We start from the raw sequence: 57,671 nt of genomic DNA on the forward strand, positions 1-57,671 counted from the left end.
CTTTTAGTAGTTATCAAAACTACGCCGTAAGCTGCACGCGACCCGTAAATTGCAGTTGCCGATGCATCCTTTAAAATTTCCATCGATTCGATATCTGCAGGATTAATGAAGTTTAATGGATTACCATCTGGTGCAGTTCCTATACCGGCACTGGTAGATGGCCTTGCTGAACGGCCATCCAACGCAACCCCGTCTACAACATAAAGCGGCTGCCCTGTTCCTGTAATGGCAGAGTTACCTCTAATCCTTACCGTAGAAGCGCCGCCCGGCTGACCGCTATTGTTAATCATTTGTACGCCGGCAACCTTGCCCTGTATTAACTGGTCGGGTGCGTTTAACGGACCTTTGTTAAAGTCTTTAGCGGAAACCGTGGTTGCTGCACCTGTCAAATCGCTTTTTCTAACTGAGGCGTAACCAACTACCACCACAGCATCCAGGTTATTTAAAGAACTCATTGTTACGTTAATCATCGTTTGGTTATTAACGTTAACCGTTTGAGTTTCAAATCCAACAAAGCTTATTGTTAATCTTGATGTTGGAGATGGCACCGTAATTTGATATTTGCCCTCTGCATCACTTTGTGTTTTCGTATTTGTGCCGGCAACTTGTATCGTTGCGCCAGCTAAAGGCAACTTATCATTGTCGAAAATTATACCTTTAACCACAGTTTGTGCAAAAGCCGCCGTGCTTAAAAAAACCATAAGGAAGCTCAAAGCCGTAAGCTTCTTCAATGCATACAATTTCTGTTTCGTACGCAAAACAGACAAGTTGCCTGGTAAAGTCATGTTCATATTAGATTGATTTAATTGGTTAGAAAAATTTTATTTTTTTTGGGATTGGCACTAACGTTTAAGGTGGTCGATGTTTCATAATTTCGTTTGGTTAATTAGATTAATAGGTTATTGATCTTTGTATAAAGGAAATGGTTTTTCAATTTTTACTTTGGCTATTTCCAAGCCTTTAGTGATGCATTCATCAACGGGAATATTATTTATGAACGCTGATAAAAAGCCAGACCAAAAAGCATCTCCGGCACCGGTTACGCCAACAACGGATGTTACGGAAAGCGCAGGTTTGTGTTTCCATTGCTCATTTTTTGCTTTAAACCAAACGCCATCTTTTCCGCAGGTGAGGCAAATTACCTGGGCGGTTAATTTACCCAGCCATTCCAGCGCTCTTTCGATTGTTAAGCTTTCTCCGGTAAAGCGTTCCAAATCATCTACACTTATTTTAAGCAGAGGATTCATTTTCATCAGCTTTTTGAAAACATCTTTACCATCATCCTCCTGCCAAATGGCTGGGGCAAAATTCCAGTCTACCGAGATGTATTTACTTAAGGCACAAGCTTTTGAAAAGGCACAAAGGATGTTACTGCGTGCAGGTTCCTTGCTTAAGGCAAACGCAGTTGTATGTATTATTCCTGATGAATTTATAGCACTATCTTCTATTCTTTTGATAGCAAGATCGGCACTGCGGTAAGGGATAAAATCGGGCGTTAATTCGCTTTTGGCTACTAAAATTACGCTTGTTTGCCTATCGGCAGAACGGTTTATATAAGTATCTGATAAACCAGCTGTTTTTAGTTCATTGATAAGAAAAGCGCCTAAATTATCGTTGCCAACAGTGGCAATTAATTCTGTATCTATTCCAAGCCATTTTAGGTTGGCGCATAAGTTTGCAGAACTTCCACCCTGATTGGTCGAAAAATTTGATGAAAATGCAAGTGATTCTATATTTTGTTCCGAAATAAGATCGACAAGCAACTCGCCCACTACCAGCACCTTTTTAGCTGAAATATCATTAGCCAATTTCATAATTCAAATTCGTTAAAAGTAAAAAGTTGCTTAAAATCGTCGTTAACCAAGGCTTGTTCGGCAATTACAGCACCGGCTGCGCTCCATGTACAATTTGGCACACCGCAGGGCTGTTGCGAAAAACCTTGCAAACACTCGTTAAAGAAATCTGCGCTTGCATTTGAGTTGTGCACGGCAGATAAAATAGCTTTTGCAAAGTCATGTTCGCCAGTAAAACTTAAAGCCGCAGACAGAAATCCATTCCAAACCGGCCATAAGCCTCCGTTGTGAAAATAACCAGGCTTATTTCTAAACGAATAAGCATAGTTATTTCTAAGCTCATTCATATCTGCACTATCTTCTGCTATCGTTGGATAAAATGAGGGCAACATCGATTGCTTACCATCATTAAATTTTTTCAAAAATTCAATCACGCTACGACTGTTTTCTTCATTACCGATGCCTAATGAAAGACAGAATACATTTGCCTGTAAATCAAAATACTTATAAACCCTGGCCGGGTTAAAACCCATTAACCAGAACGCTGCTGATGAGCCCTTAAGCTGATGGCTGAGATTTGGTGCATAAGCGTCCGCCTTTCCATCAACATTCCAGAAATTTGTTTCTATCGCTTTGGTAATTTGCCTTGCTTTCTCATTCCGGTATTGATTTGGTGATAGCTTTGCGCATAATCTCAGCGCCCAAAGGCGAAGCAACTGGTCGAATAAAATATAGCCGTGCTGGATGTACTCATCTGCCCAATCGCCGCTTTGCGGAACATAGATTAGATGTTTTCCATTAAATTCCCATGCTTCCAAAACTTCGAAGCATTTCTCTACCTCCCTTTGGTATTTATTCCAAAGCGTTTTGTCTGCAGTTACCAGCGAGTAAGCGCACAAACCGATAACCGCCCACGATGGATTATCTGCCCGGCCCGATGTTCCACCATAACTTACTGAACCATCTGCTGAAACATTCGATGGCATAAAGCCATTTTTGTGCTGGTTGCTAAAAAGCGTCTCAATGGTAGTTTTTGCAGTTTGAATAAGGTTGCTTTCGCCGCTAAGTAAGGCAGCTATGCATGTAACCATGCCATCTCTGGTCCACACACGTTTATAGTTATCAAATTCTTGCACGGCAGCAACAAACCCTTTAGGAGTTGATGCCTGTTGCAACAGGTCTAATGCTTTTCTATATGCTTTTGAGTCGACCATTTATACTACTGCTAAGTTGTCTGTTCTTTTAATCAGCAAAACCATAACTCCGGCAATCATTATTAATGTGCCGGCAAAAACTATTGCATTTTCGGGATTATGACCTAGAAAATATTTGTAAACGTATTTAAATGTGATTGTTTCCAGCAACATGGGCAATACGATAAACATGTTCAGAATACCCATAAAAATCCCGGTTTTGTCTTTCGGAATACTTCCGGCCAGCATGGCATACGGTGTACCCATCATGCTCGCCCAGGCCACGCCTAAGCCAACAACTGGAATGAATAACAAAGCCGGATTGTGGAGCATGGGTAAACAAATGAGCGATGTGCCTCCAACCACTAAACTAATCAGGTGTACTTTTTGCGCTGTTATTTTTCTTGCAAAAAAAGCCAGCGGAAATGCAACAAGAAAGGTAACTACGTTATAACCCCCGTTAACGGTTCCGGTAAGCAACTGTGCGGATGCAAAACCATCGGAAGCAGCATCGCTAGTTTTGTAAATGGTTTTAGCCAGGCATAGCGTAATAAACTGCCAGTAAACAAACATGGCGTACCAGTTAAATAAGTAAACAATGCCCAATCGCTTCATGGTAGATGGCATTACTTTGAAAGCACCGATAATGTCTTTAAAAATTACGCCAACACCGCCTTTTTCGGCCCTGATTTTTGCGATTTCGGTGGCAGACAATGGGACCTCTTTTGTTTTAAGGCAGCTGAACATGATTGAACCAATGGAAACAATTCCACCAATAAAAAAGGCTGCATATGTGGTATAAGGAATGTTGTTTCCACTTCTTGAATGAATACTTATCAATCCAGCAGCGATTAAGATACCGGGCGTTAAGTTGGCTAGTGTAATCCCTAACCCTGTAAAAAAGCTCTGCGTTAAAAAGCCGAGCGCATGTTGTTCGGAAGGTAATTTATCACTCACAAAAGCCCGATATGGCTCCATTGTAATGTTGTTTCCGGCGTCTAAGATCCACAAAATCCCAGCGGCCATCCAAATAGAACTGCTATACGGCATTGCGAACAGACAGATGCTACATATTATCGCTCCGATTAAAAAATAAGGTCTTCTTCTACCAAACCTGCTGGTTGTTTTATCGCTCATTGCGCCGATAATTGGTTGTATGATTAGACCAGTCATTGGTCCTGCCAAATTTAACAGCGGAATCTGATCGGCATTTGCACCCAGATATGAATAGATGGGTGTCATATTGGTTTGTTGCAATCCAAAACTATATTGTATACCAAAAAAACCAAGGTTCATAGTGATAATCGAAGCAAAATTCAATTTCACTGCTGAGGAAAAATTATGAGTTTTTTCTGCTTGAGCAATTATCATACTAAGGCTTGATTGGTTTTACAAACAACTGGTTGCCAACCAGTGCCATTCAAAATAGAGGCGTAAAAGCTTAAATTTCTCATAAATTCTGATTCAATAGGGACTATAGCCAAAGAATGACTGTAGATTTTCTAGGTTTTATATTTGGTTAAACTGATTAAAACTACTCACAAATCTCTAAGTGATGAGTTTCAGTCAATTGGGTTATATGAAGATAAGGTTATAATCAAACGAAAACCATCAAATAACATAAATTTTAACCGCAAACGTTTGCGAAAACATTTGCGGAAATGTTTGTTGTGGAAAACTTATATTTGAGTAACCAAATAATAAGCCATGAACCAAAATCCAACTTTGAAGAAGATTGCTGAAAGGTTAAATGTGAGTATATCAACTGTTTCGAGGGCGTTAAAAGACCATCCCGACATTTCGCTGGAAACGAAAAAGAAAATCAATGAGCTTGCAGACTTGTTAGAATACGACCCAAACCCTTATGCGGTAAATCTGCGTACGCATAGCAGTAAGGAGTTTGCCGTTGTTGTGCCAAGCCTATCTAATTTCTTCTACCATTCTTTTATTAGTGCAATTGAAGAAGAGGCGAGAATATTTGGTTATTCAGTAATTATTTACCGCTCATCTAACGATGCCAAAATTGAACAGGAGATTTTAAAAAGCTGCCGGCACAAACGGGTGTCCGGAATTTTCATTGCAATTACCTCAGAAACCACAGATATCGCACCTTTCTTGAAGTTAGATGTACATGGAATACCTGTTATATTTTTCGATAAAGTTCCGCAATATGAATCCTGCAACAAAATTTGTGTTGGCGATGAACATGCTGCTGGCATTGCTGCTGAAGAAATAATGAACAAGGGCATAAAGAATGTGCTGGCAATTTTTGGAGATAAAAACATGTCGATTACCAAGGCCCGACTTGAAAAGTTCAGTTCTGTAATTGGGCAAGGGGAAGACGTGAACCTGCAAATACTTTATGCAACAAGTACAGATGAAGCCGAACAGGTTACACTCGCTGCCCTACCGGGATATGTGGGGAGGAAATTTGCAGTATTTTGCATGAGCGACGAAATTTTAGCTGGTTCTATGAAGGCTATTCAGCGAAAGGGTTTGCAAGCGCCGAAAGATTTAGGGGTTATTGCAATTAGTGATGGCATGATTCCCCTGCTCTTTTACCCGGAAATCACCTTTGCAGAGACAAGTGGCTATAATTTGGGTAAATTATCTTTTAGCAGAATGATGCGTTGCATTGCAGGAAGTTCTTTCGCACAAACAATTGTTGATGAATCCAGACTGGTTGTAGGCGGTTCTATGTAGAAGTAATGCCTAAACGACATCGGCACGTACTGTAGCGTTACTCTTTATTGAAAATAAACAGCACATTTAAAAGGAGTTGAAAAGTGTTCGTAATATTTTTAAAAAAAACATTGGCATGGATAAAATTAATTTCTATATTTGCACCTCCTTAAACAAAAGGAACGATTCCGTAGCTCAGCTGGTAGAGCATTACACTTTTAATGTAGTGGTCCTGGGTTCGAATCCCAGCGGGATCACAAAATCAATGTCAAAAACGCTAAAAACCTGCAAATCAAACATTTGCAGGTTTTTGTTTTTTACGGAAATTCCATTTTATGCATCGTTTAAGCGTGTTTTGGAATAGTCTGGTGAGTTGAGCTAAATTTTAAATTTACTCACCAGAACGGCTTAAAGAATTGAATTACAAGCCGTTCACCTCCCGCACATCTTGTAAAGGTCTTGCTGCAATGCTAATTTTGTTTCACTCTTAATGTTATCATTATGAAAACCAACTTTAGTGTTCTTTTCTATCTGAAAAGACAAAAAAACTATGAAGGCGATGTAGCACCGATTTACATCCGACTCACACTCAACGGTAAACGGGCAGAGATTTCTACTGCACGTTCCTGTCATCCTAGTCTGTGGAACTCGTTTTCCGGTAGATCCAGTGGTAAAAAAGAAGAATCAACGACTCTGAATTTTCAGTTAGACCAGCTGCAACGAAAGGTCTACGATGCATACAAGTCGCTGTTAAATGCAAATGAAGAAATTTCAATTGCGTCAATCAAAGCAAAATTCCAGGGCAAGGAGATTAATATGTTGTCCATCCTTGACGTTATCGATGAACACAATGATGAAATGAGGTCTCTGGTTGGAAAAGATTATGCGCCGGGTACGCTCAAACGTTTTCTTGTCCTTAGAAAACATGTTCAAGAATTCATTCAAAGAAAATACAAACTGGAAGATCTTGATCTGAAGAAGGTAGATCAGAAATTTATAAGTGATTTTGATTTTTACATCCGATCGGTAAAAAAGTGCTCGAACAATTATACTGTTAAAGTCTTAAAAAGCGTCGGTAAGATCATAGACATTAGTCACCACAATAAACTAATTGAAAATAATCCTTTCATTGGATATAAAGGCAAAACAAAGAAAACGGATAGATTCTTCATGGACGAGGACGAACTTCAGAAAATTACTGAAAAGGAATTCTCCTCTGAAAGACTTGGCACAGTTCGCGATGTATTTTTATTTTGCTGTTATACTGGTTTGGCGTATACAGACGTCAAAAATTTGAGGAAAAATCACATCAATAAAGGTATCGATGGTGAGCAGTGGATAGTCAAGGTAAGGCAAAAAACCAATACCCGTTCTGCAATACCGATTCTCCCACAAGCGCAAATTCTGTTAGACAAATATGCTGATCATCCTATGTGCGATGGGAATATGCTACTGCCGGTTCATAGCAACCAGAAGATGAATGAGTATCTGCACGAAATATCGGCCATATGCGGGATAAATAAGAAACTAACCACACATATTGCCCGCCATACCTTCGCAACAACAGTAACGCTTTTAAACGGGGTCCCAATTGAAAGCGTGTCCCAGATGCTGGGCCATACCAATATCAGAACTACCCAACAGTATGCTAAAGTTGTGGACATCAAGGTTGGTGCTGATATGGCCAGGCTAAGAGAAAAATTATCACAAAAATTAAATAACAAAAAATCAGATGGATAATCTTATCATCACTGATGAATTGGTGCTCAACCAGATTTATCTTATTAGAGGTCAGAAAGTAATGATTGATTCAGATCTTGCTAAGCTTTATGGCGTAGAAAATAAACAGCTCAAAAGACAGGTAAGAAGAAATATCGAGCGTTTTCCCGAAGACTTTATGTTCGAAATCACCGCTGAAGAGTATTACAATGCAAGGTGCCAATCCGGCACCTTGGAATCTGGGACTAATCTGAAATACCTTCCTATGGCTTTTACAGAGCTAGGTGTCTCTATGCTTTCCAGCGTATTATCAAGTCCAAGAGCAGTTCAAATGAATATTCAGATCATCCGAATTTTCACCAGAGTCAGAAACATATTACATGATAACATTGAAATTAAACTGGAAGTCGAAAAGATTAAAAAGAAGTTGGATAATCAGGATAAGAATATGGAGATCGTATTTAAATATCTTGATGAGTTACTGGATAAACCAGAAACTGAGAAGCCTGCGAGAAAGCGAATAGGCTTCAAACCAGATGATTTGTAAAATTCCAATAATTTTCGAAGACCGAAAGTTTGTGCTTGAAAAGTGCAAAAGAGCTTATCACAAATCGTGATAAGCTCTTCTAGTTACATTAAGTATATTTCTCCAAATAAAAATTTAAGACCTTTTCAAAAGTTCGTTCTTTTCACGTTCACTCGCTAGCAATCTTTCATACAACTCAACAATTTTTTCTATTGGATTAAAATTATTTTGAATTGAATTGTCATGAAAGTTATTTATATTATTAAAAATAGTTTCTTCTGTAAAATGCTTAATCCCCTCGGCTGTCACTCCTAGAGCCTTTGCAACCTTATCTAAGGTTGAATCTTCAATATCTTCACTCTGTTCAAGTTTACTTATAGCTTGTTGACTAATCCCCAATTCATTGGCAAGCGCTTCCTGTTTCATACCACGTAGTTCACGTATACGAGAAATTTTACGTCCTAAATGCATTCGAGTGTTTCTTTCAGAAGTTTCCATACCCAAATATATCGATTTTTTTTGAGCGTTAAAAACAACTAAGTTTTTGTATTTAACAACCCGCTTGTGGTTCGGTACGATCGAATAGATATGGAGATTTGGAATAAATTCAAAATCATGTAGTTATGAAAACAAATCAAGTATTACAAACGGTTAGGACAGATTGCATCATTGAGCTCTGTAGATCGCTTATAGAGAAATTCAAGCCAATTTATATTTACAGCTTTTGCAAGCTGACTCAAACAGCAACAAAATCGGGATGTTTTGGTTCCACTTATTCTTCAACTGAGCACCACTACTTTTTGTTAATGGTCATGGAGAATAAAACAAGAAACGAGCATGAGGCACAGGATTTTTGCAATACCAGATTTTTCTCCGGTAAAATAACTATGCTTTCCCACAGCATGGAAACCATTCAATGCTGCATTGAAAAGAACAATCGCTTTTTCATTTCCATATTAAATGCGGCTCAACACCTTTACAGTTCAAATGGAATCTTAAATGAAACTCCAAGTATCGCTTTTGATTCCTCACAGAATTTCGAGAAAGCAAGCAAACATTATGCGCACAGAATTAAACTCGCTGCCGGTTTTTTGGAAGGTGCAGCAGATTGCTACAGTAATGAGCATTATGCGGTATGTCTGTTTATGACCCACCAGGTTATAGAACAATGCACGATAGCACTAATTCGCGTACACCTTGCCTATCGATCTGACATTCATCATTTAGGTCGGCAGCTTGATTTGTGTAGCAGCTTTTCACCATTACCTTACGAAATGCTTAAGGCCACGGAGGAAGATCGCAGATTATTTGAAATCTTGTTAAAGAGCTACTCGCAGGCCAGGTATAATGACAAATTTGGCGTCCAGCAGGACGATGCAGATAAATTATTATCCAAAGCCTATGCTTTTGAAAAGCTAACCAGAAAATTGTGTGAAAACAAAATATCAGAATTTGAAAAGGCAGAAAATTTGGCAATGGAAAATAAAATATGTTTTGAATAATTCAATTTAAGGATGTAGAAGACATATACAGGGTCAACTTGTCATCTATATTCAACTTTCACCCGTTTACCCACCACCAAGTATTCAGCCTGGCAAAAGTTTTATAATTGAGCTTATCTAACTACTTATCAACTAATTAAATTCAAAATAAAAATAATTCTCATGAGAACTAATTTAAGCAGACAAAAGAAAAATAGGATTATACTTCTTGATGATGAGGAGATAGTAATGCCGATCAAACCGATAACAGCATTCTTCGATGCGGCATGGTTACCTGACCAACTTAAGATGTTGAAAAAATGGCGCAATGACGTTTCATTTGAGGCTAATCATCCGCTTAGAAGCAGCCCTTCCGACAGACTTTATGATTATGAACTTACCATGAAAGTCATTGAAGCTGCCTGGTTAGTTCGAAAAAAAACAATTGGAAAACTTGAGATTGATAGTGGTGAGATTGATATCATTGTAAAATGGTGCATAAAACAAGAAAAGAAAGGAATGAGGGACTATCCAACTCACCTCGCTGCAGATGAAATAATAAATCCCGTGAAAGTGTTAAGGAGAGTTTTTAAAACCTTTAAACTCCGCCATTACCATGCTATTTTGAAAAACTGGCTTTATGATTCATTAAGTCAAAAATATATGGAAGATAGTTTATCGAAAGAAGAGATCATTGCTGTCTATGAAAACTTGGTTCGGTTGTTTGAAGCAATGTGGTTAATAAAGGAAAGGAATAAAGCAGGTGCCTGAACCTGTCAATTATCTAGGAGCAGTCAATCCGGTAAAGGGTATTCGTATGCCACCAATCATTATCGGATATCTATCTACCTTTTAAAGGCTTTAAAAAGTAAATAATGACTTTTATTAAAAAATAAGATAATAAAAGGCAGGCAAAAATAAAAAGAAGAGAATAATTTTCGGGTGTACCTAAAAAAGGCTAAACTTAAAGTTGTTTTCCAGTCTCCCAGCGATTTGAATTTTGGGACACTTCAATATTGTGTGTGATACGTGAGTGAGTAGTTGAAACTTAACTGCGGTTATTAAACCAAAACACCTTCCAGCTGTGGACTATATAAAATCCTGTTAATTTCTGCAATGATATAGTCTTTTTCTAAACCATAAATTTCACAAACCCGGAATACAGTTTGCCTGTATTTCGCAACGTTTTTATGACCATATGGATAAGTATCCAATAGTTTCTCACATTCAACAAATTGCAGAATGGCAAATTTTTGGTTTGAAATCCGGATGGCAGCTTCTGCGGCTTCGAGGTGGGTGTCAAATACAATGTCCTTATCCAACAAATTGGTTAGATCGAGAAAGCTTTGCTGGTTTAAAAGCACTAAGTAGAGTTCGAAAACCTGACGGTAATTTTTCTCCTCGCCACTGATTCTAACCAGGTATTTCACTATTTCAGGTAAAAACGTCCAGTTTTTTTGTGTCCCGTAAAAATTAGTTCGGGCATTGGAACTGCTCCCGGCAAAGCGGGATTGAAATCTAAAACAATCACAGTATAAGGCAATAATTTTGAATGCGTGCAAGGTTGTAGTTTGCATTCGGGTATCCAGGCTGTAGAAATATTTTCCGAATGTAATTTTAGCCTCCCAATAATGCAGTTGATCTTCTGGTTTAGCCACCTGATTAATAATGATCTCGGCAAATTCATAGCGGGTAAGGGCTGTCGCTTTATTTTCCAAAAACGCATCAAATTTTGCGAGCTGATCAATCGTTTCAATAAATAGTCCCCGCATGTATCTGCTGTAGGGTGCACCTTTTATCATCAGGTTCATTGCGTCAATTAAGTAAATCCGCGCCATAAGGCGCTGATCAAGTGTTTGGCAAACCTGTGTGAGCAGCAGATGGAAGGTTAACAGCGATCGTCTTGCAGATTCAGTTCCATCATTTGCAAAATGTAGCTTGTCGGTACAGGTCAACAATATTGACAAAGCGGCGTCAGGCCTTCTGTTATCTGAAAGGAACCCTGCATAATGTGTAACAAAATCTATATAGACTTTGCTATATAACTTGAAATCTTGGTCCAGCAGTTTGGTTACAATTTCATAGCCACGTTCTAAATGTTCCGATGCTTCGTTTAGTCTTTTTTCGGATGAGAATGCATGTGCGAGTAAGCAAAACAAATCTATAAGCGAGAAGGCAAATTTTTCGTCCTCAAGCTCTTTATTGCTTGCCGCTAACAAATCCAGCGCCTCAGTACCATATCTGATAATTTCAGCCGAAACACCATCCATTGCCAACTGTCCTTTTGAATGCAGGTAAACCAGCAAAGCGCGTAGCCATAGTTTATGCGTTGCTTTTTCAACGAGGTTTCTGAAGGCATCAAATACCGCTGATGCGTAAACTTGGATGTGACCAAAATCAGGAAATTTTTCTAAGGCAAATTCGGCCGCACAAAGGTAAGCCTCTAACGCGTTAGGCGCAGTATTATGAATTGATCGTATAAGTTTGTCCGCCTCGTCAAATTTACCGCTGACGAGTGCACACTTATAAAGATTCAAACACAATTCAGCATATAAGGGTAAAAATGCGCTTTCACTGATTTCTTTCAGGTTAATGTAATTGTAAACCGGATAAAGGTGTTCTTCTGCGTAAGTATATGATTCCAATTTTACCAGTTCAAACCCGGCCTGTAATTTTAAGAGCGCAAAGTGTCCGGCGATTGTAGCTTCTGGAGTAAAATGATCAAGAAGGGAATTTAACATCAGTAACCTATTCATCGAAACTGGATTCCTTTCTTGAATTAAATACGCGCTCGGCAATCGAATTGATGTCCTTCAGTGAAGGTTTCAATAAGAGTTTTGTGATGGTGCGGACGATAGCTGGCATTGAGAAATAATTATTGTCAAATTGCAAAAAACCTTGCTCGACCAGCTCGACTAACTGGAGGTGGAAAGATTGATAACCATCATCATTTATATCCAGGTACGCTGATATATCTTCCTGGGTAAATCGCTTATCTTTTAAAAAGTATATGTTCAGCAGGATATTCTGGCAGGGGATTGAAAGTTTGCTTAACCCAAATGCCTGGTTAATGTGCCACAGTATCTTGGCATTGTGGTCCAGGAATTCGATTGCATGCACATAACGGGATTCTTCGATTCCTTCATTATCGATAAGTTCATTAAAACTAGAAATACTCAACCGTCCGAAAGATTTTGAAATTGTCTTTGCCGCCAGTTCAATTAACAGCGGATGGTATTGCAGGTTTTCAAGTAGCAAGAACAAGGCTTGGAGTTGATTTTCTTCCGGTTTGTGCCAGTACGAAAAAATTTCAACCGCATCATCTTTCTCTAACCGTTGGACAGCTAGCCATTTATCAGTCGAGAATACAGCCCTTGAAACAATAATGGTATCCCAATGGGGAATAATATCCAACCGGTTCAGCTCCTGTTTAAATGCCCTAGAGAGGTTGTCAACAATGTATAGGTTTTTGCCCTTTATATTTCGTAATTCCTGCACGATAAGTTTGAATTTGATTTCCGGGGAATGGTTCTTGAAACCTTTTAGCTTAAGACCATTTAAAATGAGGTTTTGATCGGAAATCAGAAGCTGTTTGAAGGATTCAAAAATACCTTTGGCACCTTCATTTTCAAACCCGGGCCCGCTTATCCAGAGGATATGATCGTAACTTGAGGCCACACTTTTCAGATAAGCTTCCAGGACCATCGTTTTTCCGACACCTGATGACCCGGACATCATTGTGGGCGAAGGCTTAGCAACCAATTGGTGTAAGGAACTAAGTTCAGCCTTGCGTCCCATGAACTTCAGACCGCTGAATGGGATATCGTTCAAATAATGCGGGTAACTTTTACCTTTGTTTGAAGAAACCGTGTGTCGTGTCAGGGTATCGATATGTTTAGAAATCACTTTGATCTCAGAATGCAAAGCAACCAGACTTCGCTGCATGGCACTGACACTTTTTAAAATTGATGCCAGCCATAATTCAAATTTTTCAAGTGTTTTCGAGATGTTTTTGAATTCGTTGCCCATGTAATCCAGCTGAGCCTGTAAGGCACCCCTCAACAAGTCGGTGTCAATTTTGATATCTGAGAGCAAGCGGTTTTGAAAAGCAATCCTGGCTTTTTGGTGAGCGGGTTCCTTTAGGATGTCAGCAAATTTGAGAACAAATACTTCCGTCCATTCATGTTGTGATCCATAAACGCTAAACCCTTTCCACAACATATCTTCTAAACCGTCGGGCAAGATTTCCCGGTTGAACCGCTTGTGGAGTTTTGTTAAAAGCTCTCCTTTCAACATCGAAGACATTTCCGTTCTGAATTTTAAGGTCTCATCTTTACTGCCCCCAAAGGCTGCGAGAAGAACATGGATTTGCGCGTAAGCAACTCGTCCATCCAGTTCAGGGTGATCCTGGGAGAGTACATGGTTTTCGTGGAAAATGAAATCTGCAAATATTGCTGTCACGCCCTTTAAATCTATCCCGAAATAGTCGAAATCCGTATGGGTTCTGGCGTTGATATCTTCTCGACGAAGCTTATAAGCATAAAAAAGAAATTGGGTGGCAAAATTTCGCGCTTCAATCACTGCTTTACCAAGGTCTTCATTTACTGGGAGCATATTTTCCTCTTTGGAAAACCCAAGTACATTATTGACCATAGGTTTTAAATGGTCATCGTACAAAAGCGTTAGTTGTGCTTTGGCTTTGTCTTCGAAAGGTGCCTTGAGCATGGAAAGTGCCCAGGCTGAGACAGCAGTTAAGGCAGAGACTTCTTCTATCCCCATTTAAATTACGTTTAATTTTAGATGGTTAAATGTAATTATTTTTTAACTAAGCATAACTATCTTTTCAGCTGTAGTCAGAATCCCCTCAGTCTGTTCAACAAAATCGCGAGCTGCTCATTTTCTTTAATAAATTCCTGAAGGTAATCCGAATCGATATGAAATTGTACCCCGGCCCTATTTTTTGTGGCGAGGATTCGTTCAACACCTGAAGTGATTTGAAAACTGTGGACGATCCGGTTTCTTTTGTTAACCAGATGTGCAAATAAGGTTGAAATTTCCTGACCGGATTTCTTCGTGATGGTTTGCTCGACCGGGTCTAACAATAACCCTGAGGTTAGGTCGAAGAGTTTTGACCAGTCATAATTTGAATGATTCAGTCTCAGAATGTTTTCGATTATGAAAGCGTTATTGGCATTAAATACACAGATTGCTGCACCTAAAAGCGTGAGGTATTGTTCGCAGGGTAAGGCTTGCCGGGTGTTAGGTATCATAATTGTTTAGTTTAATGGCGGATCCGTAGGTTCTGGTAACCCCGCCCTGAAAACATCCAATACTTCCTGAATGTCCTGATGGCTTGCTTTCCTTGCCACCATCTGTCGTATCAGAAACAGGATGTCATTATTAAAGTAACGTCCGTCATTGTCAGACCATTCTTTATCCCTTTCCGTGAGATAAGCGGCCATGGCCTCATCTGAATCCTCTGTAATCATGATCAGACCATTTTTCTTTCCCTTTACGTTTTGCCTGCCGGCACGGCCGAAGATGACGATTTTATCGAAAATTTTAGCAGCACATACGGTCTCTAGTGTGGTATGAACCTCCCTATATTTTTGATCATGTACGGTCTTGTCTACCAGACGGCCGAAGCCTTCTTTCACTTTCATGTCTTCGTATCAAATCCTTGTGCCAAGAAAACTCAGCTGCTCATTTACGGAGAGTACCAGCAAATAAACCTGATATCCTTTGGCCTTAATCTGCTTAATGGTGTCATTCATTCGCTGCCCGGAAGAGAAGGTAGTTTCAAGAATGAAATTTAATTTGTGGCCCTCACAATAGGCCCTCAATTCGTTATTCCAAGGTTGCGAGTAGTCGACGGTCAGCTCCGGGTAGAACTCTTCATGATTTTCCTTAATTTCTTCTGCTTTTGGGTGGTAATCCCGGTACTCATCAGCATTGCAGATAACGGCATTGCCTTTTAGCATTTTCAAAGCGGCAGTAGTCAATTCTGACTTTCCTGAACCGGGCTGACCTCCCAATATGATCGCTACCGGCTTTTCTTCGGCTTTAATGTTTTTTGTAAAGTCCCCGATGATAATCTCAGAAAGAATAGCCTTCTCCCTATCGCTCAGCCGGAATTTTTCCCGAAGTTCCTCCAGTTGATCCATGATTAGATCACTTCTAACCCATCGAACTACTCAAGTATCTGATGCATGTTGTCTTTCGAATCAAAAACTTTAGGATCACGGCTCAACTCTACAAAGATGCTGCTAAGTGTCTTAAGTGAATCAATGCGGTTCTGATCGGGATGGTCCTTCATCCGCTCTTCGAGTTGCTTACGCGCGCTCTCTGTGATGAGGATATTTAACGTATGCCTGGTGCTTTCTGTGAGTTTATACCAATTCAAAGAAGAAAAATTTGTAGATGTCCTTTGAACCTTAACTGCCCTTTTTCTGGTAAGTCCATTTGGTATAGTGATATGTTTCAGTATTTTTCCCATTTCTTTGATTTCAAATTTACGAAGAAATGACACAATAAACAAAAGCGGCGAACATTTAGTTTCTCTAAATATATTTTCGTTCGGTAACAAAAAGACTTGCTATAACTTATGAAAGAATGAACGCATCAGGGTTTAATCCAATAGCCGAACAGTTTGTAAAGCCCCGGGAGGCCGTCTTTGGGTTAGATGATAAATCAGTCGAAGCGAATGAATTTGATGATCTGGTAATCTTTAAGATGTGCTGTGGGATTCCTGTCCGTTTTCCTCGTGTGTTTGCACCTGCATGATTTCGAACAGTGCTTTTAGTCGAAGGAAGCCTTGATGCTCGATCAGTAGGTAAATCCTGAAATGGATTTGGTCTGGTTTTTCACCGGGGATGCTAATCGAACGCAGCAAGCCGGCAGCGATCCAGTTTTCCAGGGTTTTGCCTTTCAGGTTGAAATAGTGGCTGAGATAGGCATCGGTGTAGAATTGTGTTTTATCATAAAAGATTTCTTTTGGGTAAAGGTTTTCATTCAATGCGCGCTCGCAGGACATGCATTTATAACCGTGTTCATCAAACCAAAGGGCTTTGCCGCTTCCTTTGATGCCGCAGAGCTGGCCGGGTTTCCTTTTTTCTGGATGGTAGCCTTCGGGATGCGTTTCGAGGATGAGCTGATCGTCGTAGTCTTCCAGTATCATGTCGGCATAAATGCCGGCTAAGACTTTGAGTAGTTTGCCTTCTTCTTCGCCGATGCCCATTTTCAAGGCGCAGGGTTTCCAGAGAATCTTCAATTTTGAGCGTTTTGCCTCTGCTTTTGCGGGGATTGGGATTTCTTCGGTTTATTCCAGTTATTGGTTTTGCTGCCCGATTTTGTTTTGGGGCAGGTTTATTTTGCGGGAGGTCATTTGATGGGACGGTAAAATGATCCGTTCGGATATCGAAAAAATCACAGATGAATTGCAGGCTTTTGGTGCCGATGCCAGATTTACCGGATTCAATTAGCCTGTATTGTCTTTCGCTGAGGCCGCAAAGCCGGGCGAATTGTTTGATGGAGAGTTTGTGCTACTGGCGGAGGTGATGGAGTTTTTTATGGATCATCTGCTTTGGCTTGTTGACTAAAAGGAGCGCAAAGGTGTTAAAGTAATGTTCTGGCAGGAAGTGAACTGAGTATTTTGGAATACTGGTCTAAAAAGAGATATCGAAACAAAATTATGTTTTACAGGTTCGAGAATTAAGCTAGTACATTGAATAAATCGTAGCCTGTAAGCATACAATTCAATCGCAAGAAGTCAAAAAGTTTGGGCGAAGTTTTTGAATTGGCACCTATTTGATAAGCAGCTTGTCTAAGGTTATCCCGAGCGATATTGATACTTCAATTTTATCCTTTGTCTTTAGCCGAGCTCCTGTGTCAGCGTTGAAGCTCTTGGGCAGCTTGTGGGTTAAATCCGGGGTTTTTAAGCCTATACCCAAAACATTTTTATTTAGTATGTCGCCTTTCTTACTGATTGCCAGATAAAGATTATAATTCATGTCAAGGGCATTTTTATTTTCATACGGTCCGTTAGAAAATATCATATAGGATGGATTTATTCCAAAACCAATCAGCTTCTTTTTCCCAAGATAAATTTGTTCATTGATGGTAAGCACCCAGCCATTATAAGTCTGATCGATACCGTCCTTAAATTTGTAGGCGGTGTATTCCTTTTTAATTGATCTTCTGACATTTAATGAATCGTAGAGGGTTTCCTCCTCGATTTTTTTGGTTGACTCTTCATCAAATCCAATATATTTACTCAGCGTCAGGCCAAATGATACTTTATTGGAAATCATTTTGCCGGAATAAATATAGTTCAGGGCGAGTGTGCCGCTAGGCCGGTAGAGTCGTTTTGTATTCTCGAATACCACAGGGAATTCAGTCGGCTGACTGACCATTTTATAATAACTAAAACCCTCATTACTCAGCCCTATTTTGGTATCAAGGGTGACCAAGTGGAAAGAATGCCAAACAGAATTTTTCTTCTCAAATGCTTTAATCTCTTTTTCGTATAGTTCATTTCTGAAAGATGATGCATTTGAAAATTTTGTGAGGGAATCCTGAAGAAGGAGAAGTTTTTGATATAGCTTTTGTTTTGTACCCTTCCCCGCTACGGTTTTCGCTTCAAGTGCAGAGCGTATCGTTTTTATTTCCTTTTCTATTTCGTTGCTGATTTTTGTACTGGTCAGGATATCAGCTTTTTCTTTTAATGCCCAATAAAAAGGTACCCGCTTATTGTATAAGCTAATTGCTTCTGATGATTGATATTTCATCAGACTGGCTAGCAGAAATGACCCGGAAACATTTAAGCCGACATTGGCCTGAAATTTTGAACTGCTGAAAATTTTGGAAACATTGTCCTTACCGATTGCAAACAATTCCACGTTGTAGATTCCGTTGAAAAGATAACGTTTTTCCCTGATACCGGCGGCCGCATTATAACTCAACCTGGTATCCTTGGTTCCGATTTCCGCAGTGAGGACATTAGCATTTTTGGCAAAAATATTATCCCCAACTACAAACTGGGAAAAAACACCACTGACAGTGTCTTTGAAACCGACTCTGGAAACATATGAATTGAAATCATATCCACCCTTTTTTATGTTTTTTTTCGGCGTTGCATCATTTATACTGTTGTTGAGATAAACATCACCATAATCCGGAGGGGGAAGTATTGTTTGTGCTTGAGCTTTAATGGAAATTAGCAGTATGACACCAAAAAGAAGTGTTTTCATGAGCGTGAGATTTAGATGAGATAAATTTAACAAGAATATCAAGTTTACAAAATACCTAATATTAAGTATATTAAGATTTTAACCCGCGTGGACTTAGTTTTTTCAAATGCAAAGATGTAGCTGACAAGCAGGTGAAAAAAGTAAAGGGCAAGCGGAAAGAGAAAATTAAGAAGTGAATGAATAGTAGCCAACACAGGAACGAGCCAAAAAGTCTATCGATGTAAATTAAGCCCTGAGCCATTTAGCCACTGCTCAGCGCAATATCATCAGCAGTTATTAATTAGCATTTGGTGATATTTATCATAATCAATTTTATCATGAACACCGCTATGTCCGTCTAAAAACAATCCATTTCGGTACATTCCCCTTAACGCGTTGATATTCCAACGTTTATGCACAAAAATAAAGCTTCCCTTCAAATAACGCTCGACATTGACCCCTTCCACACCAGAATCCAGTTCAGCCACGAAATTAAAATCTTCGTTACCAATGTTCCGTTCTCTGGTTCCGTCTTCAATTCCATGGCTAACTGGTTCCGTTGGCTCTAGAATGAGCCTGAAGTACGATATTTCCGGGTTATCTTCGCTTCTGAAGAGAAGTTTTTGAGGGCGGATAAACATATCACCTTTGATGATGAGGGCCAACTCGTCATTGCAGAGCTGAATGGATTTCATCGAATCTCCTCCCCCCGAGGGTAAAAGAAATAATTCAGGTTATCATAAGCTACCAGCCTTTTCAACACCAAGAAAATCTGTGATACCGATATCCACTCACAAGCTGCCGGGCTTCCTTGAGGAAATATGGTTTCAGCACATCTGCCCACTCGTATGGATTTCGTCTGCCAAAATCATCACTGGTTTCCATCCAGAAATTAAGATACTCGTAAAATTCTTCCACTGTGGGCCGTTTCTCCAAGTCGTTGTCGGTTGCCATTTCAAGCAATACATCGACGATAACCGTCGATTGGTAGTACCATTGTCCTGCTATAGTGCCCTTGTTGATGATAACTTCCACGAAGTTTCCGGACGGAGATATTGCTGTTTGGCACATATTGACCTTCAAATCCAAATTTACTACCGGTGATCAATATCCAAAGGGAGTTGGCAAGCGAGTAAATGTCTGACTTTTTAAATTCCGCTGTGGAAGAAGTCCTTTTCATCTCTGGTGCTATTGTCCATTGTGGCCCTATCTTCTCATTATCACCTGATCTAGCACTTTTATCCGGAAAGCTCATCAGACCGAAATCGGACAATACCGGTTCACCTTTAACATACATGAGATTGTCTGGCTTAATGTCTCTGTGTGTATAATCTTTGCTTGCAAAACGGCAACGGCTTTGACGATTTTCAAGAAATCTTTGAAAAGCTGCTCATGGGATTTATCCTTTATATAGCTCAAATAAGGTTCCCCCAAGGGCATGGTGTAGAAAGGGACATCTCCTGCTTTAGGCTCTTTCGGTAAGTGAGCGTCTAGTAGCGTAATGATGTAGTCGATAAATTTGTTTTCAGCTTGCTTCTTGATGTTTCAGGCTGATAAATATTGCCATGGGCACTTTCTTTGCATATTCATCCAGACCTGAGGTGAGTAAAAAGCGCTGTACCTGCCGGTTGGAAATCCCCCCCTCGGGGATAATGCAGCTAAAGGAAACATCGAATTGGTAGTTTCCGATTTCAAAATCCGGATATTTTTTATCCACCTTATCCATTTCTTTTCTAGCCTCCTCGCAGGCTTTTGACAATCTGGACAGGAGTTTTTCCGTAACGGTCTCGATGACAATCTCGCCATCACAAATAACCGCATCATAAATTTCCTGCCAAGCTTTTTTCATGAGTCCAAAACAGTTTTCCCGCAGTAGAACGTGTGGCGAGGCTGCCCGGCAGTTAAAAGGAAAATCAATTTGCTGAATGCCTCCAATCAAGCTTGTCCATTTGGTTGTGCTCAGCTCGGCATGTGGAAATTGCGCGGCAATAAACTCTTCCCATCGCGTAGGGCTCTCGGTTAAGATAATGCCACCTGTAATCTGGGAAATAAACAGCGACATCTCAAAATTGGGTGCCAGTATATTTTTGATGATCTGTCCTCCATTTCCATATAAGTCATCTTGCAATAAGGCCAGTGGATCTTCGAGCCGCCTTTTCTCGAGTTCTTCAATTATCCGGGTAATGAGGTTTTCATTGGCATCCGGGAATTTATCTTTGATATAGTTTTCTTTCTGTAAGGGAGAAAGGCTGTAGATCACCCGGGACTGATCATCATCGAGTAGCTCGCCAAGAACACCCAAATCCTGCTTTTCGATATCCAGTATTATACTTCTGCGTGCTTTGGCCGCATCAATCGCAGCAAACAGCAGATGGTGATTGAATAATCCGGGGTCAGGAACGAGCAGGATTTTGCCAGCTCTAATGTAATCTTCCAGTGCGAAGAAAAGGGCTAAATTAAGTAATGTGTGCTGGCGGAACTGACCCGGGTTTTCGACCGGGCTATGTTCCGCCTTGAGGTTATTGGGGTTGATGAAGGGATGGTGAATGATTATTTCATCGAAATAGAGCATGGAGGTTGTGATGTACATCGTAAAACTACGAACATCGATCACCCCGGAGTAGACCGCGCGTAATTTTCCATCTGATTTTGGCAGCAGACTGAGTATGTCCGTATCCCTTGGCCAGAGGCTGCCGTAAGCTAGATGAATATCCTTAACCTGTTCCACACTAAGTGTCCTTCGGACGTCATCCCAGCTGTTTCCTTTCTTAAGTCCAAGGATTTCGTCGATTTCCGCCTGCAGAATCAGGTTTCTTTCCCTGATGCTAAATACCTCCCAAGTTGGCCTTTTATGTGGTGCCTTGTCCCGACAACAGTTTTTATACTTCCTGCCCTGTCCGCATGGGCAGTTCCAGTTGGCCTGAATTTTAAATTTCGGGACTTCTTTCCTGAGGTAATCACTCGGTGTCGAGGTACGTCCGAAGGCATCCTGATAATGAACCTTACCATCTTTCGTACCCACAAACATTTCCCCTCCGAAATGAAAGAGTTTATCCGCTGGTGGAAGCAGGGTATTTTTGATATTTTGCCATTCGATGTCCGCGTCTTTTTCAGGATACAGCCATTCCTGTTTTTCAGCTGCGATATATCTTCGTGCACGCTGTTTAATGAGATAATTGATTTCCTTTACCTGCTGATCACTGAGCTCGCGGTCTCTTAAAAAAGCCATGGTGTTGACCATGGTGCCACCGAAAACGCGGGAATTGGTCCGTTTCTGTATCGGGTCAGTCTGTTCCGGTTGCTGGGCGAACTCTAAGTTGGTGAGGATCAGGCAATGGTCTTTATCCAGCGGGAATACCGTCTGCGATGCTTTTAAGGCTACCTGAGGATCGTTGGGATAGTTGCATTCTGCCGCATCAGGCGGGTAGGCATAGTTATAAATGCAGACCGGGTGATCGGAAAGGATAAATTTGGTTCGGGAATTTTTAGCCGATACAATTTCACGGCTACCTTCCAGCCACATGGTAACATTCATTTGTTGGGTAGCTTCGAGTTCAGCCATCAGGGACATCTGGTCTAAGTCCTGGTATTTCGCTTTGAGCCAGGTCAGTCCTTTCGGGGTTCTGGTCTTCTGGGCATCGATGTAACGGAAAAAACTCAGAAAGTTTTCGTGTCTGTCAGAAAGATTACCATCGATAAATGCTTTAACGGCCTTGGCGCCGATATTGTCGATTTTACCAAATAGTTTTCGTTCAACCAGGTCGCTGATAAACGGGCCGAAAAAGGTGGTATATAAATCGTATACGAAAAAACATTTGGAAGGCGGCCAGAGTTTAAGTGCATTGTGTTTTTTAGTTGTCCCATCGGGTAGTTTGATTTCATCCGGGTTTAAATCCAGGTAATAGAGCTTTGCCCCTTTTTCGAGAAAGCCATGCTGGTACCACTGTGGTACGTAATGGTTATCGCGGGTCAGTTCTTTAGCTTCGGTACCGCCTTCTATTACAAAATCCTTTTTTCCGGCCATCGTTTTGACACTAGCTTATTTGAATAATTTTACATTGAATCTTTAGTCCTTGGAATCAGAGAATGGAGCGTCTTGGATTCAGCAAGTTTGGGAATAATTAAAGATAAGATTTAAATTGATGGTTAAAAAACTAATAAAAACCTTGTCTTTCTGGAAGACATCAATCCCTGCCTGAGAACCTCATTTCCAGAAAGGGATCTATTTTTTCTTTAATCAAAGAGCCCGTAATCTAACCGGCATTTTCCATCCGCACCCTTCGGCTTGTTGACTTCGTCCAACCAAATGAGTGTTTACGGAATGGCTCTGGTTTAAAATTGTAGTTTTTACCCTGCTGATTATTCGGCAGACTTATTTCGTCGAGGTTCAGAGTTAGTGTTGGAAATCAAATTTCTTTAATATCTACAGTATAATATCTTCCCATTTTGGATTGGGTTTTATTGGAAATTGTCAGTACGCCTTCTGATTTGTCGTAGTTGAAATGGTTATATCCGGTTTGCATTTCGGTGTAGAAGTCTTCTGAGGTGAGCCAGTCTTGGTCGGTAAGGGATATTTTTGCATAAGGGTGGTTATTTAAGGAAATCATTGCGCGCGTTTTGACCATCTTTACCCCTCCTTCCCAGGAGTAGGTCACCTCTACATTGGCCATTACCGTCTGATTATTGTGTTTGGCGAGGTTTTTTTTTATGCTTCTTGAAAAGCTATTAAGCGCTTGAAAATTATGGCTAAGGATGTCTTCTGTCATAAGAGCTATTTTATTTTAGATGTAAAGTATTTTATGAGTATGTATGTTCGTTTGCTTCGTGTGATAAATTTATTGGTACCGATATTTAATCATCTGCTCTACCCTTTCTCAATCCGAGGTTATGACCAAATATGGAAATCTCTTCGTTTTCCATCCTATCCCTCACAGCTTCAGCGAAATCATTTCCCTGTTGCGTCAACATCTGTTTAATTAATTCAGAATTTGATACCAGAATGTGTAAACAATCTGCATCATCCAGCAGCATGGATTTTAGAATTGTTCTGAAAACATCTGCAGAACGCTCATTTAAGCCCGCATACGAAAATAACAATTGTCCAAAAAACCTAAACAATTCAGCGCTGATAGTTCGTTTATCAATTAGTTCATCTCTAAAATCTTTGAAAGCGCCCGATAAATCTTTTCCGGAATGGATTAAACTTTCAATGAGTCTTTGCATCCGTTGTCCGGTATTAATTACACCCGTCGAAGCGGTATCAATGAGTATTTCCTTAAAAGCATCCAGCGCAAAACTATTCCAGTTGTCGTATCTTATAATGAAAAGCAACTCGGCATTTTTAGCGGTTAAATCTGCAAATAATGCTTTCCATTGTACCGTATCCAATCCATCATAATATTTTTTAACAGTTTCAATGGATGCTTTCGCTAATTCCGAAGAATGGCCTATTGCATGTTCAAAATAGTAATTAGGATACGTGATGATTTTTTCGGGATTAAATTGTGGTAGCTGCCACCTAGAAAGATCATCCAGGAATGTTTTCGGATCCAACTTATTCGTGCTGCAAATCTGTTCGAATATTTCGAGCAGGTCCAAAACATTTGCAGAATTTGTGTTGTAGTCATTTTGTACCACTTTCCTGACTACAGATTCGTATAGCAAACTAGGGGTTATAAGCTCTATTGAATTCTCAAGCAAATTGCCATAGCTAGTGTAATATTCAACGACCGTCGCAACTTTTTCCGCCACTTCATCATCATCAGCTGACATCTGAGCTGCAAAATATGTTGCATAAGAGGAACTGAAGGATTGCGCTTTTGCCACACGCATGGCCAATAGATCATAATATAAATCATCTTTCTCAGTGGTGGTCGAAAATGCTGAATAAATTTGATCATCACTCAATGATATTCCAAAAGGGCTATCGGCGCTGACTTTAAGGATCTCAAGCATTCCGGCCAGATTCTTGGGCTGGTTATAATTCCCCGGTATTTCCTCAGTTATAAATGCGTTAAAGTGTTTAAGATCATAATCTTTACTGATATATTGTAAAAAGTCAAATTCCTCAAAATCAGTTAATGGCGTTCCTATCAGCAAATTATTTAACTGCTCTGGATCACAGATGATCGAAAACTTACCGTAATCTGAGGTTTGGTTTTTAACCAGGTTGATAAATTCTGCTGCTGGAACCTGTCTTTCTTTGAGCAGTTCATACACATCTATTTCGATTTTATAGTGTTCTAGAAATTGCGCTATAGTGGTGATCAGCGCGCTGAACTTAACGCTCTCAAAAGACTCGTGGCTATACAGCCCCGATAGTATGGATTTAAGATAAATTGTCTGCTGAACAGAATTTATCTTGGTCAGCAGTATCCATTGGTGTTTTTCGAATTCAAATTGCTTTGAAGGTATCTTAAGTACCTTGAAATAAATATTTTGCCAGATGCCGGCTAAATGAACATCTGAGATCTTTTTGCTTTCATCCAAAGCATTGAGTGTCGCTATTGGTACTTCATAGTTTTCAATTTCGCCAATCACTGTCGACAATATTTTATCAAAAATATTCGTGTTGGAAATGGTTTTGAACTGTTTTTCTTCTCCGTTGACTAGGCTTTCCTTCAATTGTTTTCGGTAGACCACTTCAAGCGAATTTTCAGGGTTTATCTGGTAAGAAAGAGCGGTGATGTATTTTTGAAAATCTTCCTCGTCTTTGTACAGGTAAGACAGGCCCGATAAAAATTCCGCAGTCACGATCGCCGCCAGTGGATCCTTTAGAATGGCTTCTTTGTTTAAAACAAATAAGGCGATATACCGATCCGGCACACCAGGTTCAAGTAAACGGATAGAAACTACTTCATTTATGAAAGCAATTATCTCTCTTGGGGTAATTGAAGGTCTGAATACTTCATAAATCTGCTCAACCTTTAAATACTCTTCCTCATCGCCATTTGCAAAAGCTTTATCCCAGCAATTTTTAAAGAATATTTTCCAGTCCGACATGATGGGCGGCGATACCCTGTAAACCAGATCAAAGGTCTTGTTGATGTAATCATTTGCATAATCTTCCGTACTGCTACCCTCTTTGAATGCATTTTTGATGTGAGCGCGGTCAAATGGTACAATGACCTTTATATTGTCATATTTGACTTCAGAAAAGAAAATGTGGATGGAAGACCATATACTTAAAATATTTTTTTTCGGCAACCGGTCGAAGTTATCAAAAACCAATATGAGTTTCTTTTTGCCTAAGTCCGAATCGATTGCACCCATCCATTGCTTAAAGTCGCTCACCGAGGGATCACTTTCTGCAATGGTTTCAATTTTGGTTTCATCGACCTGTTTATTCTGGTAAACCTGGAAAGTTTCCTGTAGGGCCATCCGGGCAGCGGTTTTAAAATTGTTTCTTGACCAATGCTGAATCCATTTCCAGATAAAAATAAGCAGGATCAGAAACAAGGGAAATAATACGACGACAAATTTCAATAGGCTTAAGCTCATGTCTTTTGCAAAAGCGGTAACAGAGGGAACATAGACAATCAGAAAAAGCGATAAGATAAAGCCTATACTTAAAGAGGGTCTGTTGATTGTGGTCACCTCTTTCTCCTTCGATAATAACCTCTTGTATTTGCCTTTCCACTTTTCTTTATCTTCTATGAGTTTATTCTCGTCTTTACACAAATGTTCTGTTAATTCAACGAGAATAGAGCGGCGCTGGTCATCCTCCTGATGTCCCCATACGTCGTAAATAAAGAATGAATGGTTTTTCATGCGTTTACTGAGCATGGAAACCAGGTTGCTTTTACCTGTTCCCCAGCCCCCGTCGATACCCACAATATGGAACTTGTCCCGCGTGAGTACCTTCTCTAAAACAATTGCAATTTTTTCCTGTGATTTTCCCTCAAAAAGATCTTCTCCTAGCGGTACGTTGCTCAGGAAGTTTGGTTCATCTGAATTTTTCATAATGAGTGTTTGCCACACTTACATCCACCATATGCCCCCGTTGAGAGTTGATAAAAATGATATGAGAATGAGCGCGTTGTAAATGACTAAAATAAGTTTAATATTGCTGGAATCAAAATTTAAGCCTGCTTCAATGTAGCATAAGGTTTCAGCTAAGTTGCAGGATTTCGAAGGCAATCTCCTGATTATTCATATTTTTGGCAAGTTCGTTCAGGGAGAATTTGGCGATATTTGACTCAAAGTCCTCAATTTGGGTGGCCAGGGAGCGGTTAGTGGTCGATGTGTCAAGAACGGCCAAAATGAATACCGGTTTTCTATTTCTGAACAAATCGATAAATTGAGCCCTGGTCATGCTTATTAACTGGCTGCGTGCATTTACGATATAGGAGGAGGTGCCCCCGTTGTTTTGCAAGGCATCATAAAGCTCGCCAATAAACTTGTAACCGTTTTTGCTGTCTTCCTGAACACGGCGGGCGGCGATAAGTACCTGTGCGCATAGGTCGCGCATGGAATTGTTAAAGCCTTTTTTTACATGATAAAGGTATATGTTGTCGTTATCCCAGCGCATGATATCGCAGACTTCAATGTTTGAAGGCGTAATTTTATCGAAAACCATCGAGTCCGGTTCACCGATGTAGGAAGCGTTAAAACCATTTTCAGAATTATGGACGCCTTTCCAGGGGTCAACTGCAGGACCGGTATAAACCCTTGAATTAATGAAATTCCTGCAGTTGTCGTTGATCTTGTCGATCATGGTTTTTCCGATTTCATACCAGTCCTTTTCTATCAAAAAGTAACTTTTACCGAGATGGCTGACCTCCGTGCAGTAATGGTTGCGCATGCTGTCGGTGGTCAGCACCTCATTGCCACTATCATAGGTAACAATGGTTGCCGTATAGGTAAGCCTGTCGAAATCCTGCTGGGAAAGTTTGGGTTCCTTTTCGCGGATTTTATCCAGCAAAGTCTGGATCTCGCGGATGGGCTCATCGCTTTTGTGGTCATATTCAGTGGTACCGATTCGAAAATAGAAGACCGTATAAGTGGAAAGGTAATAACGTTCGAAATCTTTGTGGCTGATTTCAACATCAAAAGGTTTGCCTACATTTAGGTAATTGGTATATATACCGCCATCAGCCTTATCCTTTAGGGTTTTGATAAGTGCTGAGTTACCACGTCCAAGCTTTTCTACCGAGTTGATCTCCACCAGTGGTGTTTTATTCAGCAGGCTTTCACACTTGGTGATGACGCGCAACAATTCTTTAAAGCTGATCGACCGTTTGATACAAAAACTGTTTTTGGCGATACACAAAGCATCTGATTTGATGTCCGATGCCGGGAAGCCAAAAGTGGTCACCAGATGCTGGATATTCACCGCTGCATTGAGCTCATTATATATACTGCCGAAACTTTCGTTTTCATAAGATTTTGTTGTTCTTTAGGTTCAAGCCTATCCGGAACGGTCCAGCCTTTACCCGAAGCAAGGTTTTTCATTTCCATTGCCGCTGCCGTGTGGTCGGCAACCATGTGCTCGCCATAATGCTTAACCTCTGCATCAAGCCCTTTGGTTAATGCGAGTGTACCGGCCGCTACTTCGAAGTTATTGCTGCTTGCTGCCCTGTTAACAAACTCCTGATTACTTAGATTATAGTCTGCATCGTCGTTGTCCTTACATGCACCAAACGTAAGTGATGCGATGACCAGCATGGCCATCATGCCTTTTTTTTTGTTTGTGATTTTCATAGTTTTTTCTTTTTTAACTACTGGAAAAACACCCTGGCAAGGGGAAATGGTTTATCCTAAATTAAAAACAGGTAATCGGCTTCCATGTACGCGTATTTTTACCAAATCGAAAAATAAATAAAACCAAAAAAACCAACTGGTGTTAAACTTTTACTTATTTAACCAACAGTTTATTAAATCCATAATTTATGAATCCAGGTAACGAAGAGAATTTAGACGAAGACCAAAATGCAACTCAGAAAGCTCTGGGGAATACAGATTTACCAGACAAGCCTGATGATATCCATGAGGCAACCCGGGAACTAAAAACGACAGGTACAGGCTCAAACAACGCTGCGGCAACACCCGAGTCTTTAATTGTTCATGATAAGGAAGAAGGTGATGACCGTTACGAAATCCCGAAGCCGTAACAAAAAGACCAGAAAAGTTTACTGGTAAATCAAACAGCGCCAAATAAGAACGCTTAAGGATAGCTCCTGTCTAAATTATCCTCTAACCAGTTTTCAGAACTACTTCTACCCTGTCCGGGTTTCGCCACCCCGAAATCGCATTACTTGTCTGCCGCGTGCTACTGTTTGCGTAGTCCGTCCTTAATTAGATTGAGTGCCGAAAAAGCACCACGATTTTCTATCACGACATCCTGGAAACGCTTCACAAATCTTCCAACTAGAGCACTCGCTTGGCTTTCAATTTCAAGGAGGCTTTTACTCCGAAAAATTACATCGATATCCGTATTTATTGACTTAAAATGCGCTTGCGGATGCGAAAAATACTTAGCCTGATAAATGAAATTGATTGAAATACTCAAAATTGAAAAACAGCAAACCTTGTTGTTAAAATGTCCGTTATGTAAATAAAAATCATATGGAAAAAGAGAAAAGCAATGCTCGAAGGGATCGGATCTCCATAGCAGAAAAAATCAATGATGGCCAGCTTGTTGGCAAGCCGTCTGCAAGCAATCAGGTATCAGAAGAAAACCTGCGAAAAAGTAGTGTGATTACCGGGAAAATTTCCCCCTTGAAATGGAAAGCGCCATCGAAAGGAATTGCAGGTTTGTTATAGTATGACTGAAACCAGCGGCAACAATCCGCTGGTTTTTTAGTTTTTTAACTTTCCAAAAACCTGAAACTAAAGAGCAATGTTTTCTTTGTAATCACCAGCTTGACAATTTGCAATGCATTATTTGGCTATCCATTTTCAATTTCAAATTTTTATATGAGGAAGATAAATACAATTAAACCATACTCATTTGCGCTGATAATACTGCTGTTAGCCTCTTGCAATGGCTATGATAGAGACAAACAAATTAAGCAAGATTTAACGATGAAGGCTAAAGAAGATGTAAACTTTGTAGGGCTCAACTTTATCGTTCGCAACCGAAACGTTGACATCTGGGGCAACTGCCCTACTTTGCGGGCTAAGCATAATGTGATGAAAAAACTGAACACCATCCACGTAATTAAAGGTGTAACAGATAGAATTAAAATTGCGCCAGTTAATATTGATACAAACTTTTCGGTAAAGCAACTCGTAGATAGTCTTTTAGCTAAACATCCACGTTGTTGGGCCCAGGTTATCAACAAAAACATTTTTGTAGAAGGCCAGGTTAAAAAAGAACAGATTGGCGAATTACTCGCTTCCATACATCAAAAAGTGCCAAATCGTGTGCTCATTGATAAAACCGTGATTAATTAGCTTTTAAACAATTTTTAGGATGAAACAAGAAGAAATACACTGGGGCGATTGGCACAGGATTCTTTTCGGCAACGCCCCTGAAACCTTTTTGGCTGAAGTGTTTGTTCGAACCATAATCGTTTACCTTTTACTCCTGATTACGCTTCGTTTTCTTGGTAAGCGTATGGGCGGACAATTAACCATATCGGAGCTGGCAGTGATGTTAACCTTAGGCGCAATCGTTTCGGTACCAATGCAACTGCCAGACAGGGGTTTGCTGCAAGGTTTGCTGGTATTAGTTTGTGCAGTAATTTTCCAACGTGGTCTAAACTATTTTGCAGTAAAGTATGAAAAGATAGAACAAATAACACAAGGACATGAAAGCTTATTGGTTGCAGATGGCGTAATTGCGGTAGAACAGCTGGCGATGATGAAAATTTCAAGAGAGCAATTGCTTGCAGAGCTAAGGTGCCAAAAGATTTATAATCTCGGCGAAGTAAGGCGGGTTTACCTGGAAGCTTGTGGATTATTCTCCGTCTTCAAGTATAATGAACCAAAACCCGGCCTGCTGATTTTGCCTCAGGCAGAGAAAAACATTCTACAATTTGCATACAAGCAAAGTGAAATGGTGTGTGGTAATTGCGGGAATACCATAAGCTCGCAAGTTTCTGTTGATAAGCGATGTGAAAAATGCGGAAGCAATGAAATTACAAACGCCACCTTGACTAAAAACTTATGAAAGAATACGATATCAACATAACAGACTTACATCGCATCCTTTTCGGCGATGTTCCCTACCACTTTTACATTGAGGTTATTGTTCGGGTTGCTTTCATTTATATTTTGCTAATGGTATCCATGAGGCTTATGGGGAAACGAATGTCGTCTCAACTAAGCAGAAATGAAATGGCAGCCGTAGCCTCGCTCGCCGCTGCCATCGGGATTCCTTTGATGACGCCAGACCGAGGCCTTTTACCTGCTATTGCAATTGCGATAGTAATTGTTAGCTATCAAATATTTATTGCGGCTAAATCCGTAAAAAATAAAAAATTCGAGTCTATAACACAGGATAAATACGACACCCTGATAAAAGATGGCGTGCTGGAGTTGGACACCATGCTTGCTACCAGAATTAGCCGCGACCGCGTATTTGCGCAGTTAAGATCCGAAGGCATAACACACCTTGGCCTGGTATCGAGAATGTATTTCGAAGCCGGAGGATTTTTCAGCCTGGTCCAAAACCCCGAACCCAAACCGGGTCTATCTATCATTCCCGTTTGGGATAAAGATTTCTCGCGGGATGTGCACCAGCAAACAAAAACTTTAGTGTGCCAAAAATGTGGAAACGAAAAGACAGGTCAATACTCTGAAACAAACAGCATCTGTTATCATTGTGGCGAAAAACATTGGACTAACTCCGTAGAAATGAAGGAATAATTTTTATTTTTTAGCTAGTGAGATTGTTTTGATGTTTAACGTAAACCTTCGTTAATCTAAATCTGTTAAATTTTTCGATTCATTATTTGGTTAAAATCTCTACTTTTCCTCCGTTTTTAAATAAATCATGCGAAACAAAATATCCATTTAGATCTTTTCCATTCACTTTTATTTTTGTCATGTCTCTACCCTTCCCTGGTTTAGAAATGGTGAGGTACTTCCCGTTACTGCTTCGCCATTTCACTTCATCAAATAATGGTACGGTTACAATATATTCTGCATCGGTTGCCGAAAATGGATATAAGCCTAACGCACTGAAAACGTACCAGGAAGACATTTCACCTGCATCGTCCATACCACTAAGCGCCAGTCCATCATCGCCAATGCCGTAAAGGTTGTTTAAAATGTTGTCCAGAATCTTCTGAGATTTTTCTGGCTTGCCAATAAAGTGGTACGAGAAAGGTGCTTCATGGTCTGGCTGGTTTCCATGGCAATATTGACCAATCATCGTTTCCACATTTCTGGCTATGTATTTCGGGTTCCATGGAACTGTAAATAAAGAATCCAGCTTCGACTCAAAGCCTTTTGCGCCACCGTAAAGTTCAATTAATCCGTTCATATCATGTGGTGCAAAAAATGAAACCTGCCATGCGTTTGCTTCGCGATACATGTATTCGTAATATGGGAATTGAGGATTGAAAGGTTTTATCCAGCTTCCATCAGCAAGTTTACCACGCATAAAACGGGTAGTTGGATCAAACATATTTTTATAGTTTTTAGATCTTGCCATTAAAATTCGGTAATTGGCTGTATCTCCTAACTTCTTTGCCAGCTGTGCTACTGAATAATCATCGTAAGAATATTCAAGGGTTTTAGATACACCTGCACTTGCCTTTGTTTCTACCTGCGGGTCTTTAATATCCGGCTCGGAAATAAATCCTTTGGCAATGTACTCTTCCACGTGCGGACGAGCGCCGCCCGGCGTATTCGCATTTTTCAGTAAAATTTGATACGTGCCTTTAATATCAAAATTATCAATGCCCCGCAAGTAAGCGCCCGCAATAGAAGATGAACCATGGTCGCCATGAAAAAATGTTGGAATGAAGCCTTTTTTGTCGCCAACATCCTTCATCGATTTAATCACATCAAGCGTAACATCCGGAGATATCAGGCCCAAAAGCACATCTTTATTTCTATAGGTATCCCAAAGAGATGGCTCTGTGTAATATCTAAAATCAGATTTCACTACTTTTTTATTAGCATCTGTATACTCACCGTTCACATCACTTCGCAGTGCAGGCCACAAAAAAGAACGGTACAGACATGAGTACAACATCACTTTTTGTTTCTCCGTGCCACCCTTTACCTGGATCGACGATAAAATCGATTCCCACTTCGTGGTCGCCTCATTTCTGATTTGATTAAAGGACTTATTTCCGATCTCCTTAAGAAGATTTTCTTTCGCGTTTTCGGTACTAACAAACGAAAGCCCGATTTTTAGCTCTACTGCCTGTCCATTGCCATTTGCGAGGTGAGCGATAGCAAATCCGCTACGTTTCCCTTCTTCTGATACATCTAATTTTTCAATTTTTGTATTGATGATGGCATAGAAATAAACATTCTCACCGCCCTGAAAACCTTTGATAACATTGGTTCCTTCCTGAGTTATGTTCCATGTTGAAACCCGGCTGTTCGCTTTACCCAAATCGAAAAGCACCTGCCGGTTTACATTATCTTTGAATTCGTATTTATGAAAACCCGCCCTAAGTGTTGAGGTTAAGCTCACATTTACTTTATAATCATCTAAATATACCTGATAAAAGCCAGGAGCTGCATGCTCATTCTTATGCGAAAACTTAGAACCGAATTTTGTTCCTGGGTTAGACATGGGCAAAATTGGAATGTTGCAAAGATTCCAATGACCCTTATTAGTGTGCGTAAAACCGTAGATCATAGAATCTTCGTACTCATAACCCGCACCGGAGCCATATTCAGTCATCGGACTTAATTGCACCATTGCATTGGGCAAAGAGCTCCCGGGGAAAGTTAAGCCCGCCCATGAACGCCAACCTTGAGGAAGTTCATAGCCTAGAATTTTCGGGTCGGTTAATGGCGCCGTGCCGATAAAAGTGTTTACATATTTGGAATAGCTGCCCACAGATTGCCCATTTGCTGCAGAACAGAATAACAATATTACGACTAAATTCAAGAGATTTTTTCCGGAAAGTTTCATGCTTATTGATATATTTTGGTTGGTAATTCAAATATATAAAATTATAATAATGAGTATAAAAAGTAGCATTAACGTTACGCTAAATCGATTTATTTAAAACTGAAAATAATATTTAAGTTTTTGCCAATTGACAAATAATAACTGGAAACCGACTGCTATATTTAACCGATGGAAGAAATGATTGATTACATTTTGCGTTTCGGTGCAATTACCAAACAACAGATAGCGCTTGCAAAATCGAAAGCAGAAACGATACACCTTAAAAAAGGAGAATATTTTTCTGAAGCCAACAAGAATGCCAAGCAAGTTGGCTTTATTGTAGAAGGTGTAATCCGGGTTTGTTACTACGGCAAAAACGGTGAAGAGTACACAAGATGTTTCGTGCGTGAGGAACGATTTGTAGTTGATTCGGTGAGCTTTTTTAACGATACGCCATCGTCAGAATATGTTGAGGCGGTAACCGATTGTACGTTGCTGGTTTTTAGTAAGCGGTCCTTTGCCGAGCTTTCAGTTGCTATCAGCAATTGGAACGATATTTTTACCAGAATTCTTACCGACGCATTAATGAAAAAAGTTCAGGACAGCAATACAATGCTTAACCAGGATGCCACTACAAGGTATTTAAAGTTTCTGGAGCTGTTTCCGAATATGGCCAACCGGGTTCCACTTTCTATGCTCGCCTCGTACTTAGGCATTACACAATCTTCGCTGAGCAGGATAAGAAAAAACATCAGCTGATATTGTTTTTGCCATTTGGCAAATCTTTTCCGCTTTTTATACATCAACTTTGTTGTACAAAAAATGATATTATGAAAAAGAAAGTTTTAATAACAGGTGGCAATAAAGGAATTGGTTTTGAAACTGCGAAGCAACTTTTAGCGAAGAATTATTTCGTCTACATTGGCTGTCGCGATAAGGAAAAGGCTTCAGAAGCACTTAGCCAATTAAAAGCGCTTGGCTTTAATGACGTTGAAGCGATAGCCCTTGATGTAACCAGCGAGGAATCTATTAAACATGCTGCTGCACAAATTGACTCCCTTGATGTATTGATTAATAACGCGGGCATTCCGGGTTCCTATCCGCAAAAAGCATCAGAAACTTCTCAGGAGAACTTAAGGAACGTGTTCGATACGAACTTCTTTGGGTTGATACAAACAACTCAGGCTTTTATTCCACTGCTTAAGCAATCGGAAACGCCCCGAATTGTGAACGTATCAAGCGATTTGGGTTCTTTAGGTTACCACAGCAACCCTGAATGGGAACATTACGATGTTAAATTGCTGGCTTACTGTTCATCTAAAACGGCACTAAATGCATTTACGGTTATGTTGGCCTACGAGTTTAAGGATACAAATTTCAAAATTAACAGTGTAAATCCAGGTTACACCAGAACAGAATTTAACAATAACCAAGGCCCAAAGCCAGTTGAGGAAGCAGGCGAATTGATTGTTAAATATGCCATACTGGATGATAACGGGCCAACCGGCAAATTTTTCAGCGAAGGCGGTGAGTCGCCATGGTAAAATTATAAGCGCCCGAATTTCGGGCGCTTACAGTATTTGCAAAAAAAAGACCCGTTCCGAAAACCGAAACGAGCCTAACAATTAAACTTTTAATAAAGCAGGTTTTTCATGGTAAGTTCGCCAAAGCAACTCGCCAAATAAGGTATTAGACCAGGCAAACCACGACCTCGTAAATTTTGCAGGGTCATTTTTATTAAACGATTCATGCATGAAACCCGTTCCTGCGTGGGTTTTTCTTAAGGTTTCAATACACATTTTAATTTCGTTATCATCTTTAGAAGTTAAGGCTCTCATCGTGATACTCATCGGCCAAATCATATCCTGTCCGGCGTGTGGCCCGCCAATTCCTTCTGCTGCAGAACCTTTAAAAAAGTATGGATTATCAAGCGACAAAGCAAACTTTCGGGTGTTCTGATAAATAGGATCATCTAACTTTACAGCGCCCAGGTAAGGCAATGCTAACAAACTCGGCACATTTGAATCGTCCATCAGGTAAGTGCTTCCGAAACCATCTACCTCAAAGGCATAAATTTTCCCATATTTTGGATGGTTTACAATGGCGTGTTTTTGAATAGCTGCATGCACTTCATCAGCCAGATTTAACAGGCTATTTACCAAAGCGGTATCTGGCTGAAGCGCTTTTACCATGTCTGCAGCTTGCTTTAAACTTGTAACAGCAAAGAAATTCGAAGGAATCAGGAATGGAAATATCGTAGCGTCATCACTGGGGCGGAAGGCCGAACAGATTAAACCCACCGGATTTACCGGAAAACCATAACCAGCCATTGGCAAACTATCAGTTGGCTGGGTAGTTTCTCTCTGAAAATGGTAAGCGCCTTTCGAAGTTTTGCGTTGCTGATCTTTAAAAGTTTTCAGCGTAGCCTCGATTCCCTTTTTCCAATTGGAATCGAAAGGCGTTTTATCGCCGGTTTTTTTCCAGTAATGATAAGCCAAACGAATTGGATAACATAAAGAATCTATTTCCCATTTACGCTCATGTACTCCCGGTTGCATGGCGGTTTTATCCGTTTTCCACTCACCTACTTTATTTGCATCACCATAAAAAGCATTTGCATAAGGATCTTTTAAAACACACTTAGTTTGATGGATGATTACGCCGGCAATGAGCTTTTTTAAAGGTGCGTCATCATTTACAAACTGTAGATATGGCCAAACCTGTGCAGAGCTGTCTCTCAGCCACATTGCATCAATGTCGCCGGTAATAACATAGGTATCCGGGCGACCGTTTTTTTCTGAATGATAAACAGTTGTGTCCAGCGTATTTGGGAAACAATTTTCAAACAGCCAGCTCAATTCAGGGTTTTTAACATTCGCCTGGAAAGTCTTAATCGCATCATCAACAGCTTTGCTTTTGAAGTGCCTTTTTCCTTCTGCCACTCTTACTACAGGAAATTCTGCAATTAAATCTGCTGCAAAAGAAAATTTCGATGCTAGCACACCGGCTCCTAAAAGGCTTGTGTTCTGTATAAAAGTTCTCCTTTTCATAATTAATTTGTGTGTTATCTTAGTTTAGGTTATTGGGCTTAGCAAACAATACTAATCTCAACTTAAGTTACAGTCGATTCCAGAATTATTCGGTTAGAACAAAACAAATATATATTAAAAATTAATTAAGTTCAAAATACAAAACATCAATTTAACTACTGCTAAATCGTTTTTCCTAAACCGTAGTTATTTCACAGAGTTATCAAAAGATACCATCCGGTTGAAAAATAAATGTTTTATGGCCGGGCAAGTTTGAATGGCTGTGCAATTGCAGTTTGAAGGCCAAAAGTTAATGGCAGAGACTGTACACCCGACACTTTTACGAAAAGTAAACAACTGATTTTAAAAATGTTATGTCAAGCTGTTGCTTTTTTATATATTTAATTAATAATAAAGTTCGCCCGTTTTTTATTATCAATTTTCTAACGTCTAATGTTTTTTTAACTAAATAACCTCTTATGACAACCAAATTCGGTTTTACCAAAATGGACATCGATGAATTTGAAACATGGATTTCAAATTTGAGGGTGGCCCGTACCATTCTTTACATTCAGGAACACCATACCTGGAGCCCAAGTTATGTTCAGTGCAAGGCGAACAATCAATTTGAGATACAACAGGGCATGAAAACTTATCATGTAAGCACACATGGCTGGATGGATATTGGTCAGCATTTCAGCACGTTCCCCGACGGGAGTATTTTGACCGGCAGGAGCCTTGAAAGTACACCCGCCTGTATTGTGGGTTTTAACTCGAATGCGATTTGTATAGAAAATGTGGGTAATTTTGATAAGGGTAAGGACGTAATGACACCGGCCCATCGCGACACAATTATTAGAATGGCAGCTGCCCTTTGCAAAAAATTCAGCATCAATGTAAGTAGCGATAAAATTATCTACCACCATTGGTTTAATTTGAGCACCGGCGCCCGGAACAACGGCTCGGGGAATAACAAAACATGCCCGGGAACGGATTTTTTTGGTGGTAATAAAGTTGCAGATTGCGAAAGTAATTTTTTGCCCCTTGTTAAAGCTAAAGTTGTTGGCAAAATAAATCCTGCCGCACAAAACACTGTTATTAAGTATGTTACTGTTATCAGTGATACGCTAAATATCCGTGAAGATGCAAATGCGCAAAGCAAAAAAGTAAGCGGCAGAGCGCCGGTTATTTTAGGCTCGGTGCTACGGGTGTTTCAGGAAAAAAATGGCTGGTATAAAATATCAGGCTCTCAGCAGCAATGGATAAACGCTGCCTATACAAAAGAGGTGAAACGGGCAACCGTAAATGCAGATACTTTGAATGTTCGCAGCGGACCTGCAAATATTTTCCCAAAGGTAGCTGCGTTCGCAAACGGGCAGGAAGTTTTCGTAATTGACGAGGAAAATGGCTGGTGCAAAATCAGCGCAGAAAATAAATGGGTCAAAAAAGAGTTCCTCGATATGGCATAGCTCCTAAACAAAATTATTTCCGTTTTTGTATTTCTGTTTTAGTCAGGTTTGATAATCTTGAATTTGTAACCGACTTTGGTGCTTCCAGGATGATTTTCCTTGCAATATTATGTATTTCTCCGCCCGTTATTTCATAATCGTTTGCAATTTCTTCAAGATTTATCTGCACATGAGCGTTAACCATGGTGCTTAAGTTTTTTCGCCATAATTGAAAGCGTTGTTGCTTGTCTGGCATAGGAAACTCTATTTTAAACCTTAAACGGCGCAGGAAAGAGTCGTCGAGTGTTGATTTTGAATTGGTTGAAAAGATAGCAAAGCAATTGCATGCTTCTAGCTCGTTAAGAAATTTGGCCGTTTCTATATTTGCGTATTTGTCATGACTATCTTTAACACTGGTTCTCTTACTAAAAAGCGCTTCCGCCTCATCAAACAATAAAATTACGTTTGCCTCCCTCCCTTTACTTAGAATTTTGGACAAGTTTGCTTCCACTTCATTTTTATGTGCTGATAAAACAGATGCCAAATCTACACGCCAAAGATTTTTGTTGTTACGCTTTGCTAGAAGCGATGCCGTTAAAGTTTTTCCCGTACCGGAAGGTCCGTAAAAAAGCAAGAGCGAAGGCTGAGATTTTTGCTTCAAGGCTGAATTTACCGTCTCAATTTCTGATAATGTGCGTTCTGGTAAAACCAAATCCGAAAAATTTAATTCAGTTTCGGTTTTTTTTAAGATGAAGTTTTTTTTGTTTTCCATGTAGCACTTAATTAAGACGAAGCCATTTTAATTTGAAGCCGGGAAATTATAAATTCGGCCGGCCGAACGGCCGCAATCCCTATTTCTAAAATAAGTCTGCCTTCCAAAACATCCAAGGAAGTCATTGTAGAATTTAAGCCCACACCAACGTAAAAAGCCTGTTCGGGTTTGGCGCCCTGCATTGCCCCTTGGCGCCACAACTCAGTGAGAAAATGTTCACACATCGCTTTTATCTTTATCCAGGTACCAGCATCGTTAGGTTCAAAAACAAACTGTTGAGCAGCTTTCAGGATACTTTCTTCAACAAAAATGAAAAATCGTCTTATTTGCAGATAACGCGATTCATTATCGTTTCCTGCCAAAGTTCTGGAGCCCCAAACGAGAGTTCCTTTTCCGGTAAATTCCCGTATTGGGTTAATGGATTTTCCTTCAGCCGAATCAACGTTTAAGTAAGCGGCTTCAGCTGATAATAAGGCAACTGTAGGCTTTATGACACACCAAAATTTATTGCCTGCAAGCGTTTTCCAAACACCACTATTTTTATCAGTACTCGCAATAACTCCCGCAACGGCCGCTGATGGCGGAACATCAATGGTTATTTTTGTTAGTTCAGTTTTTATGCGATTGTAAAGCTCCATATTTAGCGCCTTAACCTCGAGCAGAGTTTTGCCGTTCGGCACCCCCGAACGCTGCTTTCCCACATCCGATATAATTACTTTAGCTTCATCGACAAAGTAGTTTAGCGTTGTACTAAGCCATGGGTAATAAACAGCACCATATTTTAAGTTTACATTTTCAAATTCTTTTCTAATGGCTGAAGCATCTTGCTGCAGATTGCCAGTGAAAACCCAGGGGTCAAAAATAGCAATCCTGTCTTTCAATGCCGCACATAAAGCCAATGTTGCATTGTAAAGGTTCGAATAGCCCGATGTAAATTCGGTACTTGCCGCATGCCTGTCGGTAAAAATGATCATGGTTGGCTCATCGATTTTTGAAAGTGCTTCCAAGCGAGCGCACCATCTGCATCATCAAAAGTTTTGGAAAAATCTCCTGTCGATAAAATATAACATGGCCCACCGCTATTGGCATAAAACATCTGTATTGAATAAAACATGTAAAAACCACTAAATTTTTTTGGATTAGCAGCAACGGTTACCTGTTGCATAAGGTTATGAGGTGTAATTTGATTAACCTTAATGTCGAATACTTTGTCTTCAGAATAGGCGCCACCGAAATGTTGCTGAAAACCCGCAAAAGAGTCAACTCTTAGGGCTTTCAACGCATTGACAGGCGAAGGCGTTATTGAAGTTTTCAAATCATCTTTAACAAATTCTGTGTGACCAATAAATATAGGAACTGCAGTTTCTACCCGAGCAACTGATGGTGGAAATTTATGTAATTCCTCTATGTAAACGCCTGGCGTTTTGTATATTTTAGACATATTTTAAGGGACAACTAACTGAAATTCAAAACAATAATTAAATATAATAATAATTTACAGTTATCAGTATTCTAACCCGTTGATGATGTGTGCTTTAAAAGAAAGGCCGTTTTAAAATATAAACTTTGCAATAATCTTAATTTTTGTATCTTTAAAAATACGTTTAAGAATTGCTGATCCGAAGTGCAAAAGATGGATAACTTAACCAATCCTGCGCCCCTTGCTGCAGCCTAACAAAATCATTTCTTTACCCCAAAACTGCGGTTCGAAAACAATCATCCAAATAAAAATGAATGCCGAGCAAAAACTTTTAAACAGGCGAATTGCGTCTATCGATATCCTGCGTGGTTTAGTAATGGTGGTTATGGCCTTAGATCATACCCGCGACTTTTTTCACATCGGCGCTATGACGGGAGACCCACTTAATCCTGACACCACTACAGGCATTTTATTTTTTACCCGCTGGATTACCCATTTTTGTGCGCCAACATTCGTTTTTTTATCAGGGTTGTCTGCCTATCTTTCCGCACAACGCAAAACGCCTGCCGCGGCTAGTATTTTCTTATTGAAAAGAGGATTATGGTTAGTTTTTGTTGAAGTTGTGCTTATAACCTTTGGCTTAACATTTAATCCGTTTTATAATTTTATTATCTTACAGGTTATCTGGGGAATTGGTTTCAGCATGATTTTACTGGCGCTGTTTAGCAGAATATCGTACAAATTAGTCTTGATAACCGGCATACTGCTTGTAGTCGGGCACGATGCTTTCAGCTTCTTGCCAGCACCAAAAGATGAGGTTTCTGGCACTTTATTGAAGATTTTTTTCACGGCTTCAGGAACTGTTCTCCCGTTAGGAAATAATCACTTTGTAGGTGTGTTTTATGCCATTCTACCTTGGACAGGTATTATGTTTCTGGGTTATGCTGCCGGAAAGTGGTTTTTAAAGGATTACAGTCCGCTGCAACGGCGAAGAAATCTTGTAAATTTTGGCGCACTCGCCCTAATTACATTTGTTGCGTTACGTTTACTAAGCCTTTATGGCGACCCGGCACCAAGAAAAGAGTATCATGATGCTTTTAAAAACCTGCTTTCTTTTTTCAATGTAAGTAAATATCCGCCGTCATTAGAGTACACCTGTATTACGCTGGGCGCCGCGATGCTTTTCTTGGCGATCACGGAAAGAGTGACCAATAAATTAAGCAAGGTCTTATCCGTTTACGGAAATGTCCCATTTTTCTATTACGTACTACATTTCTATCTGCTGCACATCATTTTGATTTTGCTGTTCTTTCTCGAAGGAAATACGAAAAAACAGATTCCACAACTTCCCTTTTATTTTAGACCAGTAAACTTTGGATATGAACTCTGGATGGTTTATTGCATCTGGCTTTTGGTGGTCGCTTCTCTTTATTATCCCTGTAAATGGTTTAAAAATTATAAATCGAATCACAAAAAATGGTGGCTTAGTTATGTTTAAAAAAGCCACTCAATGCGGGGAGAAATAATAGCGGGCTGAGGTGTTTGTGCGAATAGGTAATAAATCTTTAACATTTGTGATTTGGCGTTCGGTGTTTATGGGGTTTGTCTGGATCTAACTTCAGATTTTAAACAGATTTTCACATTTAATTTGTGAAAACCGCTTAAATGAGATTCTGCCTGCCACTATTTGTTCTGCTTTTACTTTACCAAAATTCTTTTGCTCAAAACAACATTAAAGTTGTTGTGAAAGATGCTTTCCAAAAGACTGTTCCAAACGTTACCGTTCTGCGCAAATCAAATCCTTCCGAGCAACTCAAAACAGATAAAAACGGCTTTGCAGCATTTCGGGATTTGAAAACGGGATACGATACACTGCAATTTAAGCACATTGGATTTCAAACCCGGACGCTGGCGATTTCAATCCCGGATACAGTTGTTCATGAAATTATACTAGCCGTTCAGGAAGATTCTTTAAGCGAGGTTACCATTGTTGCCTCCACAAGAAATAACGAAAGGATTGAACAAGCAACAACGAAGGTAGAAGTCCTCGGCCTTGAAGAAATGAATGAGGAAAGTATGGTAAAACCGGGTAACGTGGCGAGCATTTTAGGCGATATCAGCGGTGTTCAGGTGCAGCAGTCTTCTGCGGTTTCAGGCAATTCAAATGTAAGAATTCAGGGGCTGGATGGCAAATACACTCAAATTCTTCGCGATGGAATGCCACTTTTTGACGGGTTTTCCGGTGGCTTTGGCGTGTTGTCAATAGCGCCTCTCGATTTGAAACAGCTCGAACTGATTAAGGGCTCATCGTCGACCTTGTACGGAGGTGGCGCAATAGGCGGGATAATTAATTTCATTTCCAAAAAACCAGCCTTTGAACCTGATGCGTCAATTGTTGTGAATGCCTCTACATTACAGGAGAAAAATTTAAACCTTTATTTTGCAACGCGAGGCTTGTATACTGGTTTTACTTTTTTCGGAGGTGAAACCGTTCAGCATGAAGTTGATGTTGATCACGATGGCTTGAGCGATGTGCCACGTCTGAGCAGTACAATACTGCATCCTGTATTGTTCTTTTATCCTTCAGAAAACAGTAGCATTTCATTGGGCTGGGCCGGCAGTTTCGAAAAGCGTACTGGCGGAGATATGCTTGCTATCGATGAAAAGGCAATAAGCCCTAATCAATACGTTGAGCGCAACAACCTTAGCCGAAATACTTTTACGCTTTTAGCAGATTCAAAGCTCAACAGGCTTCTCAGCGCCTCTGTTAAAGCAACTTTCTCAAATTTCGACCGCAAGATTGAAACGAATTCTTATCTATTTGACGGAACACAGCAAAACTACTATGCGGAAGCCTCTTTAATAACTGTATTGAGTAAGCACAGAATAATTGGCGGCTTAAATTTGGTTGGCGACAACTTCAGGCCGTCATCGGCAACACCCGTTAAAGTTGGGCAGGTTAAAAATGATGTTCAGGGTTTATTTGTACAAGATAGCTGGGCAATTTTTTCAAACACCAAAGTTGAAGCAGGTTTAAGGGTAGATCATAGCAATTACCATATTTTTGTACTACCAAGGCTTGCCATGTTTTACAACTTGAATGAGAAACTGGGAATTCGGGGAGGTTTTGGCTCCGGGTATAAGTCTCCAAATCCGTTAGCCCCACAAATTAAAGATTACGACATTAACAAAATTAGTCCACTTAACCAAGGTGCCCCTACCGAACGCTCTTTGGGTGGTAATTTAGAAGTGAATTATAAGTACGCATGGGATGAAAACAGCATTTTCATAAATCAGGCTTTTTTTCGCACAAGCGTTAAAAATCCATTTATTGGTTTTGAAGATACCAATGGTGATTTGAATTTCTTTTCTGCAACTAAGCCAATTGTTACCCAGGGTTTTGATAGTTATGTTCAAATGAAGTTTCGCGATTGGGAAATTTATTTTGGTTATACCTTTACGGATGCCAGAAGAACTTATTTAAGCGATAACCGATTTGTAGCGCTAACACCAAAAAACCGTGCCGCAAGCACGATAGTTTATGAAATTGAAGACGCCTGGCGCTTAGGTATTGAAGCATCTTACAATGGAAAACAATTCAGAGACGATGAAGCGCAAACACAGGATTATATTTTTATGGCCGCGATGCTTGAGCGTAAGTTTGGACCGAAGTTTAGCCTCGTTTTAAATGCTGAAAACATTTTTGATAAGCGCCAAAGCAGATACGAGAAAATATTTACAGGCACAATTCAAAACCCAGCTTACAAAGCCTTGTGGGCGCCCCTGGATGGCCGGGTAATTAACCTGGCGGTACGCTATTCGCCTTTCGCGAAACCAAAATAAGGGAATCAGAATTGACCATAAAGCAATAACCCATTGGCACCGTTTTGATGAAATGGCGCTAAAGTGAAGTTTCGGTTTTTCTTCTTTGAGATTAAGTTACGAACATATGGATAAAGGAAGTAAGAAATTTTGGTAGATGCGATGCCAAAGCCGGCGCCTGCAACAACATCACTAAACCAATGCTTATTGTTATACATTCTGAGCGTACCAGTAGCTGTTGCCACAAAGTAACCGGCATATCCATACCATGGCGAAACGTCTTTGTACTCCTGCTTTAAAAATTCAGCAGCAGCAAAAGCAGAAGCCGTATGGCCCGATGGAAAAGAATTATAAGCAGATCCATTTGGGCGTAGGCGATGTTCGGCCTGCTTTACAAAGTGTGTTGATAAGCCCATAATGGCTGCCGAGGTCGCATACAAAAATGTTGCATCGGCTAGATTATGTTTGCCTTTAATGCCTGCTAAATTTAATCCATAAACTGCCAGCGCCGGTGCAAACTGCACGTAATCATCTACATGGGCAGCAAATAACGGATGGTCTTCCTGCAATTCATCTTTTGTACTAACATCTAACTGCCTCAATGCGCCATTATTATGCACTGCAGCGAAACCATATCCGATTAGAACGGCCGGAATAATTATCGGCGCAATCTTAAAAACCGGCGCTTTTACAGATTGATCTACCAATCGCTGTTGATTTAAAAATTCGGTAGAATCCTGTTTTTGTTGAGCAAACGAAGTTGTGGTAAACAGCGTTGAAAAGAAAAATATTATTGTGGTTTTGCGCATTACTTTTTCTTCGAAGATAATGGCCAATTATGAAGCAAAACTGTAGATACTTCAGTTTTTGAAGACGATTGTAAAACAATGATTGCCTTCTAAAAAAGAGTAGCTGACACTAAAATTGTATAGCGCACAAATTTGCTTGATTATTGCCAAACCCAGCCCCATACCTTCTGAGGCAGCAGATTTGAAAAATCTATCGAAGTGTTGTTCTGTAAGTGCAAACTCTTTTCCTGGATTAATTATTTCGAGGATGCCCGCACGAAGGTTTATGGTAATGAAACCATTTGTCCGGTTGTATTTTATTGCGTTAGCCAGTAAATTATTTAGTAGAATTTCTGCCAGATAACGACTCATTTCCACTTCGCAAGATTGTAAATCAACGTTAACTTTTAAATTCGATTCATTAAAAATTTCCTGGAATTGTCTGCATTTTTCATCAACGAGTTCACTAATGTCGACCCGTTGAAGGTCTGAAATTAATTTATTTTCGATTTTCGTTAAAAGTAACAGCGATTGGTTCAGCTTTGTAAGTCGGTTAATTGCGATATAGATATCATTTAATAACAGACCCTGCTGCTCGCTAATTGGGCCGGCTTGCAACAAACTATCAAGTTTAGAGTTAATAACGGCCAATGGCGTCATCATCTCATGCGAAGCATTATCGGTAAAACTTCTGAGTTCTTTATAATCCTGCCGAACACTCGAAGCCATTTGAACTGCCGCAATGTTCAGTTCCTGAAATTCGTCTACCTTGGTTGCATTCAATTCAATCTCACTCATTTTGATAAGATTGAAAGCTTTCATTTGTTGTAAAATAAAGTAGAAGGGCTGCCAAAGCCGGTTTAAGAAAAACCTGTTTATTAAAATTAAGCTAGCCAACAGCAGGCAAGTTACGCCGAGCGTAATCAGTAAAATTATCCGAACCAAATCGTCGGCTTCTAGCCTGGATTTTGTAATCGTGACCTCATATAATTTATCGCCCTGCAAAATTGTGGTAACCAAACTCCTCCCTGGTTCTGCTTCATTTTCCTTTGCATTAAAAAAAGTTGTGTTCCTGAAAAATCTGCTTCCATTTGCATTTTTATCCAATTGTTTATATTGAACCTGCTGATCAAGAAAACTTGCCGGCAGTGGCAGTTTGCGATAAGTAGACACATACTGTTTTATCTCATTTTCTTCAACTGCAAGGTCTCTATCCAGTTTCTCCGTAAAAATGAAATGGATAACCACATAATAAATAACGCCGGTAATTAAAAGAATAATAATCGCTGTGATGATGTTAACCCGGTTGTATCTGTCTGCTAATTTCATACAGTTGCAAATTTATATCCAATTCCATAAACCGACTGCAGATAATCATTGGCGCCAGCCTCGATAAACTTTTTGCGGAGATTTTTGATGTGTGTGTATATGAAATCGAAATCGTCTGAAATATCAATATCATCACCCCAGAGGTGTTCGGCGATTGCACTTTTGGTTACTACCTTGCCCTTATTGGATAAAAAATAGATAAGCAAGTCGTATTCTTTTTTCGTCAAAGTGAGCAGGTTTCCATTTACAGATGTTTCCATATTTGAAAGGTCGACAGTGATTTCGTTGAACGTTATGACGTTACTACCATCGAACTTTTTGCGGCGAACAATTGCGCTGACCCTTGCTTTTAATTCGGATAAGTGAAAAGGCTTAACCAGGTAATCATCAGCGCCTAAATCCAGTCCGGCGAGCTTATCGTCCAAAGAATGCCTTGCTGATATGATTAAAACGCCATCGTTTTTCTTTAATTTCTTAAGTTCCTTGAGCACGTTTAATCCTTCCCCATCAGGCAAACCTAAATCCAGCAGGATACAATCGTAGTCGTAAAGATTTATTTTTTCATACGCAGAAGAATACGTCGACGCCGTTTCACAAATATTGCCAACTTCCGAAAAGTAACTCAAAATACTCTCAAGCAAGGGCAATTCATCTTCAACTATCAGGATTTTCATCTAATCTAAAGTAAAAATTAACCACGATATTAAGGCGAAAATCTGTAGTAAAACTGAAGCCGTTTTTAGCAGCGTTTTTACAAATAAAAAAGCCTCCCAGGTTTGGGAGGCTCAAAATTTCGTAAGCCGTTGTATTTGCAGCAGCTTGCAACTATAAACCTATTAACTTATTTGCTAGGCTTTGCCGACATATAAAACGTGAGTTTACCTCCATTGGTAATATCAGCGTGTTTAATTTGATGGTTGGTAATTTCCTTACCATTAAGTAAAACCTTTGCAACATACACGTTTTTATCGCTCTGCTTTAAAGCTTCAACGGTGAATGTTTTTCCATTTTCGAGCGTTAATACCGCGTTATTTACCAACGGACTGCCCAACGAATAAACATCGGAACCAGGTGATACCGGATAAAAGCCTAAAGATGAAAACATGTACCATGCACTCATTTGGCCGCAATCGTCATTACCACCTAAGCCATCAGCTGTAGGTTTATATTGCATATTAAGTATGTGGCGGATTTGCGCCTGCCCTTTATAAACTTCGTCGGTCCAGTTATAAAGATAAGCTACGTGGTGCGCCGGCTCATTTCCATGAACGTAGCCACCAATAATGCCTTCGCGGGTAATGTCTTCAGTATGTGCAAAAAATTCATCCGGCAAATGCATGCTGAATAAGGAATCCAAACGAGCAGCGAATTTCTTCTTTCCGCCCATTACTTCTATCATTGCAGCAGGATCATGAGGCACAAAAAAGCTGTAATTCCAACTATTTCCCTCAATAAAACCCTGTCCCTCCGTATCTTTTGGATCAAAGGCTTTTTTAAATGTTCCATCAGCTAGTTTCGGGCGCATAAAGCCTGATTTCGTGTCGTAATTATTCTTCCAGTTTTGCGAGCGTTTAATAAACTCGTTGTAAACCTCGGTTCTGTTTAATTTTTTTGCCAGTTGCGCAATCGCCCAGTCATCGTATGCATATTCCAGGGTGTTTGAAACAGAAACGCCGCTTTTTTCTGCAGGGATATAACCCATATCCATGTAATAGCCTATGCCTTCATAATCACGATGTTTTGCGGTAGCAACACAGGCATCTAAAGCTTTATTAGGGTTGCCATTGTATGTTCCCTTTATAATCGCATCAGCGATTACAGAAACACTGTGGTATCCACTCATACACCAGTTGTCGTTTGCGTAATGCGACCAGATTGGCAACATGTGTAAACTGCTTTGATCGTAATGCGCCATCATGGATTTAACCATATCATTACTTCTGCCAGGCTGCATAATGTTAAAAAACGGATGCAAGGCCCGGTAGGTATCCCAAAGGGAAAAAGTAGTATAGTTGGTAAAACCATCTGCTTTGTGAACGCCTTGATCTAAACCTTTATACTCCCCATTTACATCTGTATAAGTTGTAGGATTGATAAAAGCATGGTAAAGTGCCGTGTAAAAATTTATTTTATTGGTGTTTGATGTACTAACCTGAATTTTATTCAATTCTTTGTTCCAGTTTGATTGCGCCTGTGTTTTGACTTTATCAAAATCCCATCCCGAAATTTCTGCCCGCATATTTTGCAAAGCATTTTCCTGACTAACAGGCGATAAGGCAAATTTTATTTTTACTTTTTCACCCTCCTTTGTATCAAAATCAAAATACATTTTTAACTTTTTTCCGGCAATTTCAGGGAAGTTTTTGTCCTGATTAAATTTTCCCCAGAAACCCCGGTAAGCCTGTTTAGGATCATAGCTTTTGCGACCGTAGCTTTTAAAAGGTTTCGAAAAACTCATGGCGAAATAAACTGTCCTTGTTCTTGCCCAACCATTTGTTTGGCGGTAGCCGGTTACCAAGGTATCGTTAACAACGCGAACGTAAGTCCACACGGTTTTTTCTTCATAATTATAAATTCCGGCCATCAAATCCAAAATGATGTGCGATTGATCTGATTTTGGAAATGTGTATTGATGCATTCCCACCCGCGTTGTTGCGGTCAGCTCTGCCGTAATGTTATCGTCATCTAATTTTACTTTGTAATAACCAGCCTCTGCAGTTTCATTGGCATGTGAGTAGGCCGAGCGGTAACCCGATTTTGGATCATTTGCCGTTCCCGGGTTCATCTGCAATTTCCCTTGCGTTGGCATGATTAGAAAGTCGCCCAGATCTGAGTGACCGGTGCCGCTAAAATGTGTGTGACTAAAACCGGTCATCGTTTTATCTTCATACTTATAACCCGCACAATATTTGTAAACATCACCATTATATTTGCCATTAACCTCATAAGATAGTGTATCAGTTTCCGGACTCAACTGCACCGCACCAAAAGGAACCGTTGCACCCGGATAGGTATGCCCCATTTTTGATGTACCTATAATTGGTTTTACAAACTGCACTAAATTTTGCTGTGCCGACACTGCAACTGCAGATAGCAAAAGGCAAGGCAGGATAAATTTTTTAATCATATCAATTTAAAATTTAACTTAATTTTTAGATTTTCGAAGGTATCAATTTTATGGCAAATCTTCTATGGATGTAAATCTAAATCGTTTAACCAACACAAAAAATACAATCGGCTTTTTACAAGTAACTGACGGGCATTGGAGAAAAAGAAGTAAATAAACCTTATTTTTGCGCCCAATAGTTTTAAAATGAGCAAACACGGTAGAATTCTGGTAGCCATGAGTGGCGGGGTTGATAGTTCGGTAGCAGCTGTAATGTTGCACGAACAGGGTTATGAGGTTATCGGCTTAACCATGAAGACCTGGGATTATGCATCAGCTGGCGGCAGTAGTAAGGAAACTGGTTGCTGCTCACTTGATAGTATAAACGATGCCCGTACGCTTGCCGTTAACTATGGCTTTCCACACTATATTTTGGATATACGCGACGAATTTGGCGACTACGTTATCGACAACTTTGTTGATGAATACCTGGCAGGCAGAACGCCGAACCCTTGTGTTCTTTGTAATACGCACATTAAATGGGAAGCGCTGCTTAAACGGGCCAACAAATTAGATTGTGAATTTATTGCAACAGGCCATTATGCAAATATTCGCCAGCAAGATAGCGGGCGCTACGTAATCTCTAAGGGTAAAGACGAAAACAAAGATCAATCCTATGTGCTTTGGGGCGTTTCTCAAGAAAATCTTTCGCGAACAAAATTCCCTTTGGGTAGTTTTGCAAAATCCGAAATCAGGCAAATGGCTTTGGATATGGGTCAGGAAGAATTGGCAAAAAAATCTGAAAGTTATGAAATTTGCTTTGTTCCAGACAACGATTACCGTGCTTTTTTAAAGCACAAGGTAGAAGATTTAGAAGAGCGTGTTGCAGGTGGCAATTTTATTTTAAGTAACGGAATGGTGGTTGGCCAGCATAAAGGCTATCCATTTTACACCATTGGGCAGCGTAAAGGATTAGGAATAGCCTTTGGCGAGCCTATGTTTGTTACTCAAATTTTGCCGGAAAGCAATACAGTTGTACTTGGCCGTGCTGATGAACTTGAGCGTAAAGAAGCAATGGTACGCAATATAAACCTGGTAAAATATGCTGGTATCGAAGAGCCAATGAATGATGTGATTACAAAGATTCGCTATAAAGATGCCGGAATGCTAAGCACAATTGTGCAGGAAAAAGATAGAATGCGGGTGGTGTTTGATCATAACGTATCAGCAATTGCTCCCGGACAATCGGCTGTCTTTTATGAGGGCAATGACCTTCTCGGCGGTGGTTTTCTGGTTTAGTTTCACTAAAAATAATATAAACTCAATCCCGGCAGCACATCCTGCCGGGATTTTTTTTTAGTCTTTTCTAATTAAAATCACTATTCCATTTCTTATTTATTCCCAAAAGCTATACCAAGTAAGATTTTTTTCTTTACTTTGAATCATCATCGTCCCTATAATTTTTGGTTTAAAAATTTTAACAATAATTATATGGAAACATCAAAATTCTCAAAGTTTACCGCCGAATTTCTTGGCACATTAGTATTGGTTTTAATGGGTTGTGGCAGCGCAGTCATTGCAGGTGCCGATGGCACAACAGGCGTAGGTTTGTTGGGAATCTCTTTTGCATTTGGTTTATCAGTTGTTGCAATGGCTTACGCGATAGGGCATATTTCGGGCTGCCATATTAATCCGGCAATTTCAATTGGTATGGTTGTAGCAGGAAGAATGAAAGCCGCCGAAGCTGCTTATTACATTATTGCACAAATTTTGGGCGCCATTGCCGGTGCCGCGTTACTTTATTTAATTGTAAGCAATCAGGCAAATTTCGAAATGAAAGAATGGGCTTTAGGCTCGAACGGCTGGGGAACAGGGTATTTGGCCGAATATAATTCTACTGCGGCGTTTGTTGCCGAAGCAGCATTCACCTTTATTTTTTTACTGGTGATTTTTGGTGCAACATCCACAAAAAACATCAATGGTGGTTTTGCAGGTCTGGCTATCGGGCTTTCATTAGTGCTGATTCATATCGTTGGCATCAAAATTACAGGTGTTTCTGTTAATCCGGCCCGTAGCATTGGCCCTGCAGTTTTTGCCGGAGGTGAGGCCATAAAACAGGTTTGGATGTTTATTGCTGCTCCGGTTGTTGGCGCCGTTTTAAGCGCCGTTTTATGGAAATCGGTGCTCGAAAAGAACTAGATTAACTGTAAGGAAAACCCTGCAATTGAAGCTTGAGCTAAATTGCAATCGCAGGGCATAAAAAACAAAAAGGGTAAAAACGGAATGACCGCTTTTACCCTTTTTGATTTCTGTCTGCTTGGAGTGAAAAAGCTATTAACAACTCAACTACATAATGATTAGAGATTTTTTACAATCGCCTCATCCAAAGGTTTTGTTTTCGAGCGGAAACGGTGAACCAGCTCCCCTTTTTCATTAATTAAAAACTTCTCGAAATTCCATTTAATATCGCCTTGCTCCTCTGCATTAGTTTGCGTTGTTAAATATTTAAACAACGGACTAATATCATCGCCTTTAACACTGCTTTTCTCTGCCAGCGTGAAAGACACATTGTACTTTCCTGTACAGAATTCTTTAATTTCAGTATTGGTCGAAAACTCCTGCCCGCCAAAATTTCCTTCAGGGAAACCAATTACAACCACCTTTTTACCGTACTGTTTGTGAAGTTTTTCTAAATCTTCATACTGAGGTGTATAACCACATTTGGAAGCCGTGTTCACGATCAGGATTTTTTTGCCTTTAAATTTAGATAATTTAACTTCTTTGCCATCGATTGTTTTGAAGCTGAAGTCGTAAACGTTCTTTGGTGGATTAGGCACCAAAAAGTTTAATAGAATGAGGATAGTATTTATCATTGCTGTTTTATTTATATATACGAATATAGGTACAAATAGTTTTCACATCGGTAATGATGTTGTAAATAATACAATCTTTTAAGTATTTGTAAAGGCAGGCAATAATCTATTCACGAAAATGCAGCCCCGCCATACGCTACAATCTTTTTTAATCGCTGCCAGTTTTTATCTGATCGTGTTATTGGAAGAAAGGTCTAGGACATCTTTTACGGTGGTGCAATAAAAAAGGATTTTCGCTGCTGTCTGGTTTAAAAAGGAAGTTTTGTGCTTTTCTTGACGGCTTGCTTAGCACAATCGCCATAAACCATTAATAGCAATTCTATCTGCGCCACCTAAACCCGACTGTGTGGAAAACCCGCAGGCCGAGGTACGAGGTTGAGGATTTGAAACAGAGGGCGGGACGGAACCGAATTAAAAACACAGGAATTGCTTTCCAAAATCGTAACAAAAAAAGCGTAGATTTTTATGGTAATTTTATCAGAAAACGAATTCAATTATGGATTAATCTCAAAACAAAATTTGTATTAAATAATGCTCAAGTTTGGATTTATCCTTTAATTATAGCTTTATTTGCACAAAATCGTATTTCATGGCCAAAAACTTATTAATCGTCGAGTCACCCGCAAAAGCTAAAACCATAGAAGGCTATCTAGGCAAAGATTTCCTCGTTAAATCTAGCTATGGCCATATCCGGGATTTAGCTAAGGGCGATATGGCGATTGATATTGCAAACGATTTTGCCCAGAAATACGAGGTTCCGGCAGACAAGAAGGCACTTGTAGCTGAATTAAAAAAACTTGCTAAGGATGCCGAAATGGTATGGCTTGCATCCGATGAAGACCGCGAAGGTGAAGCCATTTCATGGCACTTGTTCGAAACCTTGGGTTTGAAAGTGGAAAAAACCAAACGTATTGTTTTTCATGAGATTACCAAACCAGCAATTTTAAAAGCCATTGATAGTCCGAGGGCAATTGACTACAACTTAGTTAATGCTCAGCAAGCCCGTCGTGTTTTAGACAGATTAGTAGGTTTCGAACTTTCGCCTGTTTTATGGAAGAAAGTTAAACCATCTCTTTCTGCAGGCCGTGTGCAATCGGTAGCAGTAAGGTTAATTGTTGACAGAGAAAGAGAAGTTCAAAACTTTAACGCAGCAGCAGCCTTTAAAATAACTACACAATTCTTAACCGGTAAAGGGAAAGAAATTGTAAAAGCAGAATTACCCCAACGCTTTGAAAGCGAAGCAGATGCGGAAAAATTCTTACAAGATTGTGCTACCGCACAATTTAACATCAGCAGTTTAGAAACAAAACCAGCCAAACGGAATCCGGCCGCACCCTTTACCACTTCAACGCTACAACAGGAAGCTTCTAGAAAATTAGGGTTCCCGGTGGCGCGAACCATGCAGGTTGCCCAACGCTTGTACGAGGCTGGTAAAATTACGTACATGAGAACAGATTCCTTAAACCTATCGGAAACTGCTTTAAACGCAGCTGCCGCTGAAATCAAATCAGCATACGGCGATAAATACCATCAACAGCGGGTGTACAGAACTAAGTCTGCTGGTGCTCAGGAGGCTCACGAGGCCATCCGCCCTACTTATTTCGACAGACATACTGTTGACGGTGATATTTCGGAAAAGCGTTTATATGATTTAATCTGGAAAAGAGCAATCGCCTCGCAAATGAGCGAAGCTTTGTTTGAAAAAACAACCGCTCAGATCACCGCATCAACCCGTAAAGAACATTTGGTTGCAGAAGGTGAAGTGCTAAAATTCGACGGTTTCCTTAAAGTTTATTTAGAATCTACAGATGAAGAGGAAGGTGAAGAAAAAGAAGGTGGTTCGATTCTGCCTCCTTTAGCGAAAGGTCAGGAATTATTTTTAAAGGAAATGCAGGCAACAGAACGTTATTCACGTCCGCCGGCAAGATATACAGAAGCAAGTTTAGTTAAGAAATTAGAGGAACTTGGCATTGGCCGTCCATCTACGTATGCACCGACAATTTCGACGGTTCAAAATCGTGGTTATGTTGTAAAAGAAGACAGGGATGGTAAACAGCGTAAGTTTACAGCTATAATTCTGGCTGATGGAAAGGTTTCTAAAGATTCCAGGACTGAAATAACGGGCGCTGAAAAGCAAAAACTCTTTCCTACGGATATTGGTGAAGTTGTAAACGATTTTCTGGTTGAACATTTCAAAGGAATTGTGGATTTCAACTTCACTGCAAAAGTCGAAAAAGAATTTGATGAGATTGCCCAGGGCTTACAGGAATGGACGAAAATGTTGCACTCTTTTTATAGTCCTTTCCATTCAGAAGTAGAAACTACTTTGGAAACAGCCGAGCGTGCAACCGGCGAACGCCTACTCGGTTTAGACCCCGCAACAGGCAAAAACGTGTATACCAAGGTCGGGAAATTTGGACCACTGGTGCAAATTGGCGAACTTGATGAAGAAGAAAAACCACGTTACGCCAGCTTAATGCGCAGCCAATCTGTGGCGACCATTACGTTAGGTGAGGCTTTAGAGTTATTCAAACTTCCGATGCAATTGCCAGATTTTGAAGGCAAAGAAGTAATGATTGGTGTTGGCCGTTTTGGGCCCTATGTAAAATGGGGTGAAGCTTTTATTTCCCTGCCTAAAAACGAAGAGCCACTTTCTGTTACCTATGAAAGGGCAGTTCAGATTATACAGGAGAAAATGGACGCTGATGCGCCTATCGCCTATTATGAAGGTTTAGGTGTTACTAAGGGCAAAGGCCGTTTTGGCCCCTTTATTAAATGGAACGACTTGTTCATAAATATTCCGGCTAAAGGTTATGATTTCGATAATTTAACGCAGGCCGATATTGAAACCTTGATAGGCAAAAAAGTAGAAAAAGAGGCGAACCGATACATAAAAACCTGGGATGCAGAGAAAATTTCCATCGAAAACGGCCGTTGGGGACCTTTTATCCGTTTTGGAAAATTGATGCTTAAGCTTAGAAATAACGCGGCTACAAAACAAAAATATACAGTTGAAGAACTGGCAGAGGTTGATCTTGATGTAATTAAGAAGATGATTGTAGAACAGGTTCCTAACGCTTTTGAAACTAAGAAGAAAGCACCAGCGAAAAAGAAGGCTCCGGCTAAAAAGGCTGTGGCAAAGAAAAAATAAAAAAGAGCGAAAGATTTCAATGATTTTTCAATCGATTTTGAGCAATCAGTGATTTTTGTAATCCCTCAATAAGCAATTACCCATTTAATCATTAAAAATTGAAAGCAGATTTACCAGAAAATTCAGTAGAAGATATCGCGATGGCTGTTGTGCTGATGAGCGAAACTCCAGAGGTAAAAAACTGGACCGTTTATCTGGTGAACTTAAAAAACGAGCCGATTTCAAATGTGCTTATCAGTTCAAAAGGTTACGGAGAGAAAGACGGGAAGCAGGTTAAAACATCTGTTTTAAGGCATTTCATCGGAGATATGGACGCAAATGACTTTAAAGGTGTTGAGGCAATAGACCCGGAAGTTTTTGGCCTAACAAACGAGTATTGGTTAAGTTATTATATCGGTTCTACAATTTACGATAAGAAATTTATTTTCCTGCCAGAAAGCATAGTTGATTCCAATCTAATTAAAATCCCATTGGTAAACAGGCCTGGCGTTATGATTAAGTGAAAGTTTGCAAGCAATTATCCAAATGCATTAACGTGCTGATTTATTTAGATTTAGCACCTGATACACGAAGTTTTTAATTCGATTAAGGCACCTTAACCGCCTGCCTGCCGAGTAATTTCCATCCCCCATTTTCCCTACTCCAGATTAGCAGAATGTATAATTTTACGTTGCCCGGAACATTTTTATCGTTGGTTTTAGCCGTTAATGTATGACGAACCAATGCCGTTTTGTGTTGTACAATTACGCTTTGTTCTGTTAAATTCACATCAACAAAATCTGATTCGCCAGACAACAACGAATGCATAAATTGTTGCTTGGTTTGAATCTTCCCGCTTGAATGGCCATAACTCAAATTTTCTAAAATAAGCCTATCCAGAGCCACACTATCGGGAGTTACCATCAGTTTGGCAAGCTTATTTACGGCAGCCTCCACTTCAGCTTTCTGCGCAAAAGCAAAGTTGGTAAGCAAAATCAGGGTCGAAAAAAGCAGTAGTTTCTTAATCATATATAGTTAGAATGGATGATGCTGTAAACTTATCCAAATCCATTCAAATGCGCAAATAGAAATTTTACACCCAATATTAAAAAAAAATTAAAATTGCTTATTTCCTGAAATGGGAAAGAACTAAATCTTCACATCTCTATAATTTTCAACATAATTAGTTTTAACTGAAATTTTAGTTAATTTTCAAACACATCTAATTATGATTTCAAAATGGAACAACCTTCTACCTACCAATCATCATCCAAAAAGAAATTTATTTTTATAGGCCTGCTGGTGCTTTCAATAGGAGCAATCGTATTTATTTACTTTAATCGAAAGAAAAAAACGAATGAAGACAACCAGGCTTATGCAAAATACATAGAGGCTTATACCTCTGGAACCATCTCAAAAAAGAGTTTTATCCGCATACATTTAGCCAATGCAGCTAGTGGAATGCAGGACTTAGGCAAAGCAGATTCGAGGGATTTATTTGATTTCTCTCCATCAATTTCTGGAAAAACCTATTGGATTGACCCGCAAACAGTAGAATTTCGCCCGGATGAAAACATGAAACCCGGAAAAGAATACGAGGCAACCTTTAAGCTGGCCGAGGTTTCGGCAACGGAGAAAGGTTTGGAAGATTTCGATTTCGAATTTAAAGTAATTACGCCGGGTGTAATGGTTTCGCAAAACGGCCTGATTTCTCAAAACAATACCTCGTTGGATTACATGAAACTGATTGGAGAAGTAGCAACCGCCGACATTGAAGAAACAGCCAGAATCGAAAAAATAATTGAGCTTGATTTTGACCAGAAACTGAAAATTAAATGGCAGCATGATCCTGCTAAAAACAGCTCCAGGTTTACTATCGATAGCATTAAAAAGAAAAGTGAAGACCAAACTTTAAAAATTAATTGGGACGGGGACGCTATTGATGCCGAGCAGAAAGGTGAAGAAGAAATCCGAATTCCGGCCCTTAATAAGTTCGAAATTTTGGATATGAAAGCCATTCAGGGTCAAGAAGATTATGCACTCGTACAGTTTTCTGAACCAATAAACGTTGCGCAGGATTTAACAGGAATGATTACGCTCGGAAATTTAAGTAACCTGCGCTATACGATAGATGCCAGTCAGGTTAAGGTTTATGCTGCTGAAGATTTAAAAGGCAGTTACACCCTGAGTGTAAATAATGGAGTAGAAAATATTAATGGTAAAGCGCTAACAGGCGGAAAAACGGCAAGCCTCGTTTTTGAAGATAAAATTCCATCAGTAACCATAGCAGGTGGCGGAACAATTTTGC

50 protein-coding genes, 1 tRNA gene and 2 pseudogenes (2 of these 53 running past the window's edge) are annotated in these 57,671 nt (G+C 39.9%); 21 read left to right on the forward strand and 32 right to left on the reverse strand.

Annotation, left to right across the window (positions count from 1 at the left end; translation table 11 throughout):
- The 4 genes from ASG14_RS17465 to ASG14_RS17480 form a co-directional block, all read right to left on the reverse strand.
- A protein-coding gene (locus tag ASG14_RS17465; RefSeq protein WP_235528618.1) for a SusC/RagA family TonB-linked outer membrane protein crosses the window boundary here: on the reverse strand, window positions 1–791 show its beginning. It extends 2,233 nt beyond the left edge of the window; the window shows 791 of its 3,024 coding nt (coding positions 1–791); its start codon is at window positions 789–791; its stop codon lies off the left edge, out of view.
- A gap of 108 nt (window positions 792–899) precedes the next feature.
- The gene (locus ASG14_RS17470; protein WP_056872364.1) at window positions 900–1,814 is read right to left on the reverse strand and encodes a carbohydrate kinase family protein; all 915 of its coding nucleotides are present in this window, start codon (window positions 1,812–1,814) and stop codon (window positions 900–902) included.
- On the reverse strand, window positions 1,811–3,007 hold the full coding sequence (locus ASG14_RS17475) for an amylo-alpha-1,6-glucosidase (RefSeq protein WP_056872365.1): 1,197 nt from the start codon (window positions 3,005–3,007) through the stop codon (window positions 1,811–1,813). The genes ASG14_RS17470 and ASG14_RS17475 overlap by 4 nt, the downstream gene beginning before the upstream one ends.
- Entirely contained in the window at window positions 3,008–4,357 is a 1,350-nt protein-coding gene (locus tag ASG14_RS17480) for an MFS transporter (RefSeq protein ID WP_056872366.1), read from the reverse strand. It abuts the gene before it with no gap.
- A gap of 336 nt (window positions 4,358–4,693) precedes the next feature.
- Here ASG14_RS17480 and ASG14_RS17485 point away from each other — a divergent pair, with 336 nt between their 5' ends.
- The 4 genes from ASG14_RS17485 to ASG14_RS17500 all read left to right on the forward strand — a co-directional run bounded on the left by ASG14_RS17485 (window position 4,694) and on the right by ASG14_RS17500 (window position 7,934).
- Window positions 4,694–5,689 carry a LacI family DNA-binding transcriptional regulator gene (locus ASG14_RS17485; protein WP_056872367.1) on the forward strand — a complete coding sequence of 332 codons (996 nt, stop codon included), beginning with the start codon at window positions 4,694–4,696 and terminating at the stop codon, window positions 5,687–5,689.
- 163 nt (window positions 5,690–5,852) lie between these two features.
- Window positions 5,853–5,925, forward strand: a tRNA-Lys gene (locus ASG14_RS17490).
- A gap of 244 nt (window positions 5,926–6,169) precedes the next feature.
- Entirely contained in the window at window positions 6,170–7,408 is a 1,239-nt protein-coding gene (locus tag ASG14_RS17495) for a site-specific integrase (protein WP_056872368.1), read from the forward strand.
- Window positions 7,401–7,934, forward strand: coding sequence for an ORF6N domain-containing protein (locus ASG14_RS17500; protein WP_056872369.1), 534 nt, complete (start codon window positions 7,401–7,403; stop codon window positions 7,932–7,934). Before ASG14_RS17495 ends, ASG14_RS17500 begins: the two co-directional genes overlap by 8 nt.
- 114 nt (window positions 7,935–8,048) lie before the next feature.
- Here ASG14_RS17500 and ASG14_RS17505 read toward each other — a convergent pair whose 3' ends face one another.
- Window positions 8,049–8,411: a helix-turn-helix domain-containing protein gene (locus ASG14_RS17505; RefSeq protein WP_056872370.1), complete on the reverse strand. Its 363-nt coding sequence runs from the start codon at window positions 8,409–8,411 to the stop codon at window positions 8,049–8,051.
- A gap of 125 nt (window positions 8,412–8,536) precedes the next feature.
- Here ASG14_RS17505 and ASG14_RS17510 point away from each other — a divergent pair, with 125 nt between their 5' ends.
- Together ASG14_RS17510 and ASG14_RS17515 are read left to right on the forward strand one after the other, a co-directional pair.
- Entirely contained in the window at window positions 8,537–9,415 is an 879-nt protein-coding gene (locus ASG14_RS17510; protein WP_082491673.1) for a HEPN domain-containing protein, read from the forward strand.
- Between the two features lie 162 nt (window positions 9,416–9,577).
- Complete coding sequence (locus tag ASG14_RS17515; RefSeq protein ID WP_056872372.1) at window positions 9,578–10,165, forward strand: hypothetical protein; 588 nt, start codon at window positions 9,578–9,580, stop codon at window positions 10,163–10,165.
- Window positions 10,166–10,455: 290 nt separating this feature from the next.
- Here the strand turns inward: ASG14_RS17515 and ASG14_RS17520 are convergent, their stop codons facing one another.
- The 16 genes and pseudogenes from ASG14_RS17520 to ASG14_RS17595 form a co-directional block, all read right to left on the reverse strand.
- The gene (locus ASG14_RS17520; protein WP_056872373.1) at window positions 10,456–12,150 is read right to left on the reverse strand and encodes a hypothetical protein; all 1,695 of its coding nucleotides are present in this window, start codon (window positions 12,148–12,150) and stop codon (window positions 10,456–10,458) included.
- Window positions 12,143–14,173, reverse strand: a complete 2,031-nt coding sequence (locus ASG14_RS17525) for an ATP-binding protein (RefSeq protein ID WP_056872374.1) — start codon at window positions 14,171–14,173, stop codon at window positions 12,143–12,145. Before ASG14_RS17525 ends, ASG14_RS17520 begins: the two co-directional genes overlap by 8 nt.
- A gap of 74 nt (window positions 14,174–14,247) precedes the next feature.
- On the reverse strand, window positions 14,248–14,664 hold the full coding sequence (locus tag ASG14_RS17530) for a hypothetical protein (protein WP_056872375.1): 417 nt from the start codon (window positions 14,662–14,664) through the stop codon (window positions 14,248–14,250).
- 6 nt (window positions 14,665–14,670) lie between these two features.
- Complete coding sequence (locus ASG14_RS17535) at window positions 14,671–15,057, reverse strand: hypothetical protein (protein ID WP_056872376.1); 387 nt, start codon at window positions 15,055–15,057, stop codon at window positions 14,671–14,673.
- A 9-nt stretch (window positions 15,058–15,066) separates the two neighbouring features.
- Window positions 15,067–15,558 carry a zeta toxin family protein gene (locus ASG14_RS17540; protein WP_056872377.1) on the reverse strand — a complete coding sequence of 164 codons (492 nt, stop codon included), beginning with the start codon at window positions 15,556–15,558 and terminating at the stop codon, window positions 15,067–15,069.
- Between the two features lie 26 nt (window positions 15,559–15,584).
- Window positions 15,585–15,890: a hypothetical protein gene (locus ASG14_RS17545; RefSeq protein ID WP_056872378.1), complete on the reverse strand. Its 306-nt coding sequence runs from the start codon at window positions 15,888–15,890 to the stop codon at window positions 15,585–15,587.
- Window positions 15,891–16,121: 231 nt separating this feature from the next.
- Window positions 16,122–16,664, reverse strand: coding sequence for a hypothetical protein (locus ASG14_RS20555; protein ID WP_235528620.1), 543 nt, complete (start codon window positions 16,662–16,664; stop codon window positions 16,122–16,124).
- 142 nt (window positions 16,665–16,806) lie between these two features.
- Window positions 16,807–16,923: pseudogene (locus tag ASG14_RS20730) on the reverse strand (helix-turn-helix domain-containing protein); the annotation flags it as partial.
- Window positions 16,924–17,196: 273 nt separating this feature from the next.
- A complete protein-coding gene (locus ASG14_RS17555; RefSeq protein ID WP_056872380.1) occupies window positions 17,197–18,642 on the reverse strand; it encodes a hypothetical protein in 1,446 nt (481 codons plus the stop codon).
- Window positions 18,643–18,908: 266 nt separating this feature from the next.
- A complete protein-coding gene (locus tag ASG14_RS17560; protein WP_056872381.1) occupies window positions 18,909–19,316 on the reverse strand; it encodes a hypothetical protein in 408 nt (135 codons plus the stop codon).
- A 260-nt stretch (window positions 19,317–19,576) separates the two neighbouring features.
- Window positions 19,577–19,951: pseudogene (locus ASG14_RS20735) on the reverse strand (protein kinase); the annotation flags it as partial.
- 195 nt (window positions 19,952–20,146) lie between these two features.
- Complete coding sequence (locus ASG14_RS17575) at window positions 20,147–22,645, reverse strand: DUF4238 domain-containing protein (protein WP_056872384.1); 2,499 nt, start codon at window positions 22,643–22,645, stop codon at window positions 20,147–20,149.
- Window positions 22,646–23,027: 382 nt separating this feature from the next.
- Window positions 23,028–23,387, reverse strand: coding sequence for a hypothetical protein (locus tag ASG14_RS17580; protein ID WP_056872385.1), 360 nt, complete (start codon window positions 23,385–23,387; stop codon window positions 23,028–23,030).
- Window positions 23,388–23,472: 85 nt separating this feature from the next.
- The gene (locus ASG14_RS17585; protein WP_157274984.1) at window positions 23,473–26,583 is read right to left on the reverse strand and encodes a P-loop NTPase fold protein; all 3,111 of its coding nucleotides are present in this window, start codon (window positions 26,581–26,583) and stop codon (window positions 23,473–23,475) included.
- 148 nt (window positions 26,584–26,731) lie between these two features.
- Window positions 26,732–27,955: a DUF6119 family protein gene (locus ASG14_RS17590; protein ID WP_056872387.1), complete on the reverse strand. Its 1,224-nt coding sequence runs from the start codon at window positions 27,953–27,955 to the stop codon at window positions 26,732–26,734.
- Window positions 27,952–28,323 (reverse strand): DUF4142 domain-containing protein, encoded by a 372-nt coding sequence (locus tag ASG14_RS17595; protein WP_056872388.1) that lies wholly within the window; start codon window positions 28,321–28,323, stop codon window positions 27,952–27,954. Before ASG14_RS17595 ends, ASG14_RS17590 begins: the two co-directional genes overlap by 4 nt.
- 188 nt (window positions 28,324–28,511) lie before the next feature.
- On the opposite strand from ASG14_RS17595, the gene ASG14_RS17600 reads away from it, so the two are divergent.
- From ASG14_RS17600 to ASG14_RS17625, 5 genes are all read left to right on the forward strand, one after another.
- Complete coding sequence (locus ASG14_RS17600) at window positions 28,512–28,733, forward strand: hypothetical protein (RefSeq protein ID WP_056872389.1); 222 nt, start codon at window positions 28,512–28,514, stop codon at window positions 28,731–28,733.
- A gap of 454 nt (window positions 28,734–29,187) precedes the next feature.
- Window positions 29,188–29,385 carry a hypothetical protein gene (locus ASG14_RS17610; RefSeq protein ID WP_056872391.1) on the forward strand — a complete coding sequence of 66 codons (198 nt, stop codon included), beginning with the start codon at window positions 29,188–29,190 and terminating at the stop codon, window positions 29,383–29,385.
- A gap of 153 nt (window positions 29,386–29,538) precedes the next feature.
- Window positions 29,539–30,018, forward strand: coding sequence for a hypothetical protein (locus ASG14_RS17615; protein WP_157274986.1), 480 nt, complete (start codon window positions 29,539–29,541; stop codon window positions 30,016–30,018).
- A gap of 19 nt (window positions 30,019–30,037) precedes the next feature.
- Entirely contained in the window at window positions 30,038–30,736 is a 699-nt protein-coding gene (locus ASG14_RS17620; RefSeq protein WP_056872393.1) for a DUF421 domain-containing protein, read from the forward strand.
- A complete protein-coding gene (locus ASG14_RS17625) occupies window positions 30,733–31,434 on the forward strand; it encodes a DUF421 domain-containing protein (protein WP_056872394.1) in 702 nt (233 codons plus the stop codon). Before ASG14_RS17620 ends, ASG14_RS17625 begins: the two co-directional genes overlap by 4 nt.
- Before the next feature lie 82 nt (window positions 31,435–31,516).
- On the opposite strand, the gene ASG14_RS17630 is transcribed toward ASG14_RS17625, so the two are convergent.
- Window positions 31,517–33,667 (reverse strand): GH92 family glycosyl hydrolase, encoded by a 2,151-nt coding sequence (locus ASG14_RS17630; protein ID WP_056872395.1) that lies wholly within the window; start codon window positions 33,665–33,667, stop codon window positions 31,517–31,519.
- A gap of 177 nt (window positions 33,668–33,844) precedes the next feature.
- Between ASG14_RS17630 and ASG14_RS17635 the strand changes: the two genes are divergently transcribed.
- Both ASG14_RS17635 and ASG14_RS17640 read left to right on the forward strand, forming a co-directional pair.
- The gene (locus ASG14_RS17635; protein ID WP_369817234.1) at window positions 33,845–34,405 is read left to right on the forward strand and encodes a Crp/Fnr family transcriptional regulator; all 561 of its coding nucleotides are present in this window, start codon (window positions 33,845–33,847) and stop codon (window positions 34,403–34,405) included.
- Window positions 34,406–34,476: 71 nt separating this feature from the next.
- Window positions 34,477–35,190 (forward strand): SDR family oxidoreductase, encoded by a 714-nt coding sequence (locus ASG14_RS17640; RefSeq protein ID WP_056872397.1) that lies wholly within the window; start codon window positions 34,477–34,479, stop codon window positions 35,188–35,190.
- An 81-nt stretch (window positions 35,191–35,271) separates the two neighbouring features.
- Here the strand turns inward: ASG14_RS17640 and ASG14_RS17645 are convergent, their stop codons facing one another.
- Window positions 35,272–36,696, reverse strand: a complete 1,425-nt coding sequence (locus tag ASG14_RS17645) for a glycoside hydrolase family 125 protein (protein ID WP_056872398.1) — start codon at window positions 36,694–36,696, stop codon at window positions 35,272–35,274.
- Between the two features lie 458 nt (window positions 36,697–37,154).
- Here ASG14_RS17645 and ASG14_RS17650 point away from each other — a divergent pair, with 458 nt between their 5' ends.
- A complete protein-coding gene (locus ASG14_RS17650; RefSeq protein WP_056872399.1) occupies window positions 37,155–38,144 on the forward strand; it encodes an SH3 domain-containing protein in 990 nt (329 codons plus the stop codon).
- 13 nt (window positions 38,145–38,157) lie between these two features.
- On the opposite strand, the gene ASG14_RS17655 is transcribed toward ASG14_RS17650, so the two are convergent.
- The 3 genes from ASG14_RS17655 to ASG14_RS20450 are packed head-to-tail and all read right to left on the reverse strand — an operon-like array spanning window position 38,158 to window position 40,336.
- Entirely contained in the window at window positions 38,158–38,895 is a 738-nt protein-coding gene (locus tag ASG14_RS17655) for an ATP-binding protein (protein WP_056872400.1), read from the reverse strand.
- Window positions 38,896–38,906: 11 nt separating this feature from the next.
- Window positions 38,907–39,869 carry a phage tail sheath C-terminal domain-containing protein gene (locus ASG14_RS17660; RefSeq protein WP_200940367.1) on the reverse strand — a complete coding sequence of 321 codons (963 nt, stop codon included), beginning with the start codon at window positions 39,867–39,869 and terminating at the stop codon, window positions 38,907–38,909.
- Complete coding sequence (locus ASG14_RS20450) at window positions 39,866–40,336, reverse strand: hypothetical protein (protein WP_056872402.1); 471 nt, start codon at window positions 40,334–40,336, stop codon at window positions 39,866–39,868. The genes ASG14_RS17660 and ASG14_RS20450 overlap by 4 nt, the downstream gene beginning before the upstream one ends.
- Window positions 40,337–40,625: 289 nt before the next feature.
- Here ASG14_RS20450 and ASG14_RS17670 point away from each other — a divergent pair, with 289 nt between their 5' ends.
- A complete protein-coding gene (locus ASG14_RS17670; protein WP_056872403.1) occupies window positions 40,626–41,813 on the forward strand; it encodes a DUF1624 domain-containing protein in 1,188 nt (395 codons plus the stop codon).
- Between the two features lie 167 nt (window positions 41,814–41,980).
- Window positions 41,981–44,158 carry a TonB-dependent receptor domain-containing protein gene (locus ASG14_RS17675; protein WP_056872404.1) on the forward strand — a complete coding sequence of 726 codons (2,178 nt, stop codon included), beginning with the start codon at window positions 41,981–41,983 and terminating at the stop codon, window positions 44,156–44,158.
- 5 nt (window positions 44,159–44,163) lie between these two features.
- Here the strand turns inward: ASG14_RS17675 and ASG14_RS17680 are convergent, their stop codons facing one another.
- The 4 genes from ASG14_RS17680 to ASG14_RS17695 form a co-directional block, all read right to left on the reverse strand.
- Entirely contained in the window at window positions 44,164–44,946 is a 783-nt protein-coding gene (locus ASG14_RS17680; protein ID WP_056872454.1) for a phosphatase PAP2 family protein, read from the reverse strand.
- A 51-nt stretch (window positions 44,947–44,997) separates the two neighbouring features.
- Window positions 44,998–46,254, reverse strand: a complete 1,257-nt coding sequence (locus tag ASG14_RS17685; RefSeq protein WP_056872405.1) for a sensor histidine kinase KdpD — start codon at window positions 46,252–46,254, stop codon at window positions 44,998–45,000.
- Window positions 46,251–46,928, reverse strand: a complete 678-nt coding sequence (locus tag ASG14_RS17690; protein WP_056872406.1) for a response regulator transcription factor — start codon at window positions 46,926–46,928, stop codon at window positions 46,251–46,253. The genes ASG14_RS17685 and ASG14_RS17690 overlap by 4 nt, the downstream gene beginning before the upstream one ends.
- Before the next feature lie 167 nt (window positions 46,929–47,095).
- On the reverse strand, window positions 47,096–49,381 hold the full coding sequence (locus ASG14_RS17695) for a GH92 family glycosyl hydrolase (protein WP_056872407.1): 2,286 nt from the start codon (window positions 49,379–49,381) through the stop codon (window positions 47,096–47,098).
- Between the two features lie 186 nt (window positions 49,382–49,567).
- On the opposite strand from ASG14_RS17695, the gene mnmA reads away from it, so the two are divergent.
- Together mnmA and aqpZ are read left to right on the forward strand one after the other, a co-directional pair.
- Window positions 49,568–50,659, forward strand: coding sequence for a tRNA 2-thiouridine(34) synthase MnmA (gene mnmA / locus ASG14_RS17700; RefSeq protein ID WP_056872408.1), 1,092 nt, complete (start codon window positions 49,568–49,570; stop codon window positions 50,657–50,659).
- Between the two features lie 192 nt (window positions 50,660–50,851).
- Window positions 50,852–51,559 (forward strand): aquaporin Z, encoded by a 708-nt coding sequence (gene aqpZ, locus ASG14_RS17705; RefSeq protein ID WP_056872409.1) that lies wholly within the window; start codon window positions 50,852–50,854, stop codon window positions 51,557–51,559.
- A 158-nt stretch (window positions 51,560–51,717) separates the two neighbouring features.
- Here aqpZ and ASG14_RS17710 read toward each other — a convergent pair whose 3' ends face one another.
- Window positions 51,718–52,233 (reverse strand): glutathione peroxidase, encoded by a 516-nt coding sequence (locus ASG14_RS17710; protein WP_056872410.1) that lies wholly within the window; start codon window positions 52,231–52,233, stop codon window positions 51,718–51,720.
- A gap of 589 nt (window positions 52,234–52,822) precedes the next feature.
- Between ASG14_RS17710 and topA the strand changes: the two genes are divergently transcribed.
- Together topA and ASG14_RS17725 are read left to right on the forward strand one after the other, a co-directional pair.
- On the forward strand, window positions 52,823–55,384 hold the full coding sequence (gene topA, locus ASG14_RS17720) for a type I DNA topoisomerase (RefSeq protein WP_056872412.1): 2,562 nt from the start codon (window positions 52,823–52,825) through the stop codon (window positions 55,382–55,384).
- Window positions 55,385–55,482: 98 nt separating this feature from the next.
- A complete protein-coding gene (locus ASG14_RS17725; protein WP_056872413.1) occupies window positions 55,483–55,887 on the forward strand; it encodes a hypothetical protein in 405 nt (134 codons plus the stop codon).
- Window positions 55,888–55,969: 82 nt separating this feature from the next.
- Here ASG14_RS17725 and ASG14_RS17730 read toward each other — a convergent pair whose 3' ends face one another.
- On the reverse strand, window positions 55,970–56,392 hold the full coding sequence (locus ASG14_RS17730; RefSeq protein WP_056872414.1) for a nuclear transport factor 2 family protein: 423 nt from the start codon (window positions 56,390–56,392) through the stop codon (window positions 55,970–55,972).
- A 210-nt stretch (window positions 56,393–56,602) separates the two neighbouring features.
- Here ASG14_RS17730 and ASG14_RS17735 point away from each other — a divergent pair, with 210 nt between their 5' ends.
- A protein-coding gene (locus ASG14_RS17735) for an alpha-2-macroglobulin (protein ID WP_056872415.1) crosses the window boundary here: on the forward strand, window positions 56,603–57,671 show its 5' end (the start). The gene runs 4,526 nt beyond the window's last position; the window shows 1,069 of its 5,595 coding nt (coding positions 1–1,069); the start codon lies at window positions 56,603–56,605; its stop codon lies off the right edge, out of view.

Source organism: Pedobacter sp. Leaf194 (assembly GCF_001423945.1).
In the GTDB taxonomy this organism is placed as follows: domain Bacteria; phylum Bacteroidota; class Bacteroidia; order Sphingobacteriales; family Sphingobacteriaceae; genus Pedobacter.

What these genes read in the sequence shown, in the direction of transcription:
- ASG14_RS17670 (WP_056872403.1), top strand. Translation starts at nt 40,626, where the DNA reads ATGAATGCCGAGCAAAAACTTTTAAACAGGCGAATTGCGTCTATCGAT.
- ASG14_RS17545 (WP_056872378.1), bottom strand. Translation starts at nt 15,890, where the DNA reads ATGGGAAAAATACTGAAACATATCACTATACCAAATGGACTTACCAGA.
- ASG14_RS17555 (WP_056872380.1), bottom strand. Translation starts at nt 18,642, where the DNA reads ATGAAAACACTTCTTTTTGGTGTCATACTGCTAATTTCCATTAAAGCT.
- ASG14_RS17615 (WP_157274986.1), top strand. Translation starts at nt 29,539, where the DNA reads ATGAGGAAGATAAATACAATTAAACCATACTCATTTGCGCTGATAATA.
- ASG14_RS17575 (WP_056872384.1), bottom strand. Translation starts at nt 22,645, where the DNA reads ATGGCCGGAAAAAAGGATTTTGTAATAGAAGGCGGTACCGAAGCTAAA.
- ASG14_RS17475 (WP_056872365.1), bottom strand. Translation starts at nt 3,007, where the DNA reads ATGGTCGACTCAAAAGCATATAGAAAAGCATTAGACCTGTTGCAACAG.
- ASG14_RS17600 (WP_056872389.1), top strand. Translation starts at nt 28,512, where the DNA reads ATGAATCCAGGTAACGAAGAGAATTTAGACGAAGACCAAAATGCAACT.
- ASG14_RS17595 (WP_056872388.1), bottom strand. Translation starts at nt 28,323, where the DNA reads ATGAAAATCACAAACAAAAAAAAAGGCATGATGGCCATGCTGGTCATC.
- ASG14_RS17495 (WP_056872368.1), top strand. Translation starts at nt 6,170, where the DNA reads ATGAAAACCAACTTTAGTGTTCTTTTCTATCTGAAAAGACAAAAAAAC.
- mnmA (WP_056872408.1), top strand. Translation starts at nt 49,568, where the DNA reads ATGAGCAAACACGGTAGAATTCTGGTAGCCATGAGTGGCGGGGTTGAT.
- ASG14_RS17525 (WP_056872374.1), bottom strand. Translation starts at nt 14,173, where the DNA reads ATGGGGATAGAAGAAGTCTCTGCCTTAACTGCTGTCTCAGCCTGGGCA.
- ASG14_RS17635 (WP_369817234.1), top strand. Translation starts at nt 33,845, where the DNA reads ATGATTGATTACATTTTGCGTTTCGGTGCAATTACCAAACAACAGATA.
- ASG14_RS17530 (WP_056872375.1), bottom strand. Translation starts at nt 14,664, where the DNA reads ATGATACCTAACACCCGGCAAGCCTTACCCTGCGAACAATACCTCACG.
- ASG14_RS17650 (WP_056872399.1), top strand. Translation starts at nt 37,155, where the DNA reads ATGACAACCAAATTCGGTTTTACCAAAATGGACATCGATGAATTTGAA.
- ASG14_RS17640 (WP_056872397.1), top strand. Translation starts at nt 34,477, where the DNA reads ATGAAAAAGAAAGTTTTAATAACAGGTGGCAATAAAGGAATTGGTTTT.
- ASG14_RS17470 (WP_056872364.1), bottom strand. Translation starts at nt 1,814, where the DNA reads ATGAAATTGGCTAATGATATTTCAGCTAAAAAGGTGCTGGTAGTGGGC.
- ASG14_RS17535 (WP_056872376.1), bottom strand. Translation starts at nt 15,057, where the DNA reads ATGAAAGTGAAAGAAGGCTTCGGCCGTCTGGTAGACAAGACCGTACAT.
- ASG14_RS17660 (WP_200940367.1), bottom strand. Translation starts at nt 39,869, where the DNA reads ATGATCATTTTTACCGACAGGCATGCGGCAAGTACCGAATTTACATCG.
- ASG14_RS17485 (WP_056872367.1), top strand. Translation starts at nt 4,694, where the DNA reads ATGAACCAAAATCCAACTTTGAAGAAGATTGCTGAAAGGTTAAATGTG.
- ASG14_RS17480 (WP_056872366.1), bottom strand. Translation starts at nt 4,357, where the DNA reads ATGATAATTGCTCAAGCAGAAAAAACTCATAATTTTTCCTCAGCAGTG.
- ASG14_RS17580 (WP_056872385.1), bottom strand. Translation starts at nt 23,387, where the DNA reads ATGACAGAAGACATCCTTAGCCATAATTTTCAAGCGCTTAATAGCTTT.
- ASG14_RS20450 (WP_056872402.1), bottom strand. Translation starts at nt 40,336, where the DNA reads ATGTCTAAAATATACAAAACGCCAGGCGTTTACATAGAGGAATTACAT.
- ASG14_RS17685 (WP_056872405.1), bottom strand. Translation starts at nt 46,254, where the DNA reads ATGAAATTAGCAGACAGATACAACCGGGTTAACATCATCACAGCGATT.
- ASG14_RS17620 (WP_056872393.1), top strand. Translation starts at nt 30,038, where the DNA reads ATGAAACAAGAAGAAATACACTGGGGCGATTGGCACAGGATTCTTTTC.
- ASG14_RS17540 (WP_056872377.1), bottom strand. Translation starts at nt 15,558, where the DNA reads ATGGATCAACTGGAGGAACTTCGGGAAAAATTCCGGCTGAGCGATAGG.
- ASG14_RS17610 (WP_056872391.1), top strand. Translation starts at nt 29,188, where the DNA reads ATGGAAAAAGAGAAAAGCAATGCTCGAAGGGATCGGATCTCCATAGCA.
- ASG14_RS17505 (WP_056872370.1), bottom strand. Translation starts at nt 8,411, where the DNA reads ATGGAAACTTCTGAAAGAAACACTCGAATGCATTTAGGACGTAAAATT.
- ASG14_RS17730 (WP_056872414.1), bottom strand. Translation starts at nt 56,392, where the DNA reads ATGATTAAGAAACTACTGCTTTTTTCGACCCTGATTTTGCTTACCAAC.
- ASG14_RS17625 (WP_056872394.1), top strand. Translation starts at nt 30,733, where the DNA reads ATGAAAGAATACGATATCAACATAACAGACTTACATCGCATCCTTTTC.
- ASG14_RS17690 (WP_056872406.1), bottom strand. Translation starts at nt 46,928, where the DNA reads ATGAAAATCCTGATAGTTGAAGATGAATTGCCCTTGCTTGAGAGTATT.
- ASG14_RS17520 (WP_056872373.1), bottom strand. Translation starts at nt 12,150, where the DNA reads ATGAATAGGTTACTGATGTTAAATTCCCTTCTTGATCATTTTACTCCA.
- ASG14_RS17585 (WP_157274984.1), bottom strand. Translation starts at nt 26,583, where the DNA reads ATGAAAAATTCAGATGAACCAAACTTCCTGAGCAACGTACCGCTAGGA.
- ASG14_RS17645 (WP_056872398.1), bottom strand. Translation starts at nt 36,696, where the DNA reads ATGAAAAGGAGAACTTTTATACAGAACACAAGCCTTTTAGGAGCCGGT.
- ASG14_RS17515 (WP_056872372.1), top strand. Translation starts at nt 9,578, where the DNA reads ATGAGAACTAATTTAAGCAGACAAAAGAAAAATAGGATTATACTTCTT.
- ASG14_RS17710 (WP_056872410.1), bottom strand. Translation starts at nt 52,233, where the DNA reads ATGATAAATACTATCCTCATTCTATTAAACTTTTTGGTGCCTAATCCA.
- ASG14_RS17560 (WP_056872381.1), bottom strand. Translation starts at nt 19,316, where the DNA reads ATGAAATCCATTCAGCTCTGCAATGACGAGTTGGCCCTCATCATCAAA.
- ASG14_RS17500 (WP_056872369.1), top strand. Translation starts at nt 7,401, where the DNA reads ATGGATAATCTTATCATCACTGATGAATTGGTGCTCAACCAGATTTAT.
- topA (WP_056872412.1), top strand. Translation starts at nt 52,823, where the DNA reads ATGGCCAAAAACTTATTAATCGTCGAGTCACCCGCAAAAGCTAAAACC.
- ASG14_RS17695 (WP_056872407.1), bottom strand. Translation starts at nt 49,381, where the DNA reads ATGATTAAAAAATTTATCCTGCCTTGCCTTTTGCTATCTGCAGTTGCA.
- ASG14_RS17680 (WP_056872454.1), bottom strand. Translation starts at nt 44,946, where the DNA reads ATGCGCAAAACCACAATAATATTTTTCTTTTCAACGCTGTTTACCACA.
- ASG14_RS17630 (WP_056872395.1), bottom strand. Translation starts at nt 33,667, where the DNA reads ATGAAACTTTCCGGAAAAAATCTCTTGAATTTAGTCGTAATATTGTTA.
- ASG14_RS17510 (WP_082491673.1), top strand. Translation starts at nt 8,537, where the DNA reads ATGAAAACAAATCAAGTATTACAAACGGTTAGGACAGATTGCATCATT.
- aqpZ (WP_056872409.1), top strand. Translation starts at nt 50,852, where the DNA reads ATGGAAACATCAAAATTCTCAAAGTTTACCGCCGAATTTCTTGGCACA.
- ASG14_RS17655 (WP_056872400.1), bottom strand. Translation starts at nt 38,895, where the DNA reads ATGGAAAACAAAAAAAACTTCATCTTAAAAAAAACCGAAACTGAATTA.
- ASG14_RS17675 (WP_056872404.1), top strand. Translation starts at nt 41,981, where the DNA reads ATGAGATTCTGCCTGCCACTATTTGTTCTGCTTTTACTTTACCAAAAT.